Below are 56460 nucleotides of genomic sequence, written 5' to 3' on the forward strand. Positions count from 1 at the left end.
CTGGAAAATCAGATCCGGGAGACCTTTGGCCTGGAGGGGACGCCGATACGGCTGCTGATCCGGGAGCGGGGCGAGGGCCGGTAGACTTTTGCGGCCGGATATGGTAAAGTAGAGCCGGTAAAATTTTCTCATACGCGCGGGACGCTGAGTCCTTGCGCAGGGGGAGGGAAAGCTCATGCTGTTTTTAGCGGCGGTCCTGTCGGCGCTCTGCGCCTATCTGCTCGGTTCGCTCAATTTTGCGATCATTGTCTCCCGGCTGTTTTTTCACAAGGATATCCGCCAGTTCGGCAGCGGCAATGCCGGCATGACCAATATCCTGCGCACATTCGGCAAAGGGGCCGCGGCGGGGGTGCTCTGCGGGGACGTGCTCAAGGGCACCTGCGCCGTGCTGCTGGGCAAGCTGTTCTTCTCTTTGCTGGCCCCGGGGGCGGGCGTCATCTACGGCGCCTATCTCGCGGCCATCGCGGCGGTGCTGGGGCACCTTTTTCCGCTCTATTTCGGCTTTAAGGGCGGCAAGGGCATTTCGGTGGCCACCGGCGCGGTCCTTGCCATCGAGCCCCCCATCATCCTGGCGCTGGTCGTGGTCTTTTTGGCCATGGTGATCTGCACCCGCATCGTCTCGCTGTCCTCCATCACCGTGGCGGCGCTTTATCCGGTGTTCACTTTTGTGTATTTTACCTTTTGGGGGGACGGCTCCAGCCTGCCCTGGGTCAACACCCTGTTCGCCGCCGTGATCGGCGCGCTCATCATCTATATGCATCGGGCAAATATCCAGCGCCTGCGCAATGGCACCGAATATAAGTTCGGGCAGAAAAAAGAAAACGAGAAATAGCGGCTGCAGAGGCGGCCGGGCTTTTGCGGGCCCGGGCGCTGCTGCAGGGCGATGAACGGCAGAGAGGATAAAGACCTCACTTTTCCAACAGGAAAAGTGAGGTCTTTTTTGTTGGGAGACAGGAGCCTGACGTTTTGCGGAAAAAAGGAAGATGGCCCCGGCGGGGAGCGCGGCAGCCCCAATGAACACGGCGGTCAGGCGGGCGGCTTTTCCGTGGTGGGAAAGCGCTGCCACGGGGCGGAAAGCCGGCGGAGAGGCGCCTTTCTGTGTTTTTGCGCCGCTGCGGGGCCGCAGTGCGGCCGGGCATTGCCGAAGGCTGTGGGGAAATAGAAGGGAAAGGGCGCGCGCTGGACCTCGCCGGGCAGTTTTGCCGGGATGTATTTTGGGGAGAGGACGGCCGCCCGCCTTACAGCACCCTTACAATACCTTTACCGTTGGGCGGAAGTCGGGCGCCAGAAACTTTGATAAGATAAAACACGCAGGCTTCTGCGGCGTCCCGCCGCGCGCGCAAAACCGTTTTGGAGATGGATCTGGCGGGGCGTTTTTGAGGGTATGAAAAGACAAAGAAAATGCAATGGAGAGAAGAGACGACATGAAAAAAAGATTCAAATTGCTTGCCGGTTTGCTTGCCCTGACGCTTGCTTTGTCCGGCTGCGGGCAGCCGGACCCGGGCGCAGCTTCAGGGCAGACCCCGGTATCTGCCGGCAGCCAGAGCGCTTCTGCCGGTGAGCTGGATGTGCTGCGGGTCGGCCTTGCGGCGCTGCCCACCCAGCTCGACCCTGACCGCTCGATCGGCATCGCCAGCATCAAGCTGTTTTACAATATTTTCGACACTCTGCTCTTCACGGACAAAGAGGGCAGCATCTGCGGCCAGCTGGCGGACAGCTGGGAGTGGCTGGACGATACCACTTTGAACGTCACCATCCGCGAGGGCGTGACCTTTCAAAACGGCGAGCCCTGCACCGCAGACGACGTGAAGTTCACCTTTGACCGCATCCTCAGCGGCTATGGCGACGGGACGATCGCCGTGCTGTATGAGACGCTGGACACCGTGGAAAAGGTCGACGAACTCACCGTGCAGTTCAAGCTGAAAAAAGCGGACGCGGCGTTTGAGCAGCGTCTGGGCTCCATCTGGGGGGCCAGTATCGTGCCGCAGGACTATGTTACGGAGATTGGCGACGAGGCGTTCCAGACCGCGCCCATCGGCACCGGGCCCTATCAGCTTGTCCAGTATTCCCCGGAAAAATATGTTCTCGAGCGCTATGACGGCTTTTGGGGCGAGGCGCCCGCGGCCCGGCAGATCGAGTTTATCGCCTATCCCGAAGCCTCGGCGCGCATGACCGCCCTGGTGACCGGCGAGGTGGATATCATCAACGACGTGCCCGCCGACGCCAGGGACACCATTGCGGCCACCCAGGGGCTGAGCGTGGTGGGATCCTCCATCAAAAATATCCATATCTACACCTTTAACACGCGGGACGAGAGCAGCATCATGTCCAACCAGGCTTTCCGCCAGGCGGTGACGATGGCCATCGACCGGCAGACTCTGGTGGACACGCTTTGGACCGATTACGCGAAAGTGCCCAACGGCCACCAGTTTGAAAGCTATGGCGAGCTGTATATCGAGGATTATCCCGGCGTGCAGTACGACCCTGAAAAAGCGCGCGAGCTGGTGAAAGAATCCGGGTACGACGGTCAGGAAGTTATCACCATAGAGATGAACGACGGGTACTACACCAACGGCAACCAGGCCGGCGAGGCCATTGTCGGCATGCTGGCCGAGGTGGGCATAAAAGCACAGGTCGCTTACACCGACACTTTCTCGCTCAGCGCCGATATCCGCGCCTGGTCCTCCGCTTCCCGCTTCGACAACCCGCTGGGGGCCCTGTGGCTGCTGTTTGGCCCCGGCTCCAGCCCGGCCAACGCGGAAAAAGGCAGCTGGACCCCCACCGAGGAGTTTGTGGCCGCGGGCAACACCCTGATCGACAGCACTGATCTGGAAGAACAGCGCGCGGCTGCCCGCACCCTGCTGGAGGTGTTTGACACCTACTGCCCGGGCACCTATCTCTACCAGGCGGAGGATCTGTACGGCATCCGCGACGGCCTGGATTGGGATATGACCTACTGTGAAAACCAGATTATGCCGTTCCGCGCAGGGGACCTGAAGGTCAGCGGCTGAGCGGCGGCACGCAGCGCCAGAAAGCAGACGCGGGCTGTTTTTTGCCCCCTCTGTTGTGACTGCCGCACGGCGGCAGAAAATGGGACTGTGAAAGCGGAAACACCTGCAGGCCGTTTTCTGTGGCCATGCGCCCGTCCCCGGGCCGCGGCAGGCCGGATCCAAATAAAGAGACGCCGGTTTTTATTCCGGAGCAATAAAAAGCACCTGTCCCCGGCTTGCCGGGGACAGGTGCTTGTGAAAGTGCGGTGTAGATCGTATTGAAAAAACAGAACACGGTCCAGCCGGAGGCGCCCGCAAAGGACGGGAAACTGCTGACGGTGACGGGGCTGAAGACCTATTATTATTCCGGCGGCAGGGCGCTGCCGGCAGTGGATGGGGTGGATCTTGAACTGCGCCCCGGGGAGATCGTCGGCATCGTAGGGGAGTCGGGCTGCGGCAAAAGCACGGTGGTGCGCACGCTGATGGGCCTGTTGGACCCCGTCGCCGCCCGCAGAGAGGCGGGACAGGCCTTTTTTCACGGCAGGGACCTGTTTTCCCTGAAAGAGAAAGAACTGTGCAGGGTAAGGGGCAGACAGATCTCCATGATCTTTCAAAACCCACTGTCCGCGCTGGACCCGGTGTATACGGTGGGAGACCAGATCATGGAGATGATCCTGCTGCATGAAAAGCTGCCCCGCCGGCAGGCGCGCCAGCGTGCCGTCGAACTGCTGCGGGAGGTCAACATCCCATCGCCCGAGCTGCGGGTGGACCAATACCCGCACGAGCTGTCCGGCGGCATGCAGCAGCGGGTGATGATCGCCATCGCGCTGGCCTGCCGCCCCGAGATCCTGATCGCGGACGAACCCACCACCGCCCTGGACGTGACGATCCAGGCGCAGATTCTGGAGCTGCTGCGGCAGCTGCGGGACCGGCTGGGCATCGCGGTCATTCTCATCACCCACAATATGGGGGTGGTGGCGGCGCTCTGTGACCGCATGATGGTGATGTACGGGGGCGTGGTGGTGGAAGAGGGCAGCTGCCGCCGGGTGTTCGCGGCCCCGCGGCACCCCTATACCCGGGGGCTGCTGGCGGCGATCCCCAGTGCGGCGGAGGACAAAGAGGTCCTGTACACCATCCCCGGCCAGGTCCCCGCACTGGAAGCGCCGGTACAGCGCTGCCGCTTTTTTGGCCGGTGCGGATGCCGGATAGACCGCTGTGGGGAAAAAGAGCCCCCGCTGGTCCAGCTGGAAGAGGGGCAGCGCTGCCGCTGCTGGCTGGCCGCAGGCGAAGAGGACCAGACGGCGGAAAGGGAGGAGGCGGGCACCGTTGCAGACGCGTGAAGCGGTACTGGAGGTGGAAAACCTTCAAAAATATTACCCGGTAAAAAAGGGGCTGCTCCTGCAGAGGGAGATTGGCCGGGTGCGGGCTGTGGATCAGGTGTCTTTTTGTCTGTACCGGGGCGAGACGCTGGGCGTGATCGGCGAATCGGGCTGCGGCAAGACGACCCTTTCCCGCCTGATCATCGGCCTGGAACAGCCCACCGGCGGCGAGATCCGCTTTTTGGGGCAGCCGGCGGGCCGCCGGATGTCCGCCGGGCTGCGGCAGAGGATGCAGATGGTCTTTCAGGACCCCTACTCCTCGCTGGACCCCCGCATGTCGGTGCGGCGCATCCTGGAAGAGCCCCTGCGCATCCACACCCGGATGACGGCAAAAGAAAAACGGCAGAAGATATTGCCTCTGCTGGAGCAGGTGGGACTGCCTGAAGAGGCGCTGAAAAAATACCCGCACGAATTTTCGGGCGGCCAGCGCCAGCGCATCGGCATTGCCCGGGCGCTGGTGACAGGGCCGGACCTGCTGCTCTGCGACGAACCCGTTTCAGCGCTCGACGTGTCGATCCAGGCGCAGGTGCTCAATCTTTTCCGCCAGCTGCAGCGGCGCTATGCGCTGACCTGTCTGTTCGTGTCGCACGATATGAGCGTGATCCGGCACGTCAGCGACCGGGTGCTGGTGATGTATCTGGGCCAGGTCATGGAGACGGCGGATAAAAAAACGCTGTTTGAGGCTCCGGCCCACCCCTATACCAAAGCCCTGATGCAGGCCGTGCCGGTGCCCGACCCCACGCGGCCGGCCGTCGGCGCGGTGCTGGAGGGGGAGATCCCCAGCCCCATCCACGCGCCGGAGGGCTGTCCTTTCAGCACCCGGTGCCCCCATGCGCAGGAGCGCTGCCGCGCGCAGCGGCCCCCGCTGTACGATCTGGGCGGCGGGCACGCGGCGGCGTGCCATCTTTATGCAGAGGAGGCGGTCAGATGAAGCGCTATGTCCTGATGCGGGTGCTCAAGGCGCTGCTCACGATCTGGGCGGTATACACGCTGGTCTTTTTTCTCACGCGGGTGACCGGAGACCCGGTGGAGTGGCTTACCATTGCGGGGGCCAGCGACAGCGCCAAGGAGACGCTGCGGCAGAATTTGGGGCTGGACCTTCCTTTGGTGCAGCAATATTTCAAATCTCTTTTTGGCCTTTTTACAGGGGACACGGGCACCAGCTATTATTATGCCCGCTCGGTCTCCGACCTGTTTGCCGAGCGCATCGGGCCGACCCTTTCCCTGGGCGCGATCGTGATGGCGCTGACCATCCTGATCGGGGTGCCGCTGGGGATGCTGGCGGCGGTGCGGCACAACACGCTGCTGGACCGGGGCCTTATGAGCCTGGCGATCGTCGGCAATACCATGCCGAACTTTATCCTGGGCATTCTGCTGATCTTTATTTTTTCGCTCAAGCTGCGCGCGCTGCCCAGCGGAGGCATGGGCACCCCGCTGCACTATATCCTGCCGGTCATCGCCATGGCCGTGGGGCCCACCGCCAGCGTGGCCCGGCTCACCCGCAGCTCGCTGCTGGACGTGATCGGGCAGGACCACCTGGACTGCGCCCGCGCCAAGGGGATGCGGGAGTGGAACGTGGTGCTCAAACACGGGATGCGCAACGCGCTGATCCCGGTCATCACCATTTTGGGCGGCCAGCTCAGCGCCATGATCGGCGGCTCAGTGGTGGTGGAGACGGTGTTTGCCTGGCCGGGCATCGGCACCCTGATCGTCACCAGCGCCCAGCAGAGGGATTTCCCGGTGGTGGTGTTCGGGGTGCTGGTCATCGCGGCGTCGGTCACCTTTGTCAATCTGCTGGTGGACCTGTCCTATGGCCTGCTGGACCCGCGCATCCGCGACAGTCATTAGGAGGGGAGAACCGATGCGAAAAAACAAACTGACACGAAAAAGATGGCCGGTGCCGCCGACCATCCTGTTTCTGATGATCACCTTTGCCGCCATCGTGGGTGCGGCGCTGCTGGCACCGGTACTGGCGCCGATCGACCTAGCCGCCAACGATCTCACCACCCGCCTGCTGCTGCCCACTTTCCGGGACCCGGCCTCCCCCCATTTGCTGGGCACCGACAATCTGGGCCGCGACGTGGTGGTGCGGCTGCTCTACGCCACCCGCACCACCATCTCCATCTCTTTCACCGGTATGCTCATCGCCACCGCGATCGGCACGGCGCTGGGGGTTCTGGCGGGGCTGTGCGGAGGCGCGGTGGATGTGATCATCTCGTTTTTGACCGATGTGCGGCTCTCGGTCCCGACCACTTTCATCGGCATCATCTTTGCCTGTGTGATGGGGGCAACCCCCACCACCACGATCGTGGTCATCGCCATCACCGGCTGGTCCTCTTTCTGCCGCCTGGTGCGCAGCCAGATCTTTCAGCTGCGGGGCGCAAAATTTATCGAGGCCAGCCGCGCGATGGGGGCAAGCGGCCTGCGGATCGTTTTCGAGCACATCCTTGTGAATATCGCTTCGCCCCTGATCGTCCAGGCGACCATGGAACTGAGCGGGTTTATTCTGCTGGAAAGCACGCTGTCGTTCCTTGGGCTCGGCATCCAGCCGCCCGGCACCTCGCTGGGCGTCATGGTCAGCACCGGGCGCGATTACATGCTCACCCACTGGTGGCTGGCCATCGCGCCCAGTGCCGTCATCATCGTGCTCATCCTGCAGATCTCGCTGGTGGGCGACTGGCTGCGGGACAAGCTGGACCCCAAACTGAAGAATGCATCCTGAGAAAGGGAGTTGAACACAATGCAAGATCTGCCCCATCGTCTGTGCGCGCACCGCGGCTTCAACACCGTCGCGCCGGAAAACACCCTGCCCGCTTTTGCCTGCGCTGTTTCGCTGGGGGCGCCGGAGATCGAATTCGACCTCTGGCCCTCTGCAGACGGGCAGCTGATCGTCTGTCACGACCCCACGGTGGACCGAACCACCGACGGGTGCGGCCGCATCGCCGGCCTGACGGGCGCGCAGCTGCGCGGCTGTGACGCGGGAGGCAAATTTGCCCCCGCCTTTGCCGGTACCCGGCTGCCCTGCTTTGAAGAGATACTGCAGCAGTTTGCAGGTAAAACGGTGATGAACATCCACATCAAGTCGCCCATGCGCCCGCCGGTGGAAAGCCCCGGCATGGAACAGCGGGGCCGCGAGCTCTATCGGGTGTATATCGAAAATCAGCCCCTGCCCATGCCGCTGCAGGAACCCGTGCCCCAGGTGCTGCCCGAGATGGAACAGGTGCAGGCAGAGCCCTACCCGCAGGAGGTGTTCGGGAAGATCCTGCAGCTCATCGACCGCTATCACTGCCGGGATTCGGTCTATATCACCGGGGAAAAGGACGTGCTGGAGACCGCCCGTAGCATGGCGCCGGATCTGCAGCGCTGCTGTCTGGAGGGGCACATGAATTTCAGCATCGTGGAGAACGCGCTGAAATACGGCTGCAGCCGGGTGCAGTTCTGCAAGCTCTTTCTGACGCGGGAGATGATACGAAAGGCGCACAAGAACGGCATCCTCTGCAATCTTTTCTGGTGCGACGACCCGCAGGAGGCCCGGGCTTTTTTTGACATGGGCATCGACGTGATCCTGACCAACGATTATCTGCGCACCGCCGCGGCCCTGCAGGGCTGACAGGCCGCGGGCCCGCGCAGAAAAACAGAACGGCAAAGGTAAAAGGAAGATCCATCACAAGCCGTCTGAGGTTTAAAAAAGGCGCTTCCCGGAGAGGTGATCCTTGCCGGAAAGCGCTTTTTTTGCGCCGTTTGGGGGCGTTTTGCTGTGCGGACGAGAGCGCTTTGTGCTATACTTAAAAAAACGCCCGCGGGCGGCAAAGCGGGCCCGCGCAGGGGGGAGCACGGCCTTTTGCGGTACTGCGGCGGCGGAGCGCGGCTCTGCCGCGCAGTACCCCGAGGTGCGGCAGAGGTCTCCTGTGCGGGCCCGGCCTTGCCGCCGGGGCGGGGGAGGGCGCTTTATATGAAAGTATTACTGCTCAATGGAAGCCCGCATCAGCAGGGCTGCACCGCCGTGGCGCTGGCCGAGATCGCAAAAACGCTGGACGCGTGCGGCGTGGAAAGCGAGACGCTCTGGATCGGGAAAGAACCGCTGCGGGGCTGCATCGCCTGCGGCGGCTGCCGGGGAAAAGGCCGTTGCGTCTTTGACGGCGACCCGGCAAACCTGTTCATCGAAAAAATGAGCGGGGCCGACGGCCTGGTGGTCGGCTCGCCCGTCTATTATGCGTCTGCCAACGGCAGCCTGATCAATCTGCTGGACCGGGCGTTCTACGCCTCGGGCGGCTTTGCGGGCAAGCCCGCGGCGGCGGTGGCCTCCGCGCGCCGCGCGGGCACCACCGCGACGCTGGACGAACTGAACAAGTATTTTACGATCTGCGGCATGCCGGTGGTGTCCTCCACCTACTGGAATATGATCCACGGCAACACCGCCGAGGAGGCGCGCCGGGATCAGGAGGGGCTGCAGACCATGCGCAATCTGGCACGGAACATGGCCTGGCTGCTGCGCTGCATCAAAGCCGGCGCGCAGGCGGGGGCGGCCTTTCCGCAGCAGGAGGGCGGCATCCGCACCAATTTTATCCGCTGACGCCGCCCGGGCGGGCGGCGTCCGGCCAGGGGAAAAAACACAGCTTTTGGGCCGAAAGGCGGTATCTGTCGTGATTTTGTGCGCTTTTTGATGCGCGCCTTTTTGCGCGCGGAGAAGCCCCCTGCGCAGGAGGCTTTTCCGCAGCGCTGCCGGTCAGAGGGCACAGAGCGCCCGGTGAAGACCTGCTGTGCGGGCGGAGGGCCAGCCCTTTGAGGGGGGGGCCAGCCCTTTACAGTTTTGCCCTGCGTCTTGCAGTTTTGCCTCACGTCCTGCAGGTCTTTGCTGTACGCCTCCCGGCCGGGCGACCGCGTCGGTGGCAGCCGCCGGGGAGCATCCCCCCCACCGCGCCCCGGACAGAGCTTGCCCGCAGGCAAGGGGCGTCTGCGGACGCTGTTCTCTTGCGGCAAAAGGGCGCGCTTTTCTGAGAGACTGGACGAGTTAAAGATAAAAAACGGCCGCGCCGCGGCCGTTTTTTTGTTCCGCCCCCCCGATTTGCCGCAACAACGCATGCGGGCATCGCAGAATGTCCGGGAAAAAGAAAGCCCAAAACATAAATATTACAACATAGTTACAGAATTTGAGACGTTTTTCTTTTCAATTGTGCATTTTTCATAAAACGAATAACCTGCTGCTGGTGTTATTGAAAAAGTTTGGAAAAAACGGATATGGGAAAACCGCGGCAAAAAAGCTATAATGGCAAAAATCAAACATTTGCATCAGCGGGTTTGAAAAAATGTTAAAGTGGGAGGAAGGTTCATGAGCACAAAGTTTTTTACAAATTGCAACGTTGTGGACGTGGTGAATGAGAAAGTCTTTGCCGGGTCTGTCGTGGTGGAGGACAGCCAGATCACGGAGGTGGGCGCGAACCTGTCCTGCCCGCAGGGGGCCGAAGTGGTGGATCTGGGCGGCAAATGGCTGATGCCGGGCATCTTCAACTGCCATACCCATATGTGCCTGGCGCCGGATGCCGACCCCAAATACGACAAAAACGACTGCCAGGTCACCATGATGGCGCTGGAAAATCTGAAGAAGTTTGTGGACAGCGGCTGTACCTTTATCCGCGATGTGGGCGGTATGAACTACATCGATATCGACATCCGCAACGAGGCCAAAAAGGGCAAGCTGATCGCGCCGGATATGCAGGTCTCGGGCAAATGCATCTGCATGACCGGCGGCCATGGCTGGATGATGGGCCGCGAGGCGGACGGCGTGGACGACTGCCGTAAAGCAGCCCGCGAGCAGCTGCGTGCGGGCGCGGACTGGATCAAGGTGATGGGCACCGGCGGCGTGATGACCAAGGGAGTCGAGCCGGGCTCCCCGCAGCTGAACGAGAACGAGCTGCGCGCCGCCATCGAGGAGGGACACAAGGCGGGCGTGAAATCCTGCACCCATTCTCAGGGCATGACCGGCATCAAAAATGCGCTGCGTGCAGGCGTGGACTCGATCGAGCACGGCTTTTTCATGGACGACTGGTGCTTTGACTGGATGAAAGAGCACAATGTGTTCTATGTGCCCACCCTGGCCGCCATGTACTGGATCTATGTGAACGGGGCGGAGGCGGGCATCGCCGACTATGTGATCCGCAAGGTGAACAGCACCTTTGACGCCCATCGGGACACTTTCCTGCGCGCCTACAAGGCCGGGGTCAAGATCGCGCTGGGCACCGACGCGGGCACTCCTTTCAACGGACACGAGAAAACCTGCTACGAGATGGTGCTGATGGCCCAGGCGGGCATGTCCAACTGGGACGCGCTGAAGACCGGCACCGTCAATGCCGCAGAGCTCTGCTCGGTACAGGATTCGCTGGGCTCCATCGAGCCGGGCAAGCGGGCGAACTTTGCGGTCTTTGCGGACGACCCGTCGCAGAACATCGAGGCGGTTATGGACTGCCGCATGACCGTGGTGGGCGGCGAGGTAAAGTTCCGGGCCTGAGCAGGCCGGGCAGCCGCTCCGGCCGAAAGCGTGGGCTGGGAGGCGTCCGCCCAAAACAGGGGCGTACTTAAAAAAAGGAAACCGCAGGCTGTGGGGCAGAGCGCCCGCAGCCTGCGGTTTTTTGCGAAAAAAGGCCCGCCGCAGGTACCCGGCACGGGCAGGGGCCCCGGAGAGAGGACTGCCGTCTGTTTTTTGCAGACGCCGGGCGAGAACAGAAAAAGCGGAGGGACGCGCCCGCCGTATTTAAAAAAGACAGAAAAAAGCCGCTCACCAAAGTGAGCGGCTTTTGAATGTCATTCTCAGACAGCCCGGGTAACCTTGCCGGAACGCAGGCAACGGGTGCAGGCGTAGATATATTTCGGGGAGCCATCTACAATCGCCTTTACTCTCTTCACGTTCGGCTTCCAGGTACGGTTGGAACGCCGATGGGAATGGGAAACCTGGATGCCGAAGGTCATCCCTTTTCCGCAGCAATCACACTTTGCCATCTTCTGCACCTCCTCTTTTCAAGTCGCTATAATATAATAGCAAACCGAAGTGTAAAATGCAAGGGGTTTGCTCAAAAAACGCAAAAAAGAAGCACAGAAAGGAAAAAGACGGCAGCAAGACGGGTCAGGCGCCTTTTTGGCCTGCCGCCGCACCGCCGCAAGGCCGCGGCCCTGCAGCACTGCCCCGGACGGCGGCAGAAAGGCGTCTGCGCGCTTTTGTTTTTTCCGCTTTTGCGCATTTTCAGGGAATGCCCGTTACCGGCCGGCCCTTTTACTTGTCAAGCCGAAGCAAAACCGATATAATATAAAGGTTCTATAGTTTACAGGCCCCGCCCATGCCCTGCGGCGCACAGACCGGCGCGCTGCGGGGCATGGGCGGGACGGAAGGGCCTTACAATGCGGGACGAACTTTTTGATATCCTGGTGCGCGCGATCGTGCTGGTGACGGCGATCCCGGTCCACGAGGCGGCGCACGCCTTTGTCGCGGACCGGCTGGGCGACCCCACCGCGCGGGCGATGGGGCGCATGTCTCTGAACCCGGTGCGCCACTTTGACCTTTTGGGCAGCGTCAGCCTGCTGCTGATCGGCATCGGCTGGGCCAAGCCCGTGCCCATCAATGCCCGCAACTTTGACCACCCGCGCGCGGGCATGGCGATCTCTGCGGCCGCGGGCCCTGCGGCAAACCTGCTGATGGCGCTGCTCACGATGATCCTGGCCAAGGCGGCGCTGTTTGCGGGCGCGGGCAGCCGCGCGGCGGCCGTGCTCTATATCGTGCTGCTCAACATGTGCCTGATCAACATTTCGCTGGCGATTTTTAACCTGATGCCCTTTCCACCGTTTGACGGCAGCCGCATCTACAGCGCCTTTTTGCCCCAGAAGCTGTATTTTGGGGTCATGAAATACGAAAAATATATCCTTATCGCGGTTCTGGCGCTGCTGTGGCTGGGGGTGCTGGACGGCCCGCTGGGCTTTTTGAACAATGCGCTGTTCCGGGGACTCGACGTCCTCACCGGCTGGGTCGACCTGCTCTTCGGGCTGGGGCGCTGATGTTTCGGGGGAATTGAATGGAAAATCTCACCTTTCGTCTGACGGAGTTTGAGGGGCCGCTGGATCTGCTGCTCTATCTCATCTCCAAAAATAAGATGAAGATCGCCGATATCGAGATCGTCAGCCTTATCGACCAATATCTCGCCATCGTCAACGGCCCGCAGGGGGCGACGCTGGACGAGGCCAGCGAGTTTATCGAGATGGCCGCGCGGCTGATCTATATGAAATCCGTCTTTCTGCTGCCGCGCAGCGACGAGCAGGACCAGCTGCGGCAGGAGCTCACCGGCATGCTGGTGGAGTATTCCGCCTGCAAGCAGGTGGCGGCAAAGCTGGGACAGATGGCGGCCGGGATCTACCTGGCGGTGCGCCGGCCCATGGAGGTGGAGCTGGACGCCACCTATCGCATCCGGCATGACCCGGCCCAGCTGGAACAGGCCTATTGCGGCCTTTTGGGCGGCGCGCGGCGGCGGGAGCGGCCCACGCCGGAGCGGTTTGAACCGCTGGTGACCGCGCCTTTCGTCTCGGTGGCCAGCAAGGTCGTCTATGTGCTGCGCAGCCTGGTCAGAGGCCGGGTGAACTATCTTTCGTCCCTGTTCCGCCGCTCGGCCAGCCGCAGCGAGAACGTGGCCACCTTTCTGGCCGTGCTGGAGCTGCTCAAGGCGGGCAGGGTCACGCTGGACGAGGACGCGCGGCTCACGCTGCGCAAAAAGCGGGAGAGCAGGGGGTAACCAATGGATCTGAAACAGTACCGGGCCGCCCTGGAAGCGGTGCTCTTTGCGGTGGCCGAGCCGGTCGCCACCGAAAAGCTGGCCGAGATTTTGGGCATCGAGCATCAGGTGGTGGAGCGGCTTTGCGGCCATCTGCGCGACGAGTACGCGGAGGAGGAGCACGGCATCCAGCTGCTCTGCCTGGAGGGGCGCTGGCAATTTTCCACCAAAGGGCAGTTCGGCGAGTATGTGAAAGCGGCGCTGGACAACCGGCGCAACGTGCCGCTGTCTGCAGCGGCGCTGGAGGTGCTGGCGGTCATCGCCTACAACCAGCCGGTGACCCGCAGCTTTATCGAGCAGGTGCGCGGGGTGGACTCCAGCGGGGTCGTGCAGTCGCTGGCGCAGAAAGGCCTCATTGAGGAGGCGGGCAGGCTCGATCTGCCCGGCAGGCCCATCGCCTTTCGCACGACCGATGTGTTTTTGCGCAGCTTCGGCCTTTCCTCCATCGCCGACCTGCCGCCGCTGCACGGGGACGAGATGTCCGCTGAAGAGGTGGCCGCCCGCATGGACGAGGCCGCGCTGGAGGCGGAGGAGGCCGGGCAGGCCGGTGCTGCGGGGGAGGAACTGTGATGAGGCTCCTCGGCCTGGCGCTGCTTTGCCTGCTGGCGGTGCTGGCGGCACTGCTGCTGGCGCTGCTCTTTTTACCGGTCTGGGCAGTCATAGAGCTGAAATACGATAAGCTGACCGTCCGTGTGAAAGTGCTGTTTTTGACTTTCACCGTTTTCCCGATGAAAGAAAAAGAGCCCAAAACGCCGCCGCCGCAGCAGCCTGCACGGGAGGAAGAAAAACGCAGCCCGGGCAAAAAGTTCGAACTGACTTTTTCCAAAGCGGTGCGCATGGCTGCGGACGCGGCGGGCATCCTGAAAATGGCGCTGGCGGCCCTGCGCTTTCGCGGGATCCGCCTGATCCTGCCGGTCCGGGGTGAGGACGCGGCGGACACCGCGCTGTTCTACGGCAGGTTCAGCGCCTGGTTTTATGCGGGCGTGGCCACGCTGCAGAATTTTCTTGACCTGCGCTTTGAGCAGATCGAATTGATCCCCGACTTTGCGGGCGAAAATAAATACCGCAGAAGTTTCTATTGTAAAATAGGCGCGACACCGTTTATAATGTTGATAGTAGCCTTTAAGGCGTTTGGCCTGCTGCGGCGCGACGGCCTGCTGCCGGGCCCTTCCCAGGGAGGAAAGGGCGCGCCGGTCAAAAAAGAGGGACAGGCCGCCGCGCCGCGCGCCGGCGGCGCAGATATTGGAGGTAGTGAAAAATGAGTGAGCATCCCCTTCAGGGTCTGATGGACGTTGCCCTGCAGAGAATCAAAGAGATGGTGGACAGCAACACCATCATCGGCGAGCCGATCACCATGGCGGACGGGACGCTGATCCTGCCGGTGTCCAAGGTGAGTTTCGGCTTTGCCTCGGGCGGGTCGGATTTTCCCTCCAAGACGCCGCGGGAACTGTTTGGCGGCGGCTCCGGCGCGGGCGTGTCGATCTCGCCCATCGCTTTTCTGGTGGTAAAAGACGGCAGCGTCAAGATGCTGCAGCTCGCCTCGCAGGAGGCCAATACCACCGACCGCATCATCAACGCGCTGCCGGACGTGCTGGACAAGCTGCAGGACATGTTTAAAAAAGACAGACCGGGCGCGGACGGCCAGGGCTGAGGCCCGGGCTTCCCGCCGGCAACGAGCCGTCTGCCGGTGGCAGGCGGCTCGTTATGTCCGGGAGGGCATCCGTCGCAGGTTTTCAGGATAGATAAAGGAGGAACTTTGTGAGAGATACCAGGATCCAAAAAGTGCTGTCCGAGATGGGCGTCTGCTCCCGCCGCGCGGCGGAGGAGATGATCCGCCAGGGCAGGGTAAAGCTGAATGGCCGGCCCGTTCAGGTGGGGGACAAGATGGACCCCGCAAAAGACCTGCTCTCGGTGGACGGCAAAAGCATCCGTGTGCCCAAAAAGCAGGAATTTGTCTATGAGATGCTTTATAAGCCGCGGGGCTATATCACCACCATGTCGGACGAGCGGGGGCGCAAGACCGTGATGGAGCTGGTGCGGGACGTGCCGGCGCGCATCTTTCCCATTGGGCGGCTGGACAAGGACTCGGAGGGGCTGCTGCTCTTCACCAACGACGGGGACTTTGCAAATCTGCTGATGCACCCCTCCCATGGGGTGTCCAAACTCTACCGCGTCACGGTGCGCCCGCGCGCCAGCGAGACGCAGCTTGCCGATCTGGCCGCGGGGGTGACCCTGGACGACGGCGAGAAGACCCAGCCCGCAGGGGTGCGGGTGGTGGTGGACGAGCCGGAGCGCACGGTGATGGAGATGTCCATCCAGGAGGGCAAAAACCGCCAGATACGCCGTATGTGCGAGGCTGTGGGCCTCACTGTGATCCGGCTCAAGCGCAGCGCGGAGGGGCCGGTCAAGCTGGGCATGCTGCAGCCGGGCAAGCACCGCCCGCTGACACGGCAGGAGGTGGCGGGCCTGAGGGCCTCTGCGTCCAAAGCGGTGCGCAAAGAGACCACTGAGGCCGCGCAGCGGCGCGCGGCTCTGGCAAAAAGCAGAGAGCGCGGCCCCGTCCGCGCGCAGAGGAGGGGACAGGATTGATCACAATGAAGCCCATCGGGGAACCCGATGTCGTCGCCCTGCTGGCAAAGGGGCGCTTTGACGGCGCGCTGGAGGGGTATGTCATGACCGACGGCGCCGAATATCTGGGATACTGTCTTTTCCGCCTTGCGGAAAACGTCACCGAGGTGCTGGACGCGGAGGCGCCCGACAATATGATGCTGGACGGGCTGGTGCGCGCCGCGGTCGCTAAGGGCGAAAACGAGGGGGCGGATTCTTTCCGCGTCAGCCGGGAAGTTCCTGCCCTGTGCAAATGGGCCGAGGCCTTTCTGCCCGGCGAGCAGGGACCGGTGAAAAATACAAAGATTTTCGGAAACTGCGGCTGATTTTATCAAAATGATGCTTGTGATTTTTTTGTCAAAATAGTATAATGGTTCTAATTTCGGTTCTTGATCATGTCCGCAGCTTTTCTGCGGGGGCAGAGGGACGCGGACAGCCGAATATATTTTGAGCAGGAGGGCTGTACATGGCTGCAACAAAGAAAAATGAGCAGAAGCTGGACGCGCTTGCCGCCTTTTTCGACGAGGGCGCGTATACCGAGCTGTATGCCGACAAGGACGGCGCGGTAGCCGCGGGCTACGGCACCGCAGAGGGCTGCCCGGCCTATGCGCTGGCGCAGAACGGCGGCGCGCTGACCGGCGCCGACGTGGAGAAGATGGTCAAGGTGATGGACCTGGCCGCCAAGACCGGCAATCCCGTCGTGACTTTCTATGATTCCAAGGGTTCGGTGCTGACCGAGGGCTTTGGGGCGCTCACTGACGCCGCCAGGCTGGTGGAGGCCGGCGCGCGCATTTCGGGCGTCGTGCCCCAGATCGCCGTGGTGCTGGGCACCTGCGGCGCCACGCAGGCCGTTGCCGCCGCTGCCGCCGACGTCACCATCATGGCCAAGGACGCCGAGCTGTTTTTGACCGCGCCGTTCACCGCCGCTGCACAGGGCGACAAGACCCCGGGCGCGGGCGGCGCCGAGCTGGCCGCCAGGGACGGCATTGTCGAGCTGGTCTACGAGAGCGCGCAGGCCGCTGTTGCCGCCGCCGCGAATCTGGTGGGCATCCTGCCCGGCAACAACCTGTCCAGCCCCGCCCTGTTCGATTTTGAGGCCCCCGAGGCCGCGCTGGACATGGCGAAATACACCGGCGAAAAAGCCGCCCGGGCCATTGTCGACGCGGGCAATATGGTCGAGTTTTACAAGGATTACGCCACCCATATGTTCACCGCCCTCGCCACCGTGGCGGGCAACGTGGTGGGCGTCGTCGCCACAGAGGGCCCGAACAACACCATGTGTGCGGGCTGCGCCTCCAAGGCAGCGCGCTTTGTGCGCCTGTGCGACGCTTTCAGCATCCCGGTAGTCACCATCGTCAACACCGACGGCTTTGTCAAGAGCACCGCGAACGACGTCCACGGCGGTGTGCGCGCCGCCGCCCGTCTGGCCGCTACTTACGCCGACGCCACCACCGCCAAGGTGGCGGTCATCACCGGCAAAGCGGTGGGCGCAGCCTATACGGCCCTGTGCAGCGCCGATCTGACCATCGCGCTGGACACCGCCGTCATCGCGCCGGTCGAGCCCAAGGCCGCCGTCACCATCCTCTGGCAGGATAAGCTGGAAAAATCCAGTGATCTGGAGCGCGACACCGCTGCCCTCGCGGCGGAGTATACCGCCCAGTACGCTTCCGCCGCAGCCGCCGTCAAAGCCGGCGCAGCGGATTTTGCCGCCGACGCCTCCAGCCTGCGCAGCACGGTCGTGGCCGCGCTGGACATCCTCGGGACCAAACGGGTACAGCGTCTGCCGAAAAAGCACGGCAACCTCAGCCTGTAAAAAGGGCGTTTGCCCATCCGCTCCAAACAAAACTTCTAATCGTGGAGGAATGTAAAGATGAAACATTACAATATCACCGTCAATGGTTCCGCTTATGACGTCGTCGTCGAGGAGATCGGCGCCGGCGCTGCCCCCGCCGCTGCTGCCCCCAAGGCCGCTCCCGCCCCGGCAGCTGCTCCCGCCGCCCCGGCCGCTGCCCCCAAGGCCGCGCCTGCCGCCGGCGCGGTCAATGTGGAAGCCCCGATGCCCGGCAATATCCTGGACGTCAGGGTCAAGGCCGGCGACTCGGTCAAGTCCGGCGACGTGCTGGTCATCCTCGAAGCCATGAAGATGGAGAATGAGATCGTCGCCCCGCAGGACGGCACCGTCGCCTCGGTCAGCGTTGCCAAGGGCGATACGGTCAACGTCAACGACGTGCTGGTCTCCCTGAACTGAAACCAACCGAAATAACCGGAGGTGAATGGATTTGGCTAAAAAACCCGTGAAAGTTACAGAGCTTGTGCTGCGCGACGCGCACCAGTCTCTGCTTGCCACCCGCATGACGATGGACGAGATGCGGCCCATCCTGCCCGAGATGGACAAGATCAACTATTTCTCCGTCGAGTGCTGGGGCGGCGCGACCTTTGACTCCTGCATCCGCTTTTTGGATGAGGACCCCTGGGACAGGCTGCGCATCCTGCGCAAAGAGCTGCCCCACCAGAAACTGCAGATGCTCTTCCGCGGCCAGAACATGCTTGGGTACCGCCCCTATGCGGACGACGCCGTCGAGTATTTTGTGCAGAAATCGGTGTCCAACGGCATCGACATCATCCGCATTTTTGATGCGCTGAACGACCCGCGCAACCTGGAAACCGCCATCAAAGCGGCCAACAAAGAGGGCGCGCATGTGCAGGGCTGCATCAGCTACACGCTGAGCCCGGTGCACAACAACGAGTACTTTGCCGCCTATGCCAAGACCCTGCAGGAGATGGGGGCGGACTCCATCTGCATCAAGGATATGGCCGGTCTGCTGACCCCCTATACCTGCTATGAGCTGGTCAAAGAGCTGAAAGAGAACGTCAGCATCCCCGTGGATATCCACAGCCACTACACGGCGGGCCTCGCTTCCATGTCCATCCTGAAGGGCATCGAGGCCGGCGCGGACATTGTGGACACCGCCATGAGCCCGTTGGCGCTGGGCACCTCCCATATGCCCACCGAGAGCCTGGTGGCCGCGCTGCAGGGCACCGACTACGACACCGGCCTGGACCTGAATCAGCTGAACGTGGTCCGCACCTATTTTGCCGGGCTGCGTGAGAAGTACCTCGCCAACGGTCTGATCAACCCGAAGTCTCTGGGCGTGGACGCCAACACCCTGCTGTATCAGGTGCCGGGCGGCATGTTCTCCAACATGCTCAAGCAGCTCAAGGACGCGGGCAAAGAGGATAAACTGGACGAGGTCCTGCATGAGATCCCCCGTGTGCGCGAGGACTCCGGCTATCCGCCGCTCGTGACCCCCACCAGCCAGATCGTGGGCACCCAGGCGGTGTTCAACGTCATTATGGGCGAGCGCTATAAGATGGTCACCAAGGAGTTCAAGGGCCTGGTACACGGCGATTACGGCAAGACCCCGGCGCCCATCAAGCCGGAGTTTGTCAAGCAGATCCTGGGCGACGACGAGCCCATCACCTGCCGCTTCGCGGATACGCTGGAGCCCGAGGTGGAAAAGCTGAAAGCCGAGGCCTCCAAGTGGGCGATCCAGGAAGAGGATGTGCTGACCTACGCCATGTTCCCGCAGGTGGCGCCGAAGTTCTTCGAGACCCGGAATCAGAAGCGGGTCGGTATCGACGGCGCTCATGTCGATATGGCCAACAAGTCCCATCCGGTCTGAAAACAAGCGTTTCAAAACGGCCTGAGCCGTTATAAAAAGGCCGGTTAAATTAAAAAAAGAGCCACCCTGAGCGCGGACTGAAAAGTCTGTGCCCGGGGTGGTTCTTTTTAGGAGTGACAAAAAAGCGAAACACAGTCTTGTGGAACTCGGGTACGACCTGGGGGGGCCCGGGTTGCGATACATGGGTAGAGCTGAACAAAGAGCAAAGAAAAGAGCTGCGGGATCTTCTGCAAACAGAGACAGGGGTGATTGCGGACGATTTGTCCGACGGGATAGATTTTTTGACTGTTGCACTCTGCGCCTGCGATGAAAGCCGGACCGCCGGTGTCACAGTCATCACAAAAAATCAGGTCCATACACTGACAAGGGTGCATGATGGAGAAAATAGTTCAACGACATTCTATTATGCCGATGTTGATTTGTATGCGCTCTCGAAAGCTTTTTCAGGTCCTCCCAAACCGGCATAAAACGAAAAAATGCGGAACACGGTGACGGCCGGTACCGTTGAGATAAGGCGGCGTTTCGAAGGACCAAAGACGGCGCTGCCTCTCCATAAAAAAAGCCTGCCCAGGGATGAGGAAATTGCCGGGCGCAAAACGTCTTATAGGTAAAAAGCCGTTGGGCTGTAACAAAGGGGGAGGCACTGTCTTGAAAAAGTTTTTTTCGTTTTTTGCCGTGTTGCTGCTTGCCGTTTCGCTGGCTGCCTGTGGAGAACCGGATTTTGACGGCAGCAGGCTGGGCAATGACAGCCAGCTTGTCATGAAATACAAAGTGTTCAATGGGACGGATTCGCAGCAGCTGAAGCTGGAAAAAGGAGATCTGCTGGAGATACAGCTCGTTAACAGCGGAGAAGGCGTGCTGAGGGCGACTGTTCAAAAAGATGAGGAAACCCCGATTTTTGAACAGGATGACGTCTCCATCGACAGGACGACGCTGGAGATCGGGGAGAGCGGCGTCTATACGGTGACGGTGACGGGGGAAAGAGCAAGGGGAAGCGTCAGCTTTATAAAAAAAGAAAAAGCAGAGTAAAAGAGATAGAAATCTCCACGGGGCGGCCAACTGCCGCCCCGTGGAGATTTTTTGCCGGGGAACAGGAGCAAGGAGGAAAAATGCCCTCCCGAGAGGAACCGGCCTGCGGTGCGGGGGCATAGTATGAGAGGCGGAGAGAAAATGCGCCCTTTTAGACGCGCTGCGCCTGCAGCCCTCCCGCTTCGCCTGCGGCTCGCGTTCGGGCTGCGGCTTTGTTCGAATCCCTTGCCTGGATTTGCTGCTGCAAATAGAAAAAACCACCGCTTCTGTGCGGTGGTTTCCGTTGGCGGAGAGAAAGGGATTTTCTCGCGCTCCACTCCGTTCCGCTTGGACGCCGCGCGCGGCAGTCCACCGGACTGCCGCTGTAGCTCTCCCGCTTCGCCTGCGGCTCGCGTTCGGGCTGCGGCTTTGTTCGAATCCCTTACCTGGATTTGCTGCTGCAAATAGAAAAAACCACCGCTTTTGTGCGGTGGTTTCCGTTGGCGGAGAGAAAGGGATTCGAACCCTTGATACTATTTCTAGTATACACGATTTCCAATCGTGCGCCTTAGACCAGCTCAGCCATCTCTCCATGGGATGCAGTGGGCGTGTCCATCTTTTTGGGACCCATTCACTTTTTTGGACCTTGTCTGCGCTCAAAGATCGCTTATATATAATAATCAATTTGGGGCCTGTTGTCAAGAGAAAATCTTTGCCGTAAGGCTGAAAAAATGCCCGGGCGCGGCAGAACCCGAAATAGGAGTCCCGCACCCCTTTGAAAAAACGCAAAAAAGAGAAATACTGCGTTTTTATTGCAGAACAGGCCCAAAAAGGCTATAATGAATGCTGTACGCGGCTTTGCGTTGCACGGGAATTGAGAGGGAGCTCCCTTTCAAGCGACGCGTTGCCGCAGCAATATTTTATCACTTTTATAGGGGGAAATGAAATGGCGGATTATCTCGCGATGGGAAAGGCGGAGCTGGAAAAAGAACGGGAAGCTCTGCAAAGGTGCTATGAAGCGTATCAGGCAAAAGGGCTCAAGCTGGATATGTCCCGCGGCAAGCCCTGCGCGGAGCAGCTGGACCTCTCCAACGGGCTGCTGAGCATCACCGATACCCACACCGAGGACGGCATGGACGCGCGCAATTACGGCTGCCTGGAGGGCATCCCCGAGGCGCGGCGCCTGTTTGCCGAGCTGCTGGGCGCCGATGCGGCGCAGGTACTGGTGGGGGGCAATTCCAGTCTTAACCTGATGTTCGACGTGATCGGCGCAGGCTGCCGGGACGGCCTGGGCGGCACGCCCTGGGATGACTGCGCACACAAAAAGTTTCTCTGCCCCGCGCCCGGCTACGACCGCCATTTCCGGGTCACCGAATATTATGGCTTTGAGCTGATCGCCGTGCCGATGCTGGAGAGCGGCCCCGATATGGACTGTGTGGAAGAGCTGGTAAAGGACCCGCAGGTCAAGGGCATCTGGTGCGTGCCCACCTATTCCAACCCGGACGGCTATTGCTATTCCGACCAGACGGTGCGGCGTCTGGCGGCCCTCAGCCCCGCCGCCGAAAACTTCAAGATCCTGTGGGATAACGCTTATATGGTCCACTATCTGGGCGACGGCCCGCAGCAGACGCTGAACATTTTGCAGGAGTGCGCCCGCTGCGGCAGGGAAGAGATGCCGGTGATGTTCTGCTCCACCAGCAAGATCACTTTCCCCGGCGCGGGGGTGGCGGCGCTGGCCGCAGGGCCCAAAACCTTTGCCGCCCTCACCCGGGCGCTGTTTCCCATGACCATCGGGTTTGACAAGGTCAATCAGCTGCGCCATGTGAAATTTTTGAAAGACAAGGCGCATATCCTCGCCCATATGGAAAAGCATAAGGCCATCATCAAACCAAAGTTTGACGCCATGCAGCGGCTGCTGGGCGAGGGGCTGCGCGGCTGCGGACAGATCGCGCGCTGGACCGACCCCGAGGGGGGCTATTTCATCAGCCTCTACACGCTGGAGGGCTGCGCAAAGCGCACGGTCGCCCTTTGCCGGGAGGCGGGCGTAGTGCTCACCGGCGCGGGCGCGGCCTATCCCTACGGCGTCGACCCGCGCGATTCCAACATCCGCCTTGCGCCCACCTATCCGGCGCAGGCAGAGGTGGAAGAGGCGACCCGGCTGCTGTGCGTGGCGCTGCGGCTGGCTACCGTAGAGCATCTGCTGGCGCGGTGACGCGCGGCCGGATGCGGGACAAAAACCGAAAATCAAGGTGAAAAGAGAGGTGCGGCGGATGCGCGTCGGCGTTTCCAGCTCCTGCTTTTATCCCGCCTGCACCGAGGAAGCCGTGCAGCGGCTGCAGGAGGCGGGGCTCGGGGAGATCGAACTGTTCTTGAACACTTTCAGCGAGCTGGAACCCGGCTATACGGCCGCCCTGCAGCGGCAGCTGGCGGGGCAGGGCACCCGCGTGCTCTCTTTCCACCCCTTTACCTCCGGCATGGAACCTTTCTTTTTTGCCACCGACTATGAGCGGCGCGCGGCCGACGGGAGGGAGCTCTATAAACGGCTGTTTGATTGCGCGGCCCGGTACGGGGCCCGCATCTTTACCTTTCACGGCGACTACAAGACCACGCCCTATCCCTTTGAGCGGTATTGCGAAAATTTTGCCGGGCTGTCGGCCCTGGCGCGGGAATACGGTCTGCTGCTCTGCCAGGAAAATGTAGTGCGCTGCAAGTGCGGCAGCGTGGACAGCGTGCGCCGCATGCGGGAGCTGCTGGGGCAGGAGGCGCATTTTACGCTCGATCTCAAACAGGCGCTGCGCAGCGGCGCGGATATCTATGAGATGCTGGAGGCGATGGGGGAGGGTCTTGCGCATATCCATATCAGCGACCATGCCCCCGGCAGGGACTGCCTTGCGCCCGGCTGCGGAAATTTTGATTTTCGCGCCTTTTTCCGTCGGCTGCGCCGCATTTCTTATGAGGGCGACGTGGTGATAGAGCTGTACCGGAACAACTTTCGCGATGCGGAAGAGCTGGCGGGCAGCGCGGCCTTTTTGACCAAGCTGTCTGCGGAGCGGGCAGCGGAGGAATAGGATAGGAGGAACGTTTATGAAATGTCCGTATTGCGGCGAGGTGGAATCCAAGGTGATCGATTCGCGGCCCGCAGACGACGGGGAGCGCATCCGCCGCCGCCGGGAATGCCTGTCCTGCCAAAAGCGGTTCACCACTTATGAGATCGTGGAGACCGTGCCCCTGATGGTGGTCAAAAAGGACAGGTCGCGGGAGGCGTTCGACCGCCAAAAACTGCTCAACGGCCTGATGCGCGCCTGTGAAAAGCGGCCGGTCGCCGTCGGCACGCTGGAGCGGGCGGTGGACGAGATCGAACAGTCTCTTCTCAACACGCTGGACCGGGAGGTCACCTCGCTGGAGATCGGCGAGCTGGCGATGGCGCAGCTCAAAAACATCGACGAGGTCGCCTATGTGCGGTTTGCATCGGTCTATCGCCAGTTCAGCGACATCAATACCTTTATGGACGAACTGAAAGAGCTGCTCAGCTCCAATCAGAAAAAACTCAAAAACAAATGACGCGTCACCGCGATCTGGGTGCGGGCGCGCTCCAGTTCAGCGTCAAAATCGGTCTTGTATTCCGCGCTGTCAAAGCTTTTCAGGGTGGAAAATCCCAGCAGGGCGCTGGTGGCGTAATCCCGGCGCAGAAACAGGGCCAGCACCCATTCCCGGGAGGCATAATAATCGTCAAGTTCTCTGAGCGTATCGGCCAGGGCGGGGTAATCCCCGTCCTGGTTTTGTTTTTCTGCAATGTCCAGATAGCCGGACATGCGGGCGGTGATGCGGTCCACCGAGAGGCAGCCGGCCAGCGAGACCAGCAGGATGGCCGCGAGCAGTGCGGACGCGATCTTGACCCGGCGCATGGGCGCGCCTCCTTTCCCGAGCGGATCTCAGCGGCGGCAGGGGCCGCCGCTCACTGTTTTTTGACGATGGTGTACTCCCGCGCGTCATTGCAGAGCATCAGCAGTACGTCGGCGGGCCCCAGCCGTTCGGCGCGCAGGGTCTTTTCCAGCCAGGTGCGGTCCACGCCGCAGTACTCGGCGGCGTCGTCGTTGAGCGCCCCGTCCACCACCAGCGGCATCGAGGGTTTGAGCGGCTTTGCGGACGGCAGGTGCAGGTCGCCCCGGGTCACCTCGGTGGCGTCCAGCGATTTGTATACGCTGACGCTGCCGTTGGTCTCGACCAGCGCCAGGGAGACCTCGTCCAGTTCAAAAATATCCTTTGCCCGCAGGGCCGCCAGCAGATCATCCACCGTGAAGCGCAGTTCTTTGAGGGTGGTCTGGTCGATGACGCCGTCCCGCACCACCACCTTTGGCCTGCCCGAGACCAGGTTCGCCAGCCTGCGGGAACGGGTGCAAAGCGCCGAGACCAATATCTCCAGGCAGACGATCAGCAGCACCGGCAGGATGCTGGAGAGCACCGGGATCTCGGGCGATTCGATGGGGATGGAGGCCAGATTGGAGATGAGGATGGTGGAGACCAGCTCAGAGGGCTGCAGCTCGCCCAGCTGCTTTTTGCCCATCAGCCGCATGGCGATGATGATGGTGAAATAAATGATCAGGGTGCGCAGCACGGCTACCAGCAAGGGCGGGCCACCTTCTTTCTCAGTCGGTCGGAATCATGGCTTATTGTTGCCGCTTTGTTTAAATTCATGCAGGGCCCGCCATACTACCCACAAAAGAAAAACCAGGGAGTGGGCGCATGGCACAGCAATGGGGCAGCCTTTCAGAAAACTTGGAGTGGCTGCAGGAACAGTTCGGCGGTTCGGTGGACTTTTATGTAAAGGAGGCGCAGCTGTGCGGGACGAGCTGCGCGGTGTGCCTGTGCGACGACCTGGCGGGCATCGAGATCGCCTGGAATATGCTGCTGCGGCCGCTGCAGTATGAAAAACAGCGCTTTGAGGGCGGCGAGGCGCTGCTGCAATATCTGTCCGGCGCCAGCGGGGTGGCGTTTTCCCCCACGCCCGTAAAGACGATGGAGGATGTGTTTGCCAACCTGTCCGCGGGCAACGGCGTCTTTTTGGCCGACGGCGCGGGGCAGGCCTTTTCCTTTGCAGCGCAGAGCTTTGCGCAGCGCTCTCCCGGAGAGCCGGACAGCGAGGTCAACGTCTATGGCTCCAAAGAGGCTTTTTGCGACGTGCTGCGCCGCAATATGGGCCTGATCCGCCGCCGCGTGCGCAGCGAGGGGCTGGTCATCGAAACACTCAAGGCTGGGCGGTATACGCAGACCGAGATCGCGCTGATCTACCATCGCGACCTGGTGGACCGCCGTCTGCTGCGCGGGGTGAAAAAGCGGCTGGAAAAGGTCCGCCTGCAGATGGTGTTTGACTCCGGCTACCTGGCGCCGTTTCTGGAGAACAATCCCTATTCTCTGTTCAGCTGCGTGGGGCTGACCGAGCGCCCGGACACCCTGTGCGCAAAGGTGTGCGAGGGCAAGGTGGCGGTGATGGCGGACGGCACCCCCTACGCCGTGCTGGTGCCTTTCTTTTTTACGGAAAATTTCCAGTGCATGGACGATTATTCCTCCCGTCCCTACTATGCCTCTTTCATCCGCATCATGAAATATATCGCGTTTTTTACCGCGGTATTGCTGCCGGGCATCTTTGTGGCGGTGGCGAATTTCACGCCGGAACTGCTGCCCGGCCAGCTGCTTTACAAGGTCGCAGCCAGCGAGGCGGCGACGCCGCTGCCCCTTTTTCTGGAGGCCATCTTCGTCAACATCCTGCTGGAGATCGTCAAGGAGGCGGGCCTGCGCCTGCCCAAGGCCATCGGGCATTCGGTGAGCCTGGTGGCGGCCCTCATTGTGGGAGACGCCGCCATCAAATTCGGCATTCTGGGGTCGCCGGTGGTCATCATGGCGGCCATCAGCTCCATCTGCGGCTTTGTGGTGCCCTCGCTGTATCAGCCCATCACCATTTTGCGCATGCTGTTTATTCTGGCCGGCGGGCTGTTGGGGCCGCTGGGCATCGTGCTGCTGCTCATGATGACCTTTTTCAACATCTGTTCCATCAACAGCTTCGGCATGCCCTATACCGCACCCCTCACCCCCTATGGGGCCGAGTCGCTGCGGGACGGGGTGCTGCGCATGAGCTGGCAGAGGATGCAGGGGCACGTATTTACCGTGGAGGATCTGCCCGGCGTGAAAGGAGGGCGGCGGCGTGGGAAACGGTGATCTCATCAGCCGCCGCCAGCTGTTTTGCTGCGTTTATCTGTCCATGGTGGTGGAGATGCTCATCAAGCCTTTCAGCAGGCCGGTCGACCTGCCGGCCCAGGTGCTCATCCCGGCGGCCGCGGTGAACCTGCTGCTGCTCTGGCTGGTATTGACGCCTTTGGGCGCGGCGCGCAGCGGCGCCGTCGCCCGTGCGGGCGGCACCTTGCCCGGACGGATGGTGCTGGTGCTGATGGCGGCGACACTTCTGCTCTCCGGCGGCGGCACTCTCAACGAGGCCAACGGCTTTTTGAGCTTTACCGGCGACTGGCAGCTCTCGTTTTTCTGGTTTTTGCCGCTGGTGCTGGCGCTGGTCTATTATGCCGTGCGGCTGGGGATAGAGGGCGTGGCGCGGGTGAGCGGCGTGGTGTTTGTCCTTTTTCTGCTCTCCATCGGGGTGGTGGTGATCTCCAATCTGCGGGAGATGCGCCTGCAGAATCTGGCGGTGGAGGCGCAGCCCTTTATGGACACGGCGAAAGCCGTGGGGCAGGGGTTCAGCTTTTCGCCGGCCCTGCTGGCGGGCATCGTGCTGTCGGAAAAGACGCAGCGGGGGCGCGGCCCGCGGCTGGCCCATCTGCTGGCCGCCCTCTTTGCCACCTATTTTGTTTTTACCATGGTCAGCGAACTGGTTTTGGGGGGCTTTGCCACCGCGCAGCGCCAGCCGGTATACACGCTGGCCCGCATCGGCGGGCTGTCGGTGTTCCGGCGGCTGGACAGCCTGCATTCCTCTATCTGGCTGATGGCTCTGGTGCTCAAGCTGGTGGTGGAGGGGGCCGCGGTGGAGCTGCTGCTGCGCCGGTTGCTGCCCGCCAGATGGCAAAAATACGGGGTGGCGCTGACCGCGGGGCTCACCGGGGCGGCCGGGCTGCTGTTCCATTTTTCTTTTCCCACCGGGCTGCGCCGCTGGCTGACCGCGGCGGGCGTGCTGGCGGTGCTGCTGCTGGCACTGGTGAGCAGAAAGGAGAAAAAAAGGGTATGAGACGACATGCGGCGCTTTTGGCGGCGCTTTCCCTCTGCCTGGCCCTCACCGGGTGCTGGCAGCCGGTGAGTCTGGCCGAGCGGGCGGTGGTCAAGATGATCTGCGTCTCGCTGCACGGGGAGCAGTATGAAGTGAAGCTGGCGGCCTATGTGGCGGCGGACGGGGACGCGGAATCACAGGGGGAGAGCAAAACGGTTTTTGCGGAGGGCAGAGGGGACGCGGTGCGCACGGCGCTGCTGGACGCCCAGGAGGGCATTCAGCAGCAGGCCTTTTACGCGCAGAACGAACTGCTGCTGGTGGAGGAGCAGGCCGCCCGCAGCCGCCTGCAGGAGATCCTGACCTATTTTTCAGAGGAGCGTTCCTCCCGGCCCAACATGGCGGTCTTTGCTTACCGTGCAGAGGAGGAAGAGCAGCTTCTGGATAAAGAAAACATCGAGAAAACGGTGGAGAATCTGGAAAAGATGAAAAACGGCGACAGCGTGCGCGGCGGGCTGACCCAGATGATCTACCGGTTTGATTTAAAAGGGGAGCGGCAGGACTTTTTTCTGCTGCCGCGGCTGCAGGCGGGAGAAGAGGGGGCGGTGGAGACCGACCGGCTTCTTTTCCTGCGCGGGGGGCGCGAGGTCCTGTCTCTGAAAGGGGAAGAAAAAACTTTGGCGGAACTTCTTCTGGGCGGCGCGGAGAGCTATCAATACCAGAACGGGGAGGATAGCTGCACGGTGAGCGACCTGCGCACCGCGTTTTCGGTCTCCGCGCAGGGCACGCCGCAGCTCTCGGTGCGGCTGAGCGGGGAAGTGCGCGACGCGCCGGCCGGCTGCGCTCCCGAGGCGCTGGAGAGCAGCGTCGAACGCCGGCTGGAAGAGACGTTTTCCTCTCTTTATCAAAAATGTTATCTTGAGCAGGAGTTGGACCCTTTTCAGTTTGGCTGGTGGTTTGAGACCCGGGATGCCCGGCGCTATGGAGCGCTGCTGCGGGAGAAGAAACTGTTCGGCGAGGACACGCTGTCCTTTGACGCGGTGATCACAGTCGACCCCTGAGAGGAAGATGGTTTTTTGCCGGGGCGGAAAAGCGCAGAAAATGGAAATGCCCCGCCTGCGCCCAGAGCGGTAAAACAGCAAAAGGGCGTTTTGCCCCATTGTCCGCAGGACCGCTGTGAAAGACAGCGGCGGACGGGCCGCTTGTCGTTTTGCTTTGCCTGCCCCGCAGGAGAGGGGCGGGGGAGTTTTGGGGGAGGTCGGCCCCTTTCGCGGACTGATCCAGGAAGCCGCAGCTCTGCGGCCAGTCCCGCCGCGCGCTGCCCCTCGCTGCGGCGGATGGAAACGGGACCGTTTGGGATGAACTGTTTTTCAGATGACCCTGAAAAGGAGCTGCGGCGGGGGACTGGGGATCCCGGCCCAGGCAAAAGTCCGGCCGGTTCTCCCCGCCGCCCCGCCTGTGATGCGTGGGCGGTCATGCCTGCACGATCCCCATGACCGGGCGCGCGGAAAAGGGCGCGGGTGCCGCTTTTTGCCGGGCAGCGCTGCGCCGCCGCACCGGGCCTGTCCGCCCTTGCGGCGCGGCTTTGTTGGCCCGAGGCTGTCTGCCTGTGCTGCAAAAAAAGAAAAAGGCGTGTCTCTGCCGGGGGTCGGCCCGGTCGGAGACACGCCTTTTTGAGCATTTCCGCAGGGGAAGCTCTATTTTTGATCCTTGCCGCGCAGTCCTGGCAGGGTGCCGCTCCCGGCACCCTGCGCCTGCGGGGCGGTGCGGGGTCAGAGGCGGTCCTGTCCCCACCAGTGAGGGGCAAGTTCGCGCAGCCTTATGCTCTGATCGCTCTGCGGGCCAAGAAGCACTTCGGTCTCGCTGTTTTCAGGGTCCATCTGCAGCAAAAAGTCGCAGCAGGCGCCGCAGGGCACGCCCGTCCGGCCGTCCGGCATCAGCACGACCAGCTTCAATACGCGCCCCTGCCCGCAGGTGATCATCTGCGCGGCTGCGGCCCGCTCCGCGCACATGCCAAGCCCGCAGGCCATATCGATGCACACGCCGGTATAAACAGTTTCGTCGGCGGCCAGCAGCGCAGCGGCCACGCCTCCCGCCTCCGCGAAAGGGGAAAGCGCACGCGGGCGCTGTACCTCACGCGCACGGCTGTACAGTTCTTCCCACCCTGCGCGCGCCCCGGCGCCCCGGCCGGCGCTCACAGCTGAAACTCCTCAGGCGAAAATTCAGGCAGCCGCGGCTGGCGCTTCGGCACCCGTTTCAGGGGGGAATAGAGGAATTTGCGGCAGGAATAATAGGGGGACACCATCCCCTTTTTGATGCAGAGGATCATTACATTATCCGATGCCCGGCGGCCATACTCGCAGTATTCGCAGGCAGGGGAGATGTCCCCGGAGAAAAGCCCGTTTTTCATTTAAAGACCCAACGCCCCTTTCCGGCAGGTGTGTTTTGAAGATCTGTGGAGGCCGTGCGGCCGCGGCCCCCATCATGAAAGCGCAGGCCGTGCGGAACAGGCATCAAAGACGGGCAAAATGCCTGCCGCGCCATGCCCTTTCCCGCCCGGCAAAATCGGTTTTGCCCCAAAGCGCGCGCCCCCGCCCCCTTGAGGGCAGCTGCCCTGCACTACTGCCAAAACAGCCTGCGGCCATCCTGTATTGCCTGGCGGTAAAAAGCAGCGTATTTCGATGCGCTGCAGTTTGGGGTGAGGCGGCAGGGCCAGTAAAAAACTTATCTCTATTCGCCGTGGCCTGTGGACAGGTCGCATGACTGCTAAAAAACAGCCTGCGTTTTGCTCCGGCTATTTTTTATTGCTGCGCAATAAAAAGACTTATCTTGATTGGCCCCACCCTCGCCGCTTACGCGGCAACCGGGCGAATGGCCGAAAAAATAACTTTACAGCTATTTTATTGCTGCTCAATAAAAAACAACTTATTTCGATTCGCCGTGGCCTGAGGACAGGCCACATGGCTACTAAAAAAATAGCCTCCGGCTATTTTTTTATTATACGTCTTTTTTCTTTCGGCGTAAAGGCGTCCTGGTCACGAGTTCGCTGCAGAAAACCGCCAGCAGCAAAAAGAGAAAAAAGGAGGCCTCCCGCGGCAGCCGGAAAGGCAGGATCAGCCGTTCCACTGCGGCTGCCGCTGCTGCCGTGGTCTCTTCTCCGGGCAGAAAACGCAAAAAGAGCTGCAGCAGCAGACAGGTGAGCGGAAAATGCAGCAGCCGGGAGCAGGCCAGCGGCAGCACGCGGATCTCGGGCGAGAGCAGGGCGCGCAGCTGCGCAAAGGCGGAGAGCCCGAGGGCGCTGAGGGAGAGCGCGCAGAAGAGAAGCGACGGCAGGCCCTCCAACAGGCTGGCCGCGCGGCAGCCTGCGCTGACCTCCAGCAGGGCGCCTGCCAGCGCCGCAGCCCAGCCCGGCGCGCCCTGTGGGATCAAAAGGCTGCAGAGCAGCCCGAACAGCAGCACAAAACCGCAGATGCGCAGCATCGTCTCCACCGCCGCGCTCACCGCAGACACCAGCAAGCCGGCGGCATCGGGCTGCCGGGCCGCTTCTGCGGGCGCTGCCGTACTGGGCGGCAGCGCCCCTGTGCGCCCGGTCAGCAGCCGGGCTGCCAGCGGCGCGCTGATGAGGGAGGCCAGCATCAGGCTGCACAGCAGCGCCGTGCCCTGGCGCAGGCTGCCCAGCATGGCATACCCCACGGCGGAGATGACAAAAGCCGGGCCCTCCCCTGCGGCGGCGCACAGCAGCACCTCCGCCTGGCGGGCGGTGATCTCCCCGCGCCGGTAAAGCGCGTCGATGCTGCACCCGGCGGCGGCAAACCCGCCCAGCAGCCCCATGGCCAGCGCCGCCCCGGCTTCGCGGCTGCGGATGCCCAACAGGCGGCAGTAAGGGGCAAACGGCGCCCCCAGCAGCCGGGCGGCCCCGCTGTCCAGGATGAGACGTGTGAGGACAAGAAACGGGAAAAGCGCTGGGATCAGGCTGTTGTAGCAGCGCGTCAGCCCCTCTTTTACGCCTGCTGCGGCGGCATCCGGCCGCAGCAGGATCAGCACCGCACACCCCAGCAGGGCGGCGGCGCAGACGGGAGATCTCCACGAGGCTTTTTGAACGGTCGGATTCATAACAAGCACCCCCAAAGGATATATATGTGTGAACGGGTCGTTTTATCGCACCGCGGCGCGGCGGGGCAAAACGGCCGATGCAGGCGGGCGAAAGGGTGTGGCGGTTTGGCAAGAGGGCGTAAAAAGAGAGACGGCCCCAAAAAAATTCTCTCCTCAATTTTCCAGATGCCGCCGCCGGAGCTTTATACAGGCGCGATGCTGCACATCAACTGCAACGGTTCGGTACAGGTGGACAACAGCAGAGGCATCGTGCTATATAATGAAAACGCCGTGGAACTGGACATGGGCAAAACGCGGGTGCGGCTGTCCGGGGACGATCTGGCGCTGGAAACGGTGGAGAAAGGGATCGTGCTGGTGCGCGGGAGGATCTTCAACCTGGAATTCTTCTACAGCGCCGGGGAGGATCAAAAAAGGCGCGGGTAAACGCGCAGAACGACTGTCGCGGAAAAAGGGGGCAGGGAGATGCTGTTCGAGCGGGCCGCGGGCTGGCTGCTGGGAAAGGTCAAGTTTTCGGCGGAGGGCGGGTCCTATGAAAAGATGCTGAACCGCTGTACCGATATGGGACTCACGCTGGCGGGGCTGCGCCCCACCCCCACGGGGGTGACCGGCTGGATGCCGGCGCGGGACTATAAAAAGGTTCATCGCGCGGCTCTTCACTGCCACTGCCGCCTGCGGGTGGTCAAAAAACGCGGCCTGCCCTTTCTGCTGCGCCGCTATTGGGGGCGCTGGGGGCTGCTGCTGGGGCCGGTGGTGTTCGTCTCGCTCTGTCTGTATCTGCCCGGGACCCTCTGGTGCGTGCGGTACTACGATGTGCCGCAGCGCTATCAGCAGGAGATCGGCGCGGTGCTGGCAGCCAACGGCGTCTATGCGGGCATCCGGCCCACCGACGACCAGCTGCGCCGGGTGCGGCAGGTCGTCCTGCTGCAGTCGGAGGATCTGGCAGACGTCTCGCTGAACTTTGTGAAAGGCAGGCTCGTCGTGGAGGTCAGCGAGCGCACGGCCCGCCCGGAGCTGGAAAAACACGCCCCGGGGGATATCATTGCCTCAAAAGCCGGGATCATCGACCACCTCGACGTGGCCCACGGGTTTGCGGCGGTGCTGCAGGGACAGCGGGTGAGCGAGGGGGAACTGCTGGTCTCGGGCACCTATGTGGACGACAAGACGGGCAGCGTGGTCATCACCCCGGCCGAGGCCCGGGTGATCGCCCGCACGGAAAAGATCTACACGGTCAACCAGCCGCTGCACTTTGTCGCACATGTGCCCACGGGAGAGGTGCTGGAATACCGCACCATCCTGCTGGGGGACCGGCGCATCGAGCTGGGCAGCATGGCGCAGCTGCCGCAGTTTTACTCTGAAGAGGTCCGCTACGAGCAGGCGACGGTGTTCGGATTCGTCCTGCCCGCAGTCCTGGAGATCCGTTCCGTCTACCCGGAAGAGGAGAGCGAGATCCTGCTCACGGAGGAAGCGGCAAAAAACCGCGCGAAATTCCGGCTGGACCGGGCGCTGGCGGAGGACGGCCAGACCGAGCAGGTGATCTCCGCCGCCTATGCGGGGGAGATGCAGGGGGAGGAATACGTCGCCACCCTGACCGTGGAGCGGCTGGAGGATATCGCGTTTGCCATCCCAAAATAAAAGCTCCCACGCGCGGGACGGGGAGGGACGCGGCGCGGGGAGACCTCTCTGTTCCGGGGTACGGCGGGACAAAAAAACGCTCTCCGGCACGCCTGTAAAAGGTCTGCGGCGCAAAATCAAAAAATAACAAAAAAGCAACAATTTTACACGAAAATTACCTGTTAGAAGCCTGAGGAATGTGTTATAATAAATCAAACGGCAAAATTTTGGCTATTTTGCCAAAATGAACCGCGGGTTTTATAGTCAAAAAGCGAGGAGGGCCTGCATGGCGGAACGGCTGCTGAATCTGGATTCCATCGACGACGCGCTGGCGGTACTGGGCAGCGGGGATGAAAATATAAAAAAGATCGAGCGCGAGTTCGGCGTGTGCGCCGTCTGCCGGGGCACAGAGATCAAGGTGACGGGCGAAGAGGCTGCGGTGGACGGCGCCGGGCGGGCCATCGACGCCATGCTGCAGCTGTGGCGCTCCAAGACGCCGCTGGACGAGCAGGCGCTGCACTACTGCATCTCGCTGGCGGCCTCCGGCGACGAGGGCAGGGTAAAAGAGCTGACAGGGGATTTTATCGCCCTGACCGCCAAGGGCAAGCCGGTGCGCCCCAAGACCCTGGGGCAGAAAGCCTATATCGACGCCATCCGCGCAAATACCATCACGTTCGGGGTGGGGCCCGCCGGTACCGGCAAGACCTATTTGGCGGTGGCAATGGCCGTGCGGGCGTTCAAATCGCACGAGATCGCCCGCATCATCCTCACCCGCCCCGCGGTGGAAGCGGGGGAAAAGCTGGGCTTTTTGCCCGGCGATCTGCAGAACAAGGTCGACCCGTATCTGCGCCCGCTCTACGACGGCCTGTTTGAAATGCTGGGGCCGGACACGTATCAGAAGCTGCTGGAAAAAGGGGTCATCGAGGTGGCGCCCCTTGCCTATATGCGGGGCCGCACGCTGGACGATTCCTTTATTATCCTGGATGAGGCGCAGAACACCACGCCGGAACAGATGAAGATGTTCCTCACCCGCATGGGCATGAACAGCAAGGTGGTGGTCAACGGCGACGTCACCCAGATCGACCTGCCGGAAAAATCGCGCAGCGGCCTGATCGAGGCGACGGCGATCCTGAAAAACATCGAGGGCATCGCCTGCGTCCGGCTGTCGGACAAGGACGTGGTGCGCCACCGCCTGGTGCAGGAGATCGTGCGCGCGTATGAGAAAGCGGGCGCAAAAAGGCAGGCCGCGGGGCGCACCCGCGCCCACCGCAGCTAGGCGCCGGACAACATTTTCCCGGCTCCGAGCCGGGTGGAAAAATATTTTGGGGGAAGGAAAGGACAGGCCTTATGCACAACAAAGTTTATATCACCAACCAGCAGAATGCCGTCAAGATCCCGACCGGCATCCGCATCCTCATCCGCCGCAGCTGCAACGCAGTGCTGGAGATGGAGGGCTTTGAGGGCCCTGCGGAGATCAGCGTGACTTTTGTGGATAACGCGCACATTGCGCAGCTGAACGGCCAATACCGCGACAAGCCGGTGGAGACGGATGTTCTCAGCTTCCCGCTGGGCAGCGACGGAAAATACGATATCAACGCAGAGACCGGCGCGGCCATGCTGGGCGACGTGGTGATCTCGATGGAAAAGGCCTGCGAGCAGGCCAATATCTACGGCCATTCGCTGCAGCGGGAGGTCGCCTTTTTGACCGTGCATTCCATGCTGCACCTGTTGGGCTACGACCATGTGGACGGCGGCCTGGCCGAGGTGCGCATGCGGGAAAAAGAAGAAAAGGTGCTGGTAAAGCTGGGGCTGCCCCGCACCATCGCCTACACGCCGGAATAAAAAAGGGGGCCGTCCCTTGCGGAAAAGCGGCTTTTTTCGTGGTTTTGCCTACGCCTGGTCCGGCTTTCTCACCGCCGTGCGGGAAGAGCGCAACCTGCGCTTTCACTTGGTAGCGGGCGCGTTTGTGCTGTATTTTTCCCGCTTTTATGATTTTACACGGGGGGAAAGGCTGCTGCTGGTGGCGCTGATCTGCGGCGTCGTGGCGCTGGAACTCGTCAACTCGTCCATCGAGCGGGCGGTCGCCCGGCCCGGGCCGGACAAGTTTTTCATCGCCGGGGCGGTCAAGGACATGGCGGCCGCAGCGGTGCTGGTTTTCAGCATCGGGGCGGCGGTGTGCGGCGTGGTGCTTTTTTTCGATCCGGCGGCGCTGCGCGCGGCGGCGGTTTATTTCTTCTCCGCCTGGTACCGGCTGCCGCTGCTGCTGGCGGCCGCCGGGGCGGGGTATTTCTTTATATTTCACTACAGAAAAGGAGCGCACAGTTTTGACCTCTTCGACCGGGACTAAGTCTCTTTTTGCAGCGATCGTGGGCCGGCCCAATGTGGGGAAATCCAGTTTGCTCAACGCCCTGATCGGGGAAAAGCTGGCCATCGTCACCTCCAAGCCCCAAACCACCCGCACCCGCATTACCGGCGTACTCACCCGCGGGCAGACCCAGTTTGTGTTTTTGGATACGCCGGGCATCCACCAGCCCCGCACCAAGCTGGGCAAACGGATGGTGAAAACAGTGGAGGAGACCGTGGACGACGGCGACGTCACGCTGATGGTTTTTGAGCCCTATGGGGAGCTGACCGAGGCCGAGGCGGATCTGGTGCGCGAGATCCGCGCCTCCCGCACCCCGGCGTTTGCGGTCATCAACAAGACCGATTGTCTGAAAAAAGACGCCGATCTGCAGACGCGGGTCCAGTTTTTGGAAGCGCTGGGCGCGTTTCAGAAGATATTGGGGGTCTCTGCGGCTAAAAGGGAGGGGCTCGACGCGCTTTTGGATCTTCTGGAGGGCTGCGCCGCCCCGGGGCCGCACTACTTCCCGGACGACGCCTATACCGACCTGCCGGAAAAGGCCATCGTGGCCGAGCTGGTGCGGGAAAAGCTGTTGCTGTACCTGCGGGACGAGCTGCCCCACGGCACGGCGGTCTCGGTAGAGAGATTTCACGAGAGAGAGGACGGCGGCCTCATTGATATCGAGGTCACCATTTTCTGCGAAAAAAAGAGCCACAAGGGCATGGTCATCGGCAAGGGCGGGGCAATGCTCAAAAAGATCGCCAGCGCGGCGCGGGCCGACTGCGAGGACTTTCTTGGCCAGCGGGTGAATCTGCAGTGCTGGGTCAAGGTCAAGGACGACTGGCGCGACAACGACTTTTATCTCAACAATTTTGGCTTTCGCCAATAGCCCGCGCCGCATTGACGCGGGCGTCCCGCGTGTGATAGGATAAAGTGCGCGGGAAAAGGCTGCGGCAGATGTTCGGCGCCCCGGGCCGCGGAAAAGCAGGCCCCCGTGCGCGTCAGCGCGCGGTGCTGACGGCGCGGGCGGCAAAGAGGAAACAACGGCAAAGCATGGCGGAAAAGCGCGGCGGCAGGCGAGCCACCGCCGCTTTTTGCTGCTTTTTTGCCGGCATTTGCCGGCAAATGAAAAAAACACGCGCAGAGGGCCGACACGCCCTGCCGCCGGTCTGTGCGGCGCGCCGCGCGGCTGAGCGCCGTGCGGGCCTGCCACACTTTTCCGCGTATGGAACTCTTTTGTCCCGGTAACAGTAACAATAGAAACTGGTACCGGGAGGCGCGGAACATGACGGAACAGGAGTATTGGCAGAGGTTTGCGGCGAGCGGCGATATTGCGGATTATATCCTCTACCGCGGCAGTGCGATCGCGGCCGAGATGCGGGCAAAGGAGAGTGCCGGTTATGGCACAGCAGGTGAAAACGACGGGGATCGTCCTGCGGGAAGTCAGGACGGGTGAATCCGACCGGATACTTACCATTTTGACCCCCGGGCACGGAGTGATCTCGGCGTCGGCAAAAAGCTCTCAGCGGCTCAAGAACAAGCTCTTTGCCGCTACGGGGCTTTTCTGCTATTCCGAGTTCGTGCTGTTTGAGGGCAAGACGATGTATATCGTGGACGAAGCGACTGCGCTGGAAGTATTCTTTGATCTGCGCGGCAGCGTGGAGGGGATGAGTCTGGCCATGTATCTGGCTGAACTCATGGGCACGCTTGCCCCCGAGGGGGAAGAGGCGGACGTCCAGCTGCGGCTGCTGCTCAACAGTCTGGCCCTCATCTGCCGCCGCAGAAACCTGTATCAGGTCAAGGCGGTCTGTGAGCTGCGCGCGCTCTCCCACGCGGGCTATATGCCCGATCTGGTGGCATGTGCGGGCTGCGGCTGCTATGAGGGGGACGCCTTTTTTTTCGACGTGGCGGAGGGCCGTCTGCTCTGTTCCTCCTGTGCGGCGAGAGCCGGCAGGGCCGTGAACCTGCCGGGGGCGGAGCTTTCGGCGATGCGCCACATCCTTTACAGCGGGGATGACAGGATCTTCAGCTTTATCTTGCCGGAAGAGGCGCTGCGGCACCTTTCCGGCCTTTGCACCGACTATGTGACCCGCCAGCTCGATCATCGCTTCAAGAGCCTGGACTTTTTGCAGACGGTGCTGCCGTAAGGAGCAAGCATGAAAGAAAAATACTTAAAAAATCTTGAGTTTTATAAGATCGTGGAACAGGCGGCGCAGAACTGCGTCTGCCCGGAGGCGGCCGACAGGCTGCGCGCCGTGCAGCCCTGCGCGGACCCGGAGGAGATGCGCCACGCGCTGGCGATGACCGACGCCATGACGGTGCGGTATCTGCGGCTGGGCGGGCCGCGCCTGTCCGGGGTGGAGGACGTCATGGCGGCGGTGCAGCGCGCGGAAAAGGGCGGCGTTCTCTCGATGGCGGAACTGCTGCTGGTCGGGCGCACGCTGCGCAATTTCGAGGCGCTGAACAGCTGGTATCACGCCGAAGAGGCAAAGGTGCAGACGGACGGCGGGGTGCTGGACGATCTCTTCTATTCCATTACGGAAAATGCGGGGCTGTCCCGCAGCATCTTTGACAGCATCCTCTCGGAGACAGAGATGGCGGACGCTGCCAGCGACGCGCTGTACGACATCCGCCGCAAGATCCGCTCGGCAGAAAGCGGCATCCGCGACCGGCTGGAACATATGATCCGCTCGCCCGGCACCCAGAAGTACTTACAGGACGCTGTGGTCAGCATGCGCAGCGGCCGTTTCGTGGTGCCGGTCAAAGCGGAGTTCCGCGGCGAGGTGGGCGGCGTGATCCACGACGTCTCCTCCTCCGGGGCCACGCTGTTTGTGGAGCCCAGCGCCGTGGTGGAGCTGAACGCCCGCATCCTGCAGCTGCGCAGTCAGGAGCAGGAGGAGATCCAGCGCATCCTCTCGGTGTTTTCAGGGGCGGTGGCCGCCATGCAGCCCCTGTTCGGGGTCAGCTACGACGCCATGCTGCGGGTGGACCTGCTGCTGGCCAAAGCCCGGCTGGCCGCGGACCAGGCCGCCGCGATGCCCCGGGTGACCGATGGCTACGGGTTTTCACTGCTGCACGCCCGGCATCCGCTGCTGGACAAGAAAAAAGCCGTGCCCGTGGATATTTCCCTTGGCAGGGACTATGACACCATGATCATTACCGGCCCCAACACCGGCGGCAAAACGGTCAGCCTGAAAACAGCGGGCCTGCTGCTGGCCATGGCCTCCTGCGGCTTTTTGATCCCGGCCTCCGAGCGCAGCGAGGTCTGCCGGTTCCGGGATATCCTGGTGGATATCGGCGACGAACAGAGCATTGAGCAGAGCCTGTCCACCTTTTCCGGGCATATCACCAATATTGTGGAGATCCTGAAAGAGGCCGGCCCGGATACGCTGGTGCTGCTGGACGAGCTGGGGGCGGGCACCGACCCGGCAGAGGGCGCTTCTCTGGCGGTGTCGGTCATCGAGACACTGCGGGAGCGGGGCAGCCGCATCATGGCCACCACGCATTATGGGGAACTGAAAGTCTTTGCGCTGGAGACCGAGGGGGTCCAGAACGCCGGCTGCGAGTTCGATCTGGAGACCCTGCGCCCCACCTACCGGCTCAGCGTCGGGGTGCCGGGGCGCTCCAACGCGTTTGTGATCGGTGAAAAACTGGGCCTGCCGGACCAGGTGATCGATCGGGCAAAGCGGCACCTCTCCGCCGAGGATAAGCGCTTTGAGACGGTGCTGGGCCAGCTGGAGGACCTCAAGCTGGAGATCAAGGAGGACAAGGCGGAGATCGAGCGGCTGAGATATGCGGCGGAGAACCAGCTCGACTCCGCCAAAGAGGAGCGGGATAAGCTCATCCGGCAGGGGGAGGAAGAACTGGCCGCCGCGCGGCGCAGGGCAAAGGAACTGGAACAAAAGGTGCAGGACACCGCCTACGGCCTGATGGATGAGATGAAAGCGCTGCAGAAAAAGGAAAACCTTTCCGCAGCGCAGAAGCTGCAGCGGGCGCGCCAGATTGCGCGGCGGGACGCGTTGGGCGTCACCGCCGGCCTGGGCAGCGAGCCGGAGGTGAAAAACTACGTGCCGCTTACCAGCGTCAAGGTGGGGCAGGTGGTGGTGATGGCCGATATCGGCCGCAGCGCCACGGTGAAGAACCTGCCGGACAAAAACGGCATGGTGGAAGTGCTCTGCGGCGCGATCAAGACCAAAGTGCCGCTGTCCTCGCTGATGGCCGCAGCGGAGCCGAAAAACAAAAAAGCGCCGTCCCCAAAATATCGCAGCAGCGGCGCGAATGCCAACGTCACCCGCACCCCGGCCATGGAGATCAACCTGATCGGCCTGACCGCCGAGGAAGCGGTGATGGAAGCCGAGCGCTTTATCGACAGCGCGGTGCTCAGCGGCATGACCCAGGTCTATCTCATCCACGGCAAAGGCGCGGGCATTCTGCGCAAGGCGCTGCACGCCATGCTGAAGACCAACAAGTCGGTCGAAAGTTACCGGCTGGGCAATTATGGAGAGGGAGAGGACGGCGTGTCGATAGTGTGTTTGCGCTGAACGGTACGCGGCTCCCGGCCTTTGTAAAAGGGCAAATTAAATTTTCCAAAAAGGCAATCAAATTTCCAAATCAAAAAGCCCCAGGCATCGCGAGATGCCGGGGCTCTTTTTTTATCCCCTCGTCCCATCTCAAACACCCAAAGAGGGAGAGAATTGAGATTAAACGAGAATCAGAAAAACTTCGTATCCCTATCCATTCCACACCCGCTCCTATGCCCATCAAAACGGCTCTGCAGCTCGATTTGAGGGGCTGGGTCGGCTCTTTTGCTTAGGAGGAACGGGAAGGGCTTAGAGGCCTATTTTCGAGGAAATGAGAAGGGCTCCGAAGGAGCGAGCGGAACGGAGTGGAGCGAGCCCTTATCCGGCGGCCAAAGCGGATTTTGGGGGCTTTTAGAAATGGAAAATTGGCTTGCCCTTTTGGAAAATCCAATTTGCCCCTTCACATAGTACCCAAAATCGGTTTTTGGAAAAAGAAGAAAAATTAGTGTCCCTGGTTTTTGTGTGGCTACTCAAAAAAGTAAAGAAAATGTTGGTATACAGCCATTTATCGGGCTTATTAAGTACAAGAAAAAAAGGCACTTATTTTTCCACATTTTTTGAAATTTGGTTTGCCCCTAATTTTGCTGTTTCCATTTTGGAGAAAAGAGGAAAATTTAATGCCCCAAAAGTACGCCTTTCACCCAGCCCCGTCTCAATCATCCAGCAGGGAAGAAATTGGGGTGAACCGGGAACCACAACAGTTTCCTATTTGATCTGCTCTGATCCCATGCATCCTGCCGCCGCACTCGTCGAACCAGCCCTGCAGCCCGCATTGCGGGCTCGGGCGGCGATCTGCAGAGAGGGGAGAGAAAAGACCCGGGAAGACCCGGCAGCCTGTTTTAGAGGCTCTGGAAACAGACCCGGCAAAGGGGCAGAATGGGGAACGCCCCGGCGGCGCGGGATGCAGCGCAGTGGGGTCTGCGCTGTGTCCGCACCCTGAGCAGGCGCAAACGTGTGCGCCTGTGACGCTTTTCCATCTCCACCGCGTTGGTCGACGGCGATAAGACAGGGATAAACGCGTGCGGCCGCGGCGCTCTGCGGCACGGTGAAAAAAGAGGGCCCCGCTGTGGAGATGAGTGGACGGAAAAGCGCGGTTTCACAGCCCCTCGCTTCGACAGCCTTTGCGGGGCCCGGGGCGTAGACTGAAAGACAGGAGAGGGGATGGGAGACGATGCGCGGCGTGGTATATGTGGATATGCTGGTGGCGGTCAACTTCATCCTGGATTTTTTTCTGCTGCTGGGGGCAAAGCTGCTCTCCGGCAGCCTCACCAGCCGCTGGCGCTGCCTGCTGGGGGCGGGGATCGCCAGCCTTTTTTCGCTGGTGCTGCTGCTGCCGCCCCTGCCGCTTGCAGCCCAGCTTTTCATCAAAACGGCGGGCAGCGTGCTGCCGGTGCTGGTCGCTTTTCGCTATACCGGCCCGCGTCAGATGATCAAGGCCGCCGCCTGGTTTCTGCTGCTCAACTTTTTCCTTGCCGGGGCGGTGTTCTTTGTGATGTACACCTTTTCTGCGCCCGGCATTGAACAGAACAATCTGGCGCTTTACTTTAATATTTCCCCGGTGATCCTCATCATGTCGGTGCTGGCGGTGTATCTGGTGCTGCAGCTGATCTCGCTGCTGCTGGGCAAACCGCGGGCGGAACAGCCCGTGCAGCTGGAGCTGCGGCTGGATGGGGAGAATATCTCCGCCGCAGTCCTTTTGGACACGGGCTTTTCCCTGAGGGATGTGATGTCCGGCTGCCCCTGCGTGCTGCTCAGCTATCCCGACGTAAAATCCCAGCTCTCGCCGCGCCTGCGCAGAGCGCTGGACGGCTATTATGACGGCGGGGTGTCGGAGGTGAAAGACGGCCCGCCGGTGCGGATGATCCCCTGCCGCACCGTGGCGGGGGAAAGCCTGCTGCCCGCGTTCTGCTGCGAAAGGTGCGTGCTGCGCTACCGCGGGCAGACGGCAGAGCTGCCGGGCGTGCCGGCAGCGTTCACCCGGCACCCGCTGGCGGACGGGCGCTGCGCGGGCCTTGTCGGGCCCGAACTGCTGCAGCCGGTCCTGTGAGAGGGAAAAACAAGCTGCGGAAAGGCCGCCTTTGTACCCCGCAAAACGCCGTGCGGCGCGTCTGCGCCGCTGCCTCCTGCGCGGGGCCGTCTCGCCGTCAATCTGCTTCGCACGGCGGGATGCGTGCGCTCCACCCTATTTTGTGCCGACGCGAAGCGGCGGAATGGATGATGAATATGAATTGCCTGTCGCCCGGCGCGCTCCGCCGCTTTTTTACCCAGCTGCTTCTTCGCCTGCGTTTCCCGGATTACGCCTATTACATAAACGGCCCGGAAACTTTGCCGCCTCCCCTCACCCCGGCGGAGGAAAAGGAGGTTTTCGCAGCCCTGTCCCGGGGCGAACAGGCGGCGCGGGATACCCTCATCACCCACAATCTGCGGCTGGTGGTCTATATCGCCAAAAAATTTGAGAACACCGGCATCTCCATCGAGGACATCATCTCGATCGGCACCATCGGCCTGATCAAATCGGTCAACACCTTTGCGCCGGAAAAAAACATCAAGCTGGCCACCTACGCTTCCCGCTGCATCGAAAACGAGATCCTCATGTACCTGCGCAAGTCCAGCAACCGGCGGGTGGAGACCAGCATCGACGAGCCCCTGAACACAGACGGGGAAGGCAACGAGCTGCTGCTGGGCGACGTACTGGGCACTGATCCGGATATCGTGGGTGCCGAGATCGAACAGGACGATGAAAAAACGATGCTTTACCGGGCGGTGGAGCGTCTGTCGGACCGCGAGCGCCTGATCATGCAGATGCGGTTTGGGCTTCTGGACGGAAACGAGCGGACCCAAAAGGAGGTCGCGGACATGATCGGCATCTCGCAAAGCTATATTTCCCGGCTGGAAAAACGGATCATCAAGCGTTTGAGGCAGGACCTGGAACGGGCGATGTAAAGGCCTGGGCAAAAACAGGTTTATAAGTGTAAAGCAAAACTGCTTTTCACGGTTGGAATGCATCTTTTTCCAGCCCGGCAAAACAGATTAAAGGCACCTCCCGCACCCATACTAACCATCGTAACCTCGATGGAATGGAGTGCGGGAGCTTTTGTATTACAACAAGGTCGAGATCTGTGGCGTGAATACGGCAAAGCTGCCGGTTTTGAAAGAGCAGGAAAAGATCGAGCTCATCAAAAAGGCACAGCAGGGGGACGCGGAAGCCCGGCAGAAGATGATCGCCGGCAACCTGCGTCTGGTGCTCAGCGTGGTACAGAAATTCACCGGGCGCAAAGAGAACATGGACGACCTGTTTCAGGTCGGGTGCATCGGCCTGATCAAGGCGGTGGACGGTTTTGACACCTCGCTGGGGGTGCGTTTTTCCACCTATGGGGTGCCGATGATCGTGGGCGAGATCAGGCGTTTTTTGCGGGACAATAATTCGGTGCGGGTCAGCCGCTCGGTGCGGGATCTTGCCTATAAGGCCATGCAGGCGCGGGAAGAACTGCAGAAAAGATACGGGCGCGAGCCGACCATGGAGGAGATCGCCGGCCAGGTCGGCCAGCCGGTCGCCTCCATCACCGTGGCGCTGGAATCGGTGGTGGACCCCATCTCGCTCTACGAGCCGGTCTACAACGACGGCGGCGACACGATCTTTGTGATGGACCAGATCGGGGACAGCGGCGGCGAGGACAGCTGGATCAGCTCGCTGGTCTTCCGGGAGACGATGCAGAATTTGTCCGAGCGCGAAAAGAAGATCATGGCGCTGCGCTTTTTGCAGGGCAAAACGCAGGTGGAGGTGGCCGGGGAGATCGGTATTTCCCAGGCACAGGTGAGCCGCCTTGAGAAGAGCGCTCTGGAGCGTATCAAAAGACAGATCTGAGATCGTTCAAAAAAACAGACAGAAACGGCCGGCGGCGGAGATGTGCGGCATCTCCGCCGCCGGCCGTTTTTTCTGCGCTTTGCCCCATGGCGGTTCGGCAAAGCGGGGAAAAGAGAAAAAACGGGAAAAGCAGATCTTTCCACCGGCCGCATTCTCCTGGTCCGGCGCGCGTATGCTTTAAAGCCCCAGCCGCGTTCCTCTTTAAAAAGAGAGGGAAAAGTGATATAATGAAAACGCTCTGCCGTGTTCTGAAGCGGCGGAATCATCCTGCGCCGGAAAGAACCGGCGGGAGGCGGAGGAAGAGCCAGTGATCAAAAATATTGTCTTCGATCTCGGCGGCGTGGTCGTGGATTACGACCCCAAAGACTATCTGTACCGGCAGTTCAACGACCCACAGCTGGAAGAACTGCTTTATGACGCGATTTTCGGCAGCGAAGAGTGGAAAAAGCTGGACGCGGGCCTCATCACCCGCGCCCTTGCCGAACAGAAGATGCTGGCGGCCGCCGGCCCCCGCCGCTATGAGGCGCAGCTGGTGCTGGACGACTGGCGCGAGATGATGACCACCAAACTGGACACGGTCGAACTCATCACGGGCCTGAAAGCCGCGGGATACCACATTTATTTTCTGTCGAACCTGCCGGAGGACGTCTACCGGCTGTTCACCGAAAGGCGCAGGTTCATGCAGCTGTTTGAGGGGGGCATCCCCAGCTTTTCCGTCAAGCTGACAAAGCCGGACCGGCGGATCTTTGACCTGCTGCTCAAGACCTATGGTCTGCGGCCGGAAGAAACGGCGTTTGTGGACGACGGCAAAGAGAACATTGCGATGGCCCAAAAGCTGGGCATGACCGCGATCCCCTTTAAAAACGCCATGGATCTGCACAAGACCCTGGCTTTTCTCGGCGTGGCGGTGCCGGCAAAGCTGCGTCATGCCCCCCGGCCGAAAGCGCCGAAAAAGACAGGCCGCTGGCTGCGCAGAAAAAAGCGCCCGATCGCCCCGGCGGGGCAGGAAGCACCGCAGCAAACAGCCCCGCCGGCCGTCGATCTGCCTCTGGATGACGATGATGACGACATCTGACCCCGCGGGCCGCTGCTGCGCACGGATGAAAAGAGAGGGTGAAACAAATGGAGAATGCTACACCCCGTTCCGGTGGGCAGGAGAAAGAAAATCCACAGAATATCGTGTTTATGAATACAGAGCTGATCCAGCGCGCGATCGAAGAGGTCCAAAGGTCCAAGGAGGACTTTGCCGATATGCTGGAGCAGGCAGAACTGGGGGACTCGTCTGTCCAGTACGACGTTGCCGTGCGCTACAACGAGGGGGACGGCGTCGGCAAAGACCCGGAGCGGGCGTTTTACTGGTTCAGCGAGGCGGCGCTGCTGGGAGACGTGCGGGCCATCGCCGCGCTGGGCCGCTGTTATCAGTTCGGGGCCGGGGTAAAGCAGGACCTGGAAAAGGCGCGGGAGCAGTACGAGCTTGCCGCGGATCAGGATTACGCCCCGGCGCTCTGCGATCTGGGCCTGTGCTATGAAAACGGCACGGGCGTGGCAAAGGATGAGGCCATGGCGGCGGAGCTTTACGCCCGCGCGGCGGAGCAGGAATATGCGCCCGGCCTTTGCTGCCTGGGCCTGTGCTATGAGATGGGCACCGGCGTGGAGATGGATAAACTGCACGCCACTGAGCTGTATGCGCAGTCAGCGGAACTGGGCTATGCGCCGGCCCAGTGCAACCTGGGATTTTGCCACCTGACCGGCATCGGCGTCCCGGTGGACGCCGGCAAGGCCGTACCGCTGTTCCGCAAAGCGGCGGAACAAAATTTTCCGCGGGCCATCGACCTGCTGGGAAACTGCTACTATGAGGGCGACGGGGTGGAACAGGACCGGCAGAAAGCCGCCGAGTGCTATGCCCGCGCGGCAGGGCTGGACTATGCGCCGGCCCAGTGCAACCTTGGCCTTTGCTATGAGCTTGGGCAGGGGGTGGAGCGCGACCCGGCCAGGGCTGCGGCTTGTTACATACAGTCGGCAAAGACCGGGCATGCCCCGGCCCAGTGCAACCTTGCAGTCTGCTACCTCAACGGCATCGGGGTGGAACGGAACGAGGCGGAGACCGTAAAATGGCTGGAAGCCGCGGCCGCGCAGGGGTTTCCCCGCGCGCTGGATCTGCTGGGCTTTTGCCTGCAGAACGCCGTGGGGACCCAGCGGGACGACGAGCGCGCCGTCCAGCTGTACACCCTCGCTGCGCGCCAGGGCTATGCCCCGGCCCAGTGCAGCCTGGGCCTGTGCTATGAAAACGGCACGGCGGTGCAGGAAGACGCCGGGCGCGCCGCCGCGCTGTACCAGCAGGCGGCGGATCAGGGCCATGCGCCCTCGCAGTGCAATCTGGCGGTTTGTTACCTCAATGGCAACGGTGTAGAGCGCAGCAGGGAAAAATGCGTGGAATTGCTGCGGCAGGCCGCCGCGCAGGACTATCCGAGGGCCATCGATCTGCTGGGCTATTGTCATCAGTATGGCATCGGGGTGGAAAAGGACGATGCCAAAGCGGTGGAGCTGTACACGGCTGCAGCGGAGCGGGGGTTTGCCGCGGCCCAGTGCAATCTGGGGCTGTGTTATGAAAACGGCACCGGCGTGGAGATGGATAAGGCCAGGGCGGCGGAGCTGTACCGCCGCGCGGCGGACCAGGGCCATGCCCCGTCCCAGTGCAACCTGGGCTTCTGCTATCTTGTGGGGATCGGGCTGGAGCCCGACGCGGAGAAAGCCATCCCCTGGTTTGAAAAAGCGGCGGAACAGGGTTTCCCGCGCGCGCTGGACCTGCTGGGGGACTGCTGCAGCGAGGGCAGGGGGATACCGCAGGACAAAGAGCGCGCCTTTCAGCTTTACGAGCGCGCCGCCCAGCAGGACTATGCGCCCTCGCTGTGCAGTCTGGGCCTGTGCTATGAAAATGGAGAGGGCACGGCGATGGACAAGGCGCGCGCGGTAGAGATGTACCGGAGCGCCTCCTACTTGGGACATGCGGCTTCGATGTGCAACCTGGGCTTTTGTTATCTCACCGGCATCGGGATGGAGGCCGACCCGGGAAAAGCCCTGACCTGGCTGAAAAAAGCGGCGAAAAAAGGCTTTCCGCGCGCGCTGGACCTGTTGGGGGACTGTTACAGTGAGGGGCGCGGCGTGACGCGCGATCGGGTCGCGGGTTTCCGCTATTATCTGGAAAGCGCGGAACAGGGATATGTGCCCGCCCAGTGCGACGCTGGGTACTGCCTGCTGGAGGGGGAGGGCGTGGAAAAAGACCCCGCCGGCGCGGTAGTATGGCTGGAAAAAGCCGCCCAAAAGGACTATCCCCGCGCCCAAAGCCTGCTGGCGCGCTGCTATAAGACCGGGGACGGGGTAGAGCGGGATTTTGAAAAGGCTCTGGAGTGGTACCGCAGGGCTGCGGATCAGGGCTATGCCCCGGCCCAGTGCAATCTGGGGCGCTGCTATGAACGGGGCGAATGCGGCCTCGCCCGTGACTATGAAGAGGCGGCCCGTCTGTACCGGCTGGCCGCAGAGCAGGGCGACGCGGCGGCGCAGAACAATTTGGGGCATTTTTATTACAACGGTTACGGAGTCGAAAAGAACTATGCCCTTGCCGTCCAGTGGTTTGAAAAGGCGGCGCGCCACGGCCTGACCTCGGCGCTTTATAATCTGGGGCTCTGCTATGAAAAGGGGACCGGGGTGTCCCAGGACAAGGCGACGGCCGCGGAGTTTTACGCCAAGGCGGCGGACCAGGGCGACCAAGACGCCATGTTCAAGCTGGGCTGCTGGCACCGGGACGGCGAGGCGGGATTTGTGCCGGATATAAAAAAGGCGCGCGAATACCTGCAGCGCGCCCGGGAAGCGGGACATAATCTGGCGGCGGCGGAACTGGAAAAACTGGAGGGCGGCGAAGCAGCGGAGCAGGAAAAGACCGTCCGCCAGCAGGCGCCGCAGCCTGCCCAAAAGAAAAGATCCCTGCTGCACCGCCTTTTTGGCAGGGGTGAAAAATAGCCGCTGTGCGGCTATTTTTTTATTGCTATGCAATAAAAAACAACTTGTCTTGATGGACCCGTCCCCGCCGCTGCGTGGGGGTATCATCTGAAAAAAACAGGAGCCGCAGGCCGGGAAACGGACCGCGGGGTTGATAAAAAGTTGATTTTCAGGGAGTAAAATAGCCGCGGTGCGGAAAGACGGGGCTTCCCCCGGCACCCGCCCTGCCGGGACGCCGTGCGGCGGGAGGTGGTGAAGCGCTGCCGGGGCCGGCCCTGAGAAAGCTGCGCAGCGAAAGGAGAAAGAGCAAAATGCCGTACAAATTGCTGGTGGCGGATGACGAGGCGCCGCTGCGCGCCCTGCTGCAGGACGCGTTTTCCATGCTGGGCTACACGGTGTTCTGCGCGGCCAGCGGCCGCGAGGCCGTCGCCCTGGCAGGGCAGAGGCCGGACCTGATCCTGCTGGACGTCAATATGCCGGATATGGACGGGTTTGAAGTGTGCCGGCGCATCCGCGAACATGTGGCCTGCCCGATCCTGTTTCTCACCGCCCGGGTGGAGGATGCGGATAAGATCGAAGGGTTTTCGGCAGGCGGCGACGACTATGTCCTGAAGCCCTTTTCTCTGGACGAGCTGGAAGCCCGGGTGGCGGCACATCTGCGCCGCCAGCAGCGAGCGGCCGCACACCCCCTGGCACAGGTGCGCTTTGAGGACGACCTTGCCGTCGACTACGCCGCCCACGCCGTCACCTGCGGCGGCAGGCCGGTCCCACTGGCCAAAAAAGAATATGAGATATTGGAACTGCTCTCCCGCCACGCGGGCCAGATCTTTGACCGGGAACGCATCTATGAGGCCCTGTGGGGCTGCGAGGCGGAGGGCTCGTCGGCGGTGGTGGCGGAACACATCAAACGGCTGCGGGCAAAACTGGCGGCCGCGGGCGCAAGGGAACATATCGAGACGAAATGGGGGATGGGCTACCGTTGGATAAGATAAAGCGCGCCTCCTCCCTCAAGTGGAGTTTTGCACAGTACCTGATCGTTTGCCTGATCGCGGCGGGGCTGCTGTGTATCCTGACTGCAGTTCCCTGTGAGATGACGCGCAATGCGCTGGGAGAAAAATATCGCGATTATTATGAGAGCGACGCCTTTCTCTGGTCTTATGTCGTGGATGAAAACGGCGATATGGTCGGCAGGACCCGCATCGGGATTACTGCGCCGGACGGGTCGGCATTGACGCTGGAGGACTATATGGAACCCCGGGACCGGGTGGTCTACACGCTGCTCCGGTACTATCCGCTGCTGATGCCCCTGTATTTTACAGCCAGCGTCGCGGTGACCAGCATCCTGTTCTACCGGCGCAGGCTGAAGCGGCCGCTGGAAGTGCTGGACGCGGCTGCGGGACGCATTGCGGCGGGGGAATTGGAGTTTGCGGTGGAGGTGCCGGGGCAGGACGAGCTGCACCGGCTGGGGGAATCTTTTGAGACGATGCGCGCGGCGCTTGCGGAAAACAGCCGCGAGCTGTGGCGCACGCTGGAGGACAGCCGAAAAATGCAGGCGGCGTTTGCCCATGACCTGCGCACGCCGCTGACCGTGCTGCGGGGGTATGACGAGTTTTTGATGAGATACCAGGGACGCCTGCCGGCGGAGAAGGTCCGCCAGACACTGGAGACCATGCACGCCAGCATCGACCGGCTGGAGAACTATGCCCAGCGGATGGGCGCGGCGCAAAAGCTGGAACGGCTGCCCCTGCACAGAGCGGAGACCGGCCTTGCAGCGCTGGCCGCAGAGCTGGCGCGGGACGGGGCGGTCCTCTGCGGCCGGCGCTGCGGCTTTGAAATGAAAGCGGAGCGGCTTTTTGGCACGGCGGCGCTGGACGCGGCGCTTGTGCGCGAAGTGTTTGAAAACCTGGTCTCCAACGCGGCCCGCTGCGCCGCGGGGCGGGTGGAAGCGGCGTGCGCGTATGATGGAAGCTGTCTGAGCATCCGGGTGCGGGACGACGGGCCGGGGTTTTCCGCCTCTGCGCTGGCCCATGCGCAGGAGGCGTTCTGGCGCGGGGAGGAGGCGGGAGACGGCCACTTTGGCCTGGGGCTGCATCTGTGCGCGGTGCTTTGTCAAAAGCATGGCGGCGCGCTGGTCCTGGGGGCCGCGCCCGGCGGGGGCGCCGAGGTCCGGGCCACGTTTGCCGCAGAGCCGGGAGAGGCTGCGCCCGGCCTGCCGGACACGGTGCGGCAAGAAAAAAGATCCCGGGAAAAAGAGAATAGATAAAAAGTTTAAGATCACCTGTTACACTCTTCTCAGTTCAAATGAGGAGAGTGTTATTTTATGCCGGAAACCATGATCGAGATCGAAGATCTGTGCCAGAGCTATGGGCGCAAGGTGGCGGTGGACCATCTGACGCTGCACATCCCCAGGGGCATGTTCGGCCTGCTGGGGCCCAACGGCGCGGGCAAGACAACGCTCATGCGCACCATCGCCGCGCTGATGCGCTGCCAGCAGGGCGCAGTGACCGTCTGCGGCGCATCGGTGCAAAAGCCCGCCGCCGTACGCCCCCACATCGGCTATCTGCCGCAGGATTTCGCCCTTTACCCCAATATGACCGCCGAGGGAGCGCTGCAGTATCTGGGGCTGCTGTCCGGCCTGAGCGCCGCCTGCCGCCGCGCCCGCATCCCGGCCCTGCTGGAGCAGATGAATCTGGCGGAGCAGGCGCACAAACGGGTGCGGGCGCTGTCGGGCGGCATGCTGCGCCGGCTGGGCATTGCACAGGCGCTGCTGCACGACCCCGAGGTGCTGATCCTCGACGAGCCCACCGCCGGGCTGGACCCGGAGGAGCGCGTGCGGCTGCGGGCGCTGCTGGGCGAACTGGCGGAGCAAAAGACAGTGCTGCTCTCCACCCATGTGGTGGGGGACATCGAGGCCTCGTGCGGAGAGGTCGCCGTGATGGACGGCGGCAGGCTGGTCTATTGCGGCGCTGTGGAGGCTCTGCGCCGGCGCGCGCAGGGAAAGGTATATGAAACGGAGCTGTCCCACGGGAGCCTGGCGGCTTTCCGGGCGCACCACCCGGTCACCGCGGTGAGCGGGACCGGCAAAAGCTGCACGGTGCGGTTCCTTGCGCCGGAGGAGGACCCCTGCATCGGCCGGCCCTGTGAGCCGAGCGTGGAGGACGCGTATCTGCTCTGCGTACACGCGGCGGGAGGTGAGAGACAATGAAACTGTTCCTGACAGAGTGCAGACGACTGCTGCACAGTGCCGTCTACTGGCTGACCCTGCTGTGCCTGGTGTTTTTTCTGGCGAGTCAGGGGGTCCTGCCCGACGACAAAACGATCGAGGAACCGCAGCCGGGGGCGGAGCAGTCGGTCCTGGTGCCATCCAATGACCCGGCGCTGATCATGCCGGAGGCGGTGTCGGCGCTTTATGAGGGCTTTGTGTCCAATAACTTTTCCACCTATCCCCACGGCCTCATCAAACATGTAAAGCTGACTGCGGCAAAGCAGGGCCAGCTGGCGCAGCTTCTGGCCCAGCTGACGGGGCTCAGCGCAGAGGAACTGCTGGCGGCCGCAAACGCGGAGGGGGGCCAAAGCGGGGCGTTTGCCGTGGGCGGGGACGACCTGCAGCTGAACCCGGACGGAAGCGTCACCATCACCGGCGGCGCAGCATCGGCCGCCGCGCCGGACGGCCCCGGCAGCGCCGGCGTGCCGCTGCGGGCGGGGCTGGCGTGGGAGGAGTTCACCGGCCTGATGGAACAGGCGGACCGGCTGCTGGGCGGGGGTTCCGACTGGGCGGTGGACGGGCTTTCCGGTTACGGACGGGTGCCTGCCACCTATGACGCCCTGCTGGAAGAGTATCAGGCAAGCCTTGCCCACGACCGCTATACCGGCGCCCATGCCCGCCTGTTCTGCGATTATGCGGTGTGCATGCTCTCTCTTCTCCCGGCCTTTACCGCCGCCGCATTTTTCTGGCAGGACCGCCGGAGGATCGCGCCGGTGTTGTACACCCGCAGGGTGTCGGGGGCGGCGCTCATCTGCGCGCGTTTTTTGGCCCTGGTGGCGTTGCAGTTCCTGCCCGTGCTGCTGCTGGGCGGCTGGCTGACCGTTCACTATGCCGCGGTCTACGGGGCCGCCGCCATAAGCTGGACAGCTTTCTTTACCACCTCCGTTTTCTGGCTGCTGCCCACGCTGCTGCTGGTCACCGCTCTGTCCCTGCTGGTCACAGTGGCCACGGGCACCCCTGCCGCGGTGGCTCTGCAGGCGCTGTGGTGGTTCAGCGAGCTGATGGGCGGCACGGGCGGTCTGTCGGACGGCAGCACCTATGGCTCGCTGCTGGCGCCGCGCCACAACTCGCTGGGGCAGTATCTTGTGTTCCAGCAGCAGCTGCCCCGGCTTGCAGGGGGGCGGCTTCTGGCCGCCGTGCTGGCGGTGCTGCTGACGGCGGCGGCCGTCGCCGTGTTCGAGAGGAAAAGAAAGGGGGGCTTTTCATGGCACGGGCGCTTTGCATCTGCCGCACGCAGCTGACCCGCCTCTGCCTGCTGCCCCTGCTGGGGGCGGTGGGGTTTTGGCTGCTGATCCCCGCGCTGTTCGGCACCGCCATGCTGGACGAAAGGGCGGCGGCGCTGGTGCTGGAGGGCGTCTTTCCGCTTGCCGGAGCGCTGCTGCTGACCCCGCTGTTCGCGCCGGAGCGCCGCCCCGGCCTGCTGGACTGCGTGGCCGCCCGGCGGGCGTCCCACCTGTGGGTCTGCGGGCTGAGGGCCGCCGCGATGCTGGGCGCGCTGGCGGTGCTGGACGTGGGGCTGTGGCTGTTCATGGCCGCCCAGGGGTGCGCCGTCTCGGCGGGGCATCTGGCGGCGGGGTTTGCAAACGGGCTGGCGCTGGGCGCGCTGGGGGCGCTGGCCTCGGCCCTGTCCTCCAGCGAGATCGCGGGGGCGCTGGCGGCGCTTGGCTGGTATACGATGGACTTTTTTTCAAACAGCTGCGGGAATGCCTCTCTCTTCCTGCTGTCGCGCGGCCGGGGCGCGCCGAAGCTTTTGGTGCTGGCGGCTGGGCTGCTGCTGCTCGGGTCGGCTCTCGCGGTGTTTCACCGGCGTATGCGCCGGTGAAATATTGCGGGAAAGGCGTCCGGCCTTTTCAACGTCTGGCGCGGGGCCCGCGGGACGCGTCCTCTTCCAGGAGGGGGCGCAGCCCGCGGGCCCCTTTTCCGCGCTTGGCGCAAAGTTTGAAAAAAGCTTTTGTTTTCTCCGCTTCTCTGCTGTTTTCTCCGGCTTTTAACCGCTTTTGAATTGACAAACCCCCGGCTTTCAGTGTATTATTATTACCTGTATAGCCCAAAACAATAAATGCCCGGCAGGGGGCAAAAAGAGGGTGCGACATGGTTTTCAGCATGACCGGCTACGGCCGGGCAGAGCAGACGGTGCACGGGCGGGATATCGCGGTGGAGATCAAAAGCGTCAACGCGCGGTATTTTGAGTACAGCTCCCGGATGCCCCGCGCCTACGCCTGGGTGGATGACCGGCTCAAAAAAAGGCTCTCCGCTGCCATCTCCAGGGGCAAGACCGAGCTCTCGCTCATCGTGACCGACGTGGGGGCGGCCGGCACGGTCATCAGCGTGAACGAGGAGCTGGCCCGCGGCTATCTCGACGCCCTGCGCGGCCTCTCCGCTTCACTGGGGGTGGAGGACGACGTCACCACTGGCACGCTGACCCGGTTTTCCGACATCTTCACAGTGGCCCGGGCCGGCATGGATGAGGAGCAGGTCTTTGCGGACATAGCCGCTGTGGCCGACGGGGCGATCGCAGCCTTTGTGAAAATGCGCGGTGCCGAGGGAGAAAAGCTGGCCGAGGACGTGCTGGCCCGGCTGGATGCGGTGGAGCGCATGGTGGGCGAGGTGGAGCGCCTGTCGGAGGGACGGGTGCAGGCCTATACCGAGCGGCTGTACGAAAAACTCAAGACGCTGCTGCAGGACCGCTCCGTCGACGACGCGCGGGTGCTTACCGAGGCCGCCGTCTTTGCCGACAAGACCGCTGTGGACGAGGAGACCGTGCGTCTGCGCAGCCATCTCAAGCAGTACCGGGAGATCCTGGCCGGCGGCGGGCCGGTGGGCCGCAAGCTGGACTTTTTGACCCAGGAGCTCAACCGGGAGACCAACACCATCGGCTCCAAAACGCAGGACCTGGCCGTCACCCGCCTGGTGGTGGAGATGAAGGCCGAGATCGAAAAGATCCGCGAGCAGATCCAGAACATCGAATAGAAAAGGGGTAACCGCCATGAAACTGATCAACATCGGCTTTGGCAACATGGTCTCGGCCAACCGCCTGATCGCCATCGTCAGCCCGGAATCCGCCCCCATCAAGCGGATCATCCAGGAGGCGCGCGACCGCGGCAGCCTGATCGACGCCACCTATGGCCGCCGCACCCGCGCGGTCATCATCACCGACTCCGACCATGTGGTGCTCAGCGCCGTGCAGCCGGAGACGGTGGCCAACCGTCTGAACGACGCCGACGACATCGAGGATACGGAGCTGGAAGATGAGTAACGGACAACATTTGATCGTGCTTTCAGGCCCCGCGGGCAGCGGCAAGGACACCGTCGTGCGGGAGCTGATCGAAAAACACCCCGAGATCGAGGTGTCGGTATCGGTGACCACCCGCGACAAGCGCCCCGGCGAGCGGGAGGGGGTCAACTACTATTATATCAGCACTGAGGAATTCGAGCGCCGCATCGCGGCCGGCGAGGTGCTGGAATACACTCACTACTGCGGAAACTATTACGGCACCCCAAAGTCCGAGGTGGACCGCCGCATCGCGTCGGGCATCGACGTGGTGCTGATCATCGAGGTGGAGGGCGCGGCCAATATCAAGCGCCTTTATCCGGATGCAAAGCTGGTCTTTGTGCGCCCGCCGTCTTTTGAAGAGCTGGAAAAACGCCTGCGGGGCCGCAGGACCGAAAGCGAAGAGAAGATCCGCGAGCGGCTGGCCCGCGCGCTGGAAGAGATGGAGTACGCCTGCGATTACGACTATGTCATCATCAACGACAAGGTGGAGCAATGCGCGGAAGAGCTCTATCAGATCGTCAGGGGCGCCGCGCAGTTCTGAGCGCGGCGCAGTCTGCAAAATAGGTTGCCGAAAGGGGTGGCGGCTTGACTGTAGCTGCAAAGGTGGCGGTCGAAGGCGCCACCTTTTCATTTGACAAATGCTATGACTACGCGGTGCCGGACCGCCTGAGGGCGGCAGTCTGCCCGGGCAGCATGGTGCTGGTGCCCTTTGGCCGCGGCAATGCGCGGGCCCGCATGGGGGTGGTGCTGGCAGTGGTGGAGCTGCAGCCCAAAAAGCCGCTCAAGGAGCTTTACGACACCGCGCCTGAAAATGCCGTGCTCACCCGCGAGCTGCTGGGCCTGGTGCAGTATCTGAAAGAGCACACGTTCTGCACCTACTACGAGGCGGTGCGCGCGATCATCCCCTACGGGGCGCAGTACCGGGCGCAGCAGGGGCCGGACGGGCCGCGCCTGCAAAAACAGCTGACCGTGCGCACGGTCAGCTGTTACCGGCGCTCGGGACGCGAGGTCCGGCTGACGGCCAAACAGCAGAAAGTGGCGGCGCTGCTGACAGACGGGCGCACCCTCTCGGGCCCGGTGCTGTGCGAGGGGGCCGGCGTGGGGCGCGGCGTGCTGGACACGATGGTCAAAAATGGGGCGCTGGAGGTGGAAAAGCGGGAGCAGCAGCTGGAGGTCTACCAGAATTACGTCCCGGCGCTGCCGGAAGAGCAGCCGCGCCTTTCGCCCGAGCAGACCGCCTGCTGCGCCCGGCTGACGGCGCTGCTGCGGGAGGATGCGCCCCGCGCGGCGCTGCTGTATGGGGTCACCGGCAGCGGCAAGACGCTGGTGTTTGTGCAGCTGATCCGCGAGGCGGTGGCCCTGGGCAGGACCTGCCTGGTGCTGGTGCCGGAGATCGGCCTCACCCCGCAGATGATCTACCGGCTCAAGGCGGTGTTCGGCCGCCGGGTGGCGGTGCAGCATTCGGCCCTTTCCAACTCGGAGCGGCTGCAGCAGTGGCAGCAGATCCAGCGCGGGGAGGCCGACATCGTGGTGGGCACCCGCAGCGCGGTGTTCGCCCCGCTGGACCGTCTGGGGCTCATCATCATTGATGAGGAGCAGGAGCACACCTATGTGTCGGAAAACAGCCCGCGCTATTCCGCCATTGAAGTGGCAAAGCAGCGCGCCTCGTACCATAAGGGGCTGCTGGTGCTGGCCTCCGCCACGCCCGCGGTGGAGGATTACTACGCCGCAGGGCAG

Annotated in this window: 57 protein-coding genes and 1 tRNA gene (2 of these 58 cut by a window edge); 51 read left to right on the forward strand and 7 right to left on the reverse strand. The window is 62.2% G+C overall.

Annotated elements, in window-relative coordinates; translation table 11 throughout:
- The 10 genes from der to H8S23_RS11650 all read left to right on the forward strand — a co-directional run.
- Positions 1 to 84: the final stretch of a ribosome biogenesis GTPase Der gene (gene der / locus H8S23_RS11605; RefSeq protein ID WP_186888499.1), read on the forward strand. It extends 1242 nt beyond the left edge of the window; 84 of the gene's 1326 nt are visible here — the last part of the coding sequence; its start codon lies beyond the left edge, outside the window; its stop codon occupies positions 82 to 84.
- Positions 85 to 175: 91 nt separating this feature from the next.
- Entirely contained in the window at positions 176 to 832 is a 657-nt protein-coding gene (gene plsY / locus H8S23_RS11610; protein WP_186888500.1) for a glycerol-3-phosphate 1-O-acyltransferase PlsY, read from the forward strand.
- Positions 833 to 1424: 592 nt separating this feature from the next.
- Positions 1425 to 3011 carry an ABC transporter substrate-binding protein gene (locus H8S23_RS11615; RefSeq protein WP_186888501.1) on the forward strand — a complete coding sequence of 529 codons (1587 nt, stop codon included), beginning with the start codon at positions 1425 to 1427 and terminating at the stop codon, positions 3009 to 3011.
- A 257-nt stretch (positions 3012 to 3268) separates the two neighbouring features.
- Positions 3269 to 4330, forward strand: coding sequence for an ABC transporter ATP-binding protein (locus H8S23_RS11620; RefSeq protein ID WP_207721161.1), 1062 nt, complete (start codon positions 3269 to 3271; stop codon positions 4328 to 4330).
- The gene (locus H8S23_RS11625) at positions 4317 to 5300 is read left to right on the forward strand and encodes an ABC transporter ATP-binding protein (protein WP_186888502.1); all 984 of its coding nucleotides are present in this window, start codon (positions 4317 to 4319) and stop codon (positions 5298 to 5300) included. The genes H8S23_RS11620 and H8S23_RS11625 overlap by 14 nt, the downstream gene beginning before the upstream one ends.
- On the forward strand, positions 5297 to 6217 hold the full coding sequence (locus H8S23_RS11630) for an ABC transporter permease (RefSeq protein WP_186888503.1): 921 nt from the start codon (positions 5297 to 5299) through the stop codon (positions 6215 to 6217). Before H8S23_RS11625 ends, H8S23_RS11630 begins: the two co-directional genes overlap by 4 nt.
- 13 nt (positions 6218 to 6230) lie before the next feature.
- Positions 6231 to 7091 (forward strand): ABC transporter permease, encoded by an 861-nt coding sequence (locus H8S23_RS11635; RefSeq protein ID WP_186888504.1) that lies wholly within the window; start codon positions 6231 to 6233, stop codon positions 7089 to 7091.
- 18 nt (positions 7092 to 7109) lie between these two features.
- A complete protein-coding gene (locus H8S23_RS11640) occupies positions 7110 to 7979 on the forward strand; it encodes a glycerophosphodiester phosphodiesterase (RefSeq protein ID WP_186888505.1) in 870 nt (289 codons plus the stop codon).
- Between the two features lie 342 nt (positions 7980 to 8321).
- A complete protein-coding gene (locus H8S23_RS11645) occupies positions 8322 to 8942 on the forward strand; it encodes a flavodoxin family protein (RefSeq protein ID WP_186888506.1) in 621 nt (206 codons plus the stop codon).
- Positions 8943 to 9698: 756 nt separating this feature from the next.
- Complete coding sequence (locus H8S23_RS11650; RefSeq protein ID WP_186888507.1) at positions 9699 to 10874, forward strand: metal-dependent hydrolase family protein; 1176 nt, start codon at positions 9699 to 9701, stop codon at positions 10872 to 10874.
- A gap of 299 nt (positions 10875 to 11173) precedes the next feature.
- Here the strand turns inward: H8S23_RS11650 and rpmB are convergent, their stop codons facing one another.
- Positions 11174 to 11362: a 50S ribosomal protein L28 gene (gene rpmB / locus H8S23_RS11655; protein ID WP_186888508.1), complete on the reverse strand. Its 189-nt coding sequence runs from the start codon at positions 11360 to 11362 to the stop codon at positions 11174 to 11176.
- Between the two features lie 396 nt (positions 11363 to 11758).
- On the opposite strand from rpmB, the gene H8S23_RS11660 reads away from it, so the two are divergent.
- From H8S23_RS11660 to H8S23_RS11710, 11 genes are all read left to right on the forward strand, one after another.
- On the forward strand, positions 11759 to 12409 hold the full coding sequence (locus tag H8S23_RS11660; protein ID WP_186888509.1) for a site-2 protease family protein: 651 nt from the start codon (positions 11759 to 11761) through the stop codon (positions 12407 to 12409).
- A 17-nt stretch (positions 12410 to 12426) separates the two neighbouring features.
- Entirely contained in the window at positions 12427 to 13137 is a 711-nt protein-coding gene (locus H8S23_RS11665; RefSeq protein WP_186888510.1) for a segregation and condensation protein A, read from the forward strand.
- Positions 13138 to 13140: 3 nt separating this feature from the next.
- Positions 13141 to 13746: an SMC-Scp complex subunit ScpB gene (gene scpB, locus H8S23_RS11670; RefSeq protein WP_186888511.1), complete on the forward strand. Its 606-nt coding sequence runs from the start codon at positions 13141 to 13143 to the stop codon at positions 13744 to 13746.
- Positions 13746 to 14438 carry a DUF2953 domain-containing protein gene (locus tag H8S23_RS11675; RefSeq protein WP_186888512.1) on the forward strand — a complete coding sequence of 231 codons (693 nt, stop codon included), beginning with the start codon at positions 13746 to 13748 and terminating at the stop codon, positions 14436 to 14438. Before scpB ends, H8S23_RS11675 begins: the two co-directional genes overlap by 1 nt.
- The gene (gene ytfJ / locus H8S23_RS11680; protein WP_186888513.1) at positions 14435 to 14827 is read left to right on the forward strand and encodes a GerW family sporulation protein; all 393 of its coding nucleotides are present in this window, start codon (positions 14435 to 14437) and stop codon (positions 14825 to 14827) included. Before H8S23_RS11675 ends, ytfJ begins: the two co-directional genes overlap by 4 nt.
- A gap of 107 nt (positions 14828 to 14934) precedes the next feature.
- On the forward strand, positions 14935 to 15765 hold the full coding sequence (locus H8S23_RS11685) for a pseudouridine synthase (protein ID WP_186888514.1): 831 nt from the start codon (positions 14935 to 14937) through the stop codon (positions 15763 to 15765).
- Entirely contained in the window at positions 15762 to 16109 is a 348-nt protein-coding gene (locus H8S23_RS11690; protein WP_186888515.1) for a hypothetical protein, read from the forward strand. Before H8S23_RS11685 ends, H8S23_RS11690 begins: the two co-directional genes overlap by 4 nt.
- A 140-nt stretch (positions 16110 to 16249) precedes the next feature.
- Positions 16250 to 17596, forward strand: a complete 1347-nt coding sequence (locus H8S23_RS11695) for a carboxyl transferase domain-containing protein (RefSeq protein WP_186888516.1) — start codon at positions 16250 to 16252, stop codon at positions 17594 to 17596.
- Between the two features lie 57 nt (positions 17597 to 17653).
- The gene (locus H8S23_RS11700) at positions 17654 to 18031 is read left to right on the forward strand and encodes a biotin/lipoyl-containing protein (protein ID WP_186888517.1); all 378 of its coding nucleotides are present in this window, start codon (positions 17654 to 17656) and stop codon (positions 18029 to 18031) included.
- Between the two features lie 31 nt (positions 18032 to 18062).
- On the forward strand, positions 18063 to 19466 hold the full coding sequence (locus H8S23_RS11705; RefSeq protein WP_186888518.1) for an oxaloacetate decarboxylase subunit alpha: 1404 nt from the start codon (positions 18063 to 18065) through the stop codon (positions 19464 to 19466).
- Positions 19467 to 20114: 648 nt separating this feature from the next.
- Positions 20115 to 20495, forward strand: coding sequence for a hypothetical protein (locus tag H8S23_RS11710; RefSeq protein WP_186888519.1), 381 nt, complete (start codon positions 20115 to 20117; stop codon positions 20493 to 20495).
- A 480-nt stretch (positions 20496 to 20975) separates the two neighbouring features.
- Here the strand turns inward: H8S23_RS11710 and H8S23_RS11715 are convergent.
- A tRNA-Ser gene (locus tag H8S23_RS11715) sits at positions 20976 to 21066 on the reverse strand.
- A 354-nt stretch (positions 21067 to 21420) separates the two neighbouring features.
- Here H8S23_RS11715 and H8S23_RS11720 point away from each other — a divergent pair.
- Genes H8S23_RS11720 through nrdR form a run of 3 tightly spaced genes read left to right on the forward strand, consistent with a single transcriptional unit; the run spans position 21421 to position 24035 of the window.
- Positions 21421 to 22686 (forward strand): aspartate aminotransferase type Ic, encoded by a 1266-nt coding sequence (locus H8S23_RS11720; protein ID WP_186888520.1) that lies wholly within the window; start codon positions 21421 to 21423, stop codon positions 22684 to 22686.
- Between the two features lie 58 nt (positions 22687 to 22744).
- Positions 22745 to 23542 carry a sugar phosphate isomerase/epimerase family protein gene (locus H8S23_RS11725; protein ID WP_186888521.1) on the forward strand — a complete coding sequence of 266 codons (798 nt, stop codon included), beginning with the start codon at positions 22745 to 22747 and terminating at the stop codon, positions 23540 to 23542.
- Positions 23543 to 23558: 16 nt separating this feature from the next.
- Positions 23559 to 24035 (forward strand): transcriptional regulator NrdR, encoded by a 477-nt coding sequence (gene nrdR / locus H8S23_RS11730; RefSeq protein ID WP_186888522.1) that lies wholly within the window; start codon positions 23559 to 23561, stop codon positions 24033 to 24035.
- On the opposite strand, the gene H8S23_RS11735 is transcribed toward nrdR, so the two are convergent.
- Positions 24011 to 24379, reverse strand: coding sequence for a DUF4363 family protein (locus H8S23_RS11735; RefSeq protein ID WP_186888523.1), 369 nt, complete (start codon positions 24377 to 24379; stop codon positions 24011 to 24013). The two genes, nrdR and H8S23_RS11735, sit on opposite strands and share 25 nt — an antisense overlap.
- A 50-nt stretch (positions 24380 to 24429) precedes the next feature.
- Positions 24430 to 25101, reverse strand: coding sequence for a DUF421 domain-containing protein (locus tag H8S23_RS11740; RefSeq protein WP_186888524.1), 672 nt, complete (start codon positions 25099 to 25101; stop codon positions 24430 to 24432).
- 116 nt (positions 25102 to 25217) lie between these two features.
- Between H8S23_RS11740 and H8S23_RS11745 the strand changes: the two genes are divergently transcribed.
- The 3 genes from H8S23_RS11745 to H8S23_RS11755 are packed head-to-tail and all read left to right on the forward strand — an operon-like array spanning position 25218 to position 28739.
- Positions 25218 to 26687, forward strand: coding sequence for a spore germination protein (locus H8S23_RS11745; protein ID WP_186888525.1), 1470 nt, complete (start codon positions 25218 to 25220; stop codon positions 26685 to 26687).
- Positions 26674 to 27702 (forward strand): GerAB/ArcD/ProY family transporter, encoded by a 1029-nt coding sequence (locus tag H8S23_RS11750; RefSeq protein ID WP_186888526.1) that lies wholly within the window; start codon positions 26674 to 26676, stop codon positions 27700 to 27702. The genes H8S23_RS11745 and H8S23_RS11750 overlap by 14 nt, the downstream gene beginning before the upstream one ends.
- Positions 27699 to 28739, forward strand: a complete 1041-nt coding sequence (locus H8S23_RS11755; protein WP_186888527.1) for a Ger(x)C family spore germination protein — start codon at positions 27699 to 27701, stop codon at positions 28737 to 28739. The genes H8S23_RS11750 and H8S23_RS11755 overlap by 4 nt, the downstream gene beginning before the upstream one ends.
- Positions 28740 to 29450: 711 nt before the next feature.
- Here H8S23_RS11755 and H8S23_RS11760 read toward each other — a convergent pair.
- From H8S23_RS11760 to H8S23_RS11770, 3 genes are all read right to left on the reverse strand, one after another.
- The gene (locus H8S23_RS11760) at positions 29451 to 29876 is read right to left on the reverse strand and encodes a cytidine deaminase (protein WP_186888528.1); all 426 of its coding nucleotides are present in this window, start codon (positions 29874 to 29876) and stop codon (positions 29451 to 29453) included.
- Positions 29873 to 30088: a hypothetical protein gene (locus H8S23_RS11765; protein WP_186888529.1), complete on the reverse strand. Its 216-nt coding sequence runs from the start codon at positions 30086 to 30088 to the stop codon at positions 29873 to 29875. The genes H8S23_RS11760 and H8S23_RS11765 overlap by 4 nt, the downstream gene beginning before the upstream one ends.
- 587 nt (positions 30089 to 30675) lie before the next feature.
- Positions 30676 to 31791: a hypothetical protein gene (locus H8S23_RS11770; protein WP_186888530.1), complete on the reverse strand. Its 1116-nt coding sequence runs from the start codon at positions 31789 to 31791 to the stop codon at positions 30676 to 30678.
- A gap of 195 nt (positions 31792 to 31986) precedes the next feature.
- On the opposite strand from H8S23_RS11770, the gene H8S23_RS11775 reads away from it, so the two are divergent.
- The 24 genes from H8S23_RS11775 to priA form a co-directional block, all read left to right on the forward strand.
- Entirely contained in the window at positions 31987 to 32214 is a 228-nt protein-coding gene (locus tag H8S23_RS11775) for a YabP/YqfC family sporulation protein (protein ID WP_186888531.1), read from the forward strand.
- A 39-nt stretch (positions 32215 to 32253) separates the two neighbouring features.
- The gene (locus H8S23_RS11780; protein ID WP_186888532.1) at positions 32254 to 33423 is read left to right on the forward strand and encodes a sporulation protein YqfD; all 1170 of its coding nucleotides are present in this window, start codon (positions 32254 to 32256) and stop codon (positions 33421 to 33423) included.
- A gap of 265 nt (positions 33424 to 33688) precedes the next feature.
- Positions 33689 to 34678: a PhoH family protein gene (locus H8S23_RS11785; RefSeq protein WP_186888533.1), complete on the forward strand. Its 990-nt coding sequence runs from the start codon at positions 33689 to 33691 to the stop codon at positions 34676 to 34678.
- A 71-nt stretch (positions 34679 to 34749) separates the two neighbouring features.
- Positions 34750 to 35244, forward strand: coding sequence for an rRNA maturation RNase YbeY (gene ybeY, locus H8S23_RS11790; RefSeq protein ID WP_186888534.1), 495 nt, complete (start codon positions 34750 to 34752; stop codon positions 35242 to 35244).
- A gap of 16 nt (positions 35245 to 35260) precedes the next feature.
- The gene (locus H8S23_RS11795) at positions 35261 to 35749 is read left to right on the forward strand and encodes a diacylglycerol kinase family protein (RefSeq protein WP_186888535.1); all 489 of its coding nucleotides are present in this window, start codon (positions 35261 to 35263) and stop codon (positions 35747 to 35749) included.
- Entirely contained in the window at positions 35727 to 36632 is a 906-nt protein-coding gene (era, locus tag H8S23_RS11800; RefSeq protein WP_186888536.1) for a GTPase Era, read from the forward strand. Before H8S23_RS11795 ends, era begins: the two co-directional genes overlap by 23 nt.
- A 396-nt stretch (positions 36633 to 37028) precedes the next feature.
- Positions 37029 to 37199 carry a hypothetical protein gene (locus H8S23_RS11805; RefSeq protein ID WP_186888537.1) on the forward strand — a complete coding sequence of 57 codons (171 nt, stop codon included), beginning with the start codon at positions 37029 to 37031 and terminating at the stop codon, positions 37197 to 37199.
- Complete coding sequence (recO, locus tag H8S23_RS11810) at positions 37144 to 37890, forward strand: DNA repair protein RecO (protein WP_186888538.1); 747 nt, start codon at positions 37144 to 37146, stop codon at positions 37888 to 37890. Before H8S23_RS11805 ends, recO begins: the two co-directional genes overlap by 56 nt.
- 9 nt (positions 37891 to 37899) lie before the next feature.
- Positions 37900 to 40284: an endonuclease MutS2 gene (locus H8S23_RS11815; RefSeq protein ID WP_186888539.1), complete on the forward strand. Its 2385-nt coding sequence runs from the start codon at positions 37900 to 37902 to the stop codon at positions 40282 to 40284.
- Positions 40285 to 40747: 463 nt separating this feature from the next.
- Complete coding sequence (locus H8S23_RS11820) at positions 40748 to 41263, forward strand: hypothetical protein (RefSeq protein WP_186888540.1); 516 nt, start codon at positions 40748 to 40750, stop codon at positions 41261 to 41263.
- 231 nt (positions 41264 to 41494) lie between these two features.
- Positions 41495 to 42370 carry a sigma-E processing peptidase SpoIIGA gene (locus H8S23_RS11825; RefSeq protein ID WP_186888541.1) on the forward strand — a complete coding sequence of 292 codons (876 nt, stop codon included), beginning with the start codon at positions 41495 to 41497 and terminating at the stop codon, positions 42368 to 42370.
- A gap of 176 nt (positions 42371 to 42546) precedes the next feature.
- Positions 42547 to 43266: an RNA polymerase sporulation sigma factor SigE gene (gene sigE, locus H8S23_RS11830; protein WP_186888625.1), complete on the forward strand. Its 720-nt coding sequence runs from the start codon at positions 42547 to 42549 to the stop codon at positions 43264 to 43266.
- A gap of 151 nt (positions 43267 to 43417) precedes the next feature.
- Positions 43418 to 44188 carry an RNA polymerase sporulation sigma factor SigG gene (sigG, locus tag H8S23_RS11835; RefSeq protein WP_186888542.1) on the forward strand — a complete coding sequence of 257 codons (771 nt, stop codon included), beginning with the start codon at positions 43418 to 43420 and terminating at the stop codon, positions 44186 to 44188.
- Between the two features lie 307 nt (positions 44189 to 44495).
- On the forward strand, positions 44496 to 45263 hold the full coding sequence (locus H8S23_RS11840) for an HAD-IA family hydrolase (RefSeq protein ID WP_186888543.1): 768 nt from the start codon (positions 44496 to 44498) through the stop codon (positions 45261 to 45263).
- Positions 45264 to 45310: 47 nt separating this feature from the next.
- The gene (locus H8S23_RS11845; protein WP_186888544.1) at positions 45311 to 48205 is read left to right on the forward strand and encodes a tetratricopeptide repeat protein; all 2895 of its coding nucleotides are present in this window, start codon (positions 45311 to 45313) and stop codon (positions 48203 to 48205) included.
- Between the two features lie 290 nt (positions 48206 to 48495).
- Positions 48496 to 49176: a response regulator transcription factor gene (locus tag H8S23_RS11850; protein WP_186888545.1), complete on the forward strand. Its 681-nt coding sequence runs from the start codon at positions 48496 to 48498 to the stop codon at positions 49174 to 49176.
- Positions 49164 to 50447 carry a sensor histidine kinase gene (locus H8S23_RS11855; protein ID WP_186888546.1) on the forward strand — a complete coding sequence of 428 codons (1284 nt, stop codon included), beginning with the start codon at positions 49164 to 49166 and terminating at the stop codon, positions 50445 to 50447. Before H8S23_RS11850 ends, H8S23_RS11855 begins: the two co-directional genes overlap by 13 nt.
- A gap of 57 nt (positions 50448 to 50504) precedes the next feature.
- Entirely contained in the window at positions 50505 to 51389 is an 885-nt protein-coding gene (locus H8S23_RS11860; protein ID WP_186888547.1) for an ABC transporter ATP-binding protein, read from the forward strand.
- Positions 51386 to 52690 carry a hypothetical protein gene (locus tag H8S23_RS11865; protein WP_186888548.1) on the forward strand — a complete coding sequence of 435 codons (1305 nt, stop codon included), beginning with the start codon at positions 51386 to 51388 and terminating at the stop codon, positions 52688 to 52690. Before H8S23_RS11860 ends, H8S23_RS11865 begins: the two co-directional genes overlap by 4 nt.
- Positions 52654 to 53271 carry a hypothetical protein gene (locus H8S23_RS11870; RefSeq protein ID WP_186888549.1) on the forward strand — a complete coding sequence of 206 codons (618 nt, stop codon included), beginning with the start codon at positions 52654 to 52656 and terminating at the stop codon, positions 53269 to 53271. The genes H8S23_RS11865 and H8S23_RS11870 overlap by 37 nt, the downstream gene beginning before the upstream one ends.
- A 269-nt stretch (positions 53272 to 53540) precedes the next feature.
- Positions 53541 to 54419, forward strand: coding sequence for a YicC/YloC family endoribonuclease (locus tag H8S23_RS11875; RefSeq protein ID WP_186888550.1), 879 nt, complete (start codon positions 53541 to 53543; stop codon positions 54417 to 54419).
- 16 nt (positions 54420 to 54435) lie between these two features.
- Positions 54436 to 54705, forward strand: coding sequence for an extracellular matrix/biofilm regulator RemA (gene remA / locus H8S23_RS11880; protein ID WP_186888551.1), 270 nt, complete (start codon positions 54436 to 54438; stop codon positions 54703 to 54705).
- Entirely contained in the window at positions 54698 to 55264 is a 567-nt protein-coding gene (gene gmk / locus H8S23_RS11885) for a guanylate kinase (RefSeq protein WP_186888552.1), read from the forward strand. Before remA ends, gmk begins: the two co-directional genes overlap by 8 nt.
- Before the next feature lie 44 nt (positions 55265 to 55308).
- Positions 55309 to 56460 carry the 5' portion of a replication restart helicase PriA gene (priA, locus tag H8S23_RS11890; RefSeq protein WP_186888553.1) on the forward strand. 1107 nt of this gene lie beyond the right edge of the window, so only the first 1152 of its 2259 coding nucleotides appear in the window; its start codon is at positions 55309 to 55311; the stop codon falls past the right edge of the window.

Source organism: Anaerofilum hominis, from assembly GCF_014287275.1.
Taxonomy (GTDB): domain Bacteria; phylum Bacillota; class Clostridia; order Oscillospirales; family Ruminococcaceae; genus Pygmaiobacter; species Pygmaiobacter hominis.

Excerpts from the sequence above, each read along its gene's own strand:
- ybeY (WP_186888534.1), top strand. The coding sequence starts at position 34,750 with ATGCACAACAAAGTTTATATCACCAACCAGCAGAATGCCGTCAAGATC.
- H8S23_RS11700 (WP_186888517.1), top strand. The coding sequence starts at position 17,654 with ATGAAACATTACAATATCACCGTCAATGGTTCCGCTTATGACGTCGTC.
- H8S23_RS11780 (WP_186888532.1), top strand. The coding sequence starts at position 32,254 with ATGCTGTTCGAGCGGGCCGCGGGCTGGCTGCTGGGAAAGGTCAAGTTT.
- plsY (WP_186888500.1), top strand. The coding sequence starts at position 176 with ATGCTGTTTTTAGCGGCGGTCCTGTCGGCGCTCTGCGCCTATCTGCTC.
- H8S23_RS11745 (WP_186888525.1), top strand. The coding sequence starts at position 25,218 with ATGGCACAGCAATGGGGCAGCCTTTCAGAAAACTTGGAGTGGCTGCAG.
- H8S23_RS11875 (WP_186888550.1), top strand. The coding sequence starts at position 53,541 with ATGGTTTTCAGCATGACCGGCTACGGCCGGGCAGAGCAGACGGTGCAC.
- H8S23_RS11650 (WP_186888507.1), top strand. The coding sequence starts at position 9,699 with ATGAGCACAAAGTTTTTTACAAATTGCAACGTTGTGGACGTGGTGAAT.
- H8S23_RS11860 (WP_186888547.1), top strand. The coding sequence starts at position 50,505 with ATGCCGGAAACCATGATCGAGATCGAAGATCTGTGCCAGAGCTATGGG.
- H8S23_RS11725 (WP_186888521.1), top strand. The coding sequence starts at position 22,745 with ATGCGCGTCGGCGTTTCCAGCTCCTGCTTTTATCCCGCCTGCACCGAG.
- H8S23_RS11720 (WP_186888520.1), top strand. The coding sequence starts at position 21,421 with ATGGCGGATTATCTCGCGATGGGAAAGGCGGAGCTGGAAAAAGAACGG.
- H8S23_RS11635 (WP_186888504.1), top strand. The coding sequence starts at position 6,231 with ATGCGAAAAAACAAACTGACACGAAAAAGATGGCCGGTGCCGCCGACC.
- H8S23_RS11630 (WP_186888503.1), top strand. The coding sequence starts at position 5,297 with ATGAAGCGCTATGTCCTGATGCGGGTGCTCAAGGCGCTGCTCACGATC.
- H8S23_RS11755 (WP_186888527.1), top strand. The coding sequence starts at position 27,699 with ATGAGACGACATGCGGCGCTTTTGGCGGCGCTTTCCCTCTGCCTGGCC.
- H8S23_RS11695 (WP_186888516.1), top strand. The coding sequence starts at position 16,250 with ATGGCTGCAACAAAGAAAAATGAGCAGAAGCTGGACGCGCTTGCCGCC.
- H8S23_RS11770 (WP_186888530.1), bottom strand. The coding sequence starts at position 31,791 with ATGAATCCGACCGTTCAAAAAGCCTCGTGGAGATCTCCCGTCTGCGCC.
- H8S23_RS11805 (WP_186888537.1), top strand. The coding sequence starts at position 37,029 with ATGACGGAACAGGAGTATTGGCAGAGGTTTGCGGCGAGCGGCGATATT.
- sigE (WP_186888625.1), top strand. The coding sequence starts at position 42,547 with ATGAATTGCCTGTCGCCCGGCGCGCTCCGCCGCTTTTTTACCCAGCTG.
- rpmB (WP_186888508.1), bottom strand. The coding sequence starts at position 11,362 with ATGGCAAAGTGTGATTGCTGCGGAAAAGGGATGACCTTCGGCATCCAG.
- nrdR (WP_186888522.1), top strand. The coding sequence starts at position 23,559 with ATGAAATGTCCGTATTGCGGCGAGGTGGAATCCAAGGTGATCGATTCG.
- H8S23_RS11825 (WP_186888541.1), top strand. The coding sequence starts at position 41,495 with ATGCGCGGCGTGGTATATGTGGATATGCTGGTGGCGGTCAACTTCATC.
- gmk (WP_186888552.1), top strand. The coding sequence starts at position 54,698 with ATGAGTAACGGACAACATTTGATCGTGCTTTCAGGCCCCGCGGGCAGC.
- H8S23_RS11870 (WP_186888549.1), top strand. The coding sequence starts at position 52,654 with ATGGCACGGGCGCTTTGCATCTGCCGCACGCAGCTGACCCGCCTCTGC.
- H8S23_RS11815 (WP_186888539.1), top strand. The coding sequence starts at position 37,900 with ATGAAAGAAAAATACTTAAAAAATCTTGAGTTTTATAAGATCGTGGAA.
- H8S23_RS11765 (WP_186888529.1), bottom strand. The coding sequence starts at position 30,088 with ATGAAAAACGGGCTTTTCTCCGGGGACATCTCCCCTGCCTGCGAATAC.
- H8S23_RS11850 (WP_186888545.1), top strand. The coding sequence starts at position 48,496 with ATGCCGTACAAATTGCTGGTGGCGGATGACGAGGCGCCGCTGCGCGCC.
- H8S23_RS11640 (WP_186888505.1), top strand. The coding sequence starts at position 7,110 with ATGCAAGATCTGCCCCATCGTCTGTGCGCGCACCGCGGCTTCAACACC.
- H8S23_RS11785 (WP_186888533.1), top strand. The coding sequence starts at position 33,689 with ATGGCGGAACGGCTGCTGAATCTGGATTCCATCGACGACGCGCTGGCG.
- H8S23_RS11735 (WP_186888523.1), bottom strand. The coding sequence starts at position 24,379 with ATGCGCCGGGTCAAGATCGCGTCCGCACTGCTCGCGGCCATCCTGCTG.
- H8S23_RS11845 (WP_186888544.1), top strand. The coding sequence starts at position 45,311 with ATGGAGAATGCTACACCCCGTTCCGGTGGGCAGGAGAAAGAAAATCCA.
- remA (WP_186888551.1), top strand. The coding sequence starts at position 54,436 with ATGAAACTGATCAACATCGGCTTTGGCAACATGGTCTCGGCCAACCGC.
- H8S23_RS11865 (WP_186888548.1), top strand. The coding sequence starts at position 51,386 with ATGAAACTGTTCCTGACAGAGTGCAGACGACTGCTGCACAGTGCCGTC.
- H8S23_RS11665 (WP_186888510.1), top strand. The coding sequence starts at position 12,427 with ATGGAAAATCTCACCTTTCGTCTGACGGAGTTTGAGGGGCCGCTGGAT.
- scpB (WP_186888511.1), top strand. The coding sequence starts at position 13,141 with ATGGATCTGAAACAGTACCGGGCCGCCCTGGAAGCGGTGCTCTTTGCG.
- H8S23_RS11775 (WP_186888531.1), top strand. The coding sequence starts at position 31,987 with ATGCTGCACATCAACTGCAACGGTTCGGTACAGGTGGACAACAGCAGA.
- ytfJ (WP_186888513.1), top strand. The coding sequence starts at position 14,435 with ATGAGTGAGCATCCCCTTCAGGGTCTGATGGACGTTGCCCTGCAGAGA.
- H8S23_RS11645 (WP_186888506.1), top strand. The coding sequence starts at position 8,322 with ATGAAAGTATTACTGCTCAATGGAAGCCCGCATCAGCAGGGCTGCACC.
- H8S23_RS11615 (WP_186888501.1), top strand. The coding sequence starts at position 1,425 with ATGAAAAAAAGATTCAAATTGCTTGCCGGTTTGCTTGCCCTGACGCTT.
- H8S23_RS11660 (WP_186888509.1), top strand. The coding sequence starts at position 11,759 with ATGCGGGACGAACTTTTTGATATCCTGGTGCGCGCGATCGTGCTGGTG.
- H8S23_RS11675 (WP_186888512.1), top strand. The coding sequence starts at position 13,746 with ATGAGGCTCCTCGGCCTGGCGCTGCTTTGCCTGCTGGCGGTGCTGGCG.
- recO (WP_186888538.1), top strand. The coding sequence starts at position 37,144 with ATGGCACAGCAGGTGAAAACGACGGGGATCGTCCTGCGGGAAGTCAGG.